Source organism: Amycolatopsis sp. NPDC051061, from assembly GCF_040682935.1.
Classification (GTDB): Bacteria; Actinomycetota; Actinomycetes; order Mycobacteriales; family Pseudonocardiaceae; genus Amycolatopsis.
In genome coordinates, this window is the sequence record NZ_JBFBBZ010000008.1 from 1 (window position 1) to 56,724 (window position 56,724).

Below are 56,724 nucleotides of genomic sequence, written 5' to 3' on the forward strand. Positions count from 1 at the left end.
CCACCGCCGGGCCACCACCGACCCGCTGAGACCCCGTCCCGACGACCGGAGAACATGTGGACACGCTGGAGCGGCCAGCACGGTCCAGCACGCCCACACCCCACAGCAAGATCAACAAACCTAAAGCAAGATCACCCGAATTCACATCGGTGGATTCAAGTCGGACGACATGAACGACCCTTTCATGACGCCGGGTCAGGTCCCGTTGCCCCGTTCCTCGCTCACTGTGTCGCCCTGCCTCACGTCATGCGCGTCACCGACACAGTCGGCGTTCCGGGCGGAAAGGTTCACCGGGCAGCCACCGGACGAAGCCGTCGAGTAATCAAGTTTGACTAGCGCGCCCTTCTGAGGCACAGTTGTGCGCCTCAACTAGTCAAGATTGACTACTACTTCGAGAGGGGTTCTCATGATCACGGCACGCGGTCTCGAGCGGCGGTTCCGCCGCAAGGGCCGCACTGGGGGCGAAGTCCACGCGGTGAAGGGCGTCGACCTCGACGTCGAAGCGGGCGAGCTGGTCGGTTTCCTCGGGCCCAACGGCGCTGGGAAGACGACCACGCTGCGCATGCTGACCACGCTGCTGAAACCGACCGCGGGCACCGCGACCGTCGGCGGCCGCGACCTGCTGACCGACCCGCTGGGGGTCCGCCAGCGGATCGGCTACGTCGCCCAAGGCGGCGGCACCTCGCCGGAGACCAAGGTCGCCGACGAGCTCGAGCTGCAGGGACGGCTCTACCGGATGAGCAAGGCCGACGCGATCGCGCGCGGTGCCGAGCTCGCCGAGCAGCTCGATCTGACCGGGCTGGACCAGCGGCTCACCAAGACGCTGTCGGGCGGGCAGCGGCGGCGGCTCGACATCGCGCTCGGGCTGATCCACTCGCCGGGCCTGGTGTTCCTCGACGAGCCGTCGACCGGGCTCGACCCGCAGAGCCGCGCCAACCTGTGGGAGCACATCCGCCGGCTGCGCGCCGAACAGGGCGTCACGGTCTTCTTGACGACGCACTACCTCGACGAAGCGGACTCGCTGTCCGATCGGCTGATCGTCATCGACGACGGCCGGATCGTCGCCGAGGGCACCCCGGACGCGCTGAAGGCACAGGTCAACGGCGATCGCGTCGAGGTGGGCGTCGACCCGGAGCAGGGCGCGGACGCCGCGGAGATCGCGGGACGGCTGGCGGGCGCGCACGAGCTGTCCGCGGCCGGCGGCGAGGTGCGCTTCCGCGTGCCGCGCGGTGACGTCGCGCTGCCGGAGCTGCTGCGGGCGCTCGACGCGAAGAGCATCCCGATGCGGTCGGTGCAGGTCCACCGGCCGACGCTCGACGACGTCTTCCTGACGCTGACCGGGCGCTCCCTGCGCGAAGCCGAGGAGGGCACCCGTGCCGCGTGACACCTGGCTGATCTTCCGCCGCGACATGATGGCGGCGCTGCGCAACCCGACCTGGGTCATGATCGGGATCATGCAGCCGCTGCTGTACCTGTTCCTCTTCGGTCCCCTGATGGTCAAGGCGATGCAGGCCCAGGGCCGGTCCGAAGTGGACGGCTGGATGCTGCTCACCCCCGGGCTGATCGCCCAGCTGGCGCTGTTCGGCAGCTCGTTCGTCGGGTTCGGGCTGCTGGCCGACTACCGCTCCGGCGTGGTCGAGCGGTTCCGGGTGACGCCGGTCAGCCGCGGGGCGTTGCTGCTGGGCAAGGTGCTGGCCAGCGCGCTGCAGGCCGTCGTCCAGGCCGTGGTGATCATCGCGCTGGCGTACCTGGTGTTCGACCTCGACGCCCCGGTCGGCGGCGTGCTGCTGAGCCTGGTGATCGTGTTCCTGCTGGCGGTGTCGCTGGCGTCGTGCTCGTACGCGCTGGCGCTGACCTTGAAGAGCGAGGAGACGTTCCCCGCCCTGCTCAACGCGGTGCTCATCCCGCTGCTGTTGCTTTCCGGCATCCTGCTGCCGATCACGGAGGGCGTCGCGCCGAAATGGCTGTACACGGTCTCGCAGATCAACCCGTTCCGGCACGTGGTGGACGTCGAGCGCGGTTCCTTCCGCGGTGACTTCACCATGGACGCCTTGTTCACCGGCAGCGTCGTGGTGCTGGTGATGGCGGTGTTGTCCGTGTGGTGGGGCAACCGGACGTTCCAAAAGGACAACACCTGATCAAAGGCCTGATCAACCCGGTGTTGCTGACTGCGGGTCCGCTCCCGGCGACGTATGGTGTGCTCTTCATCTACGCGCCGGGGGCGGACTGTGACGGAGCCGGAAGCCGAACTCGGCATCTCGCTGTCGCATCGCGAGCGCGTGGCCGACTGGCAGGCCGTGCGCGGCGCGCAGACCCGGTTCGTGTCGGTGACGATCACCGAGAACGTCAACTGGAGCAGCTCCGCCGCGGAACGCAACCTGGCCGGGGCGCAGGAGGCCGGGCTGCACGTCGGCGGCCGCCACTACGCGCGGCCGGGCGCGGTGCACGACCAGGCCGACCACTTCGTGCGGACGGCGAGCAAGCTCGGCGCGTTCGCGCCCGGCTCGCTGGCGCCGGCGCTGGAGGTGGCGGCGCCGAGCGTCGACGACCGGTTCATCAAGGCCTGGATCAAGCACGTCCGGCACGCGGCGCGCATCGAGCGGGTGCTGGTCTACGCCGACTACGACTGCTGGCAGCACCGGCTGCACCCGGACCGCTGGGCCGACTCCGAGGTGGTGCTGTGGCTGATCCGGCACAACGGCATCCCGGGGCGGGCGGGCTGGTTCCATTCGCGGCTCGGCGTGCACCAGCACGCGTGCGCGCCGGACGTGCCGGGGGTCGAGGGGCCGGTGGAGCAGAACGCCGTCGTGTACCCGTTCACATTGGGCGACTTGCTGCTCTGACGTGTGGTGATATGGCGCCATGCGCGTGACGAGCAGGCCACTCCGGACGAAGGTCACGCCCGCGCGCGCTTTCTCGGTACTCGCTCACCACAACGCCTCCCGCGGGCTGCCGCCGCCCGCGATGCTCTCCGGCGAGTGGTTCGGCGCCCGGGCGGTGCTCGCGCCCTCGCTCGCCGTCTCCCCCGGTGAGCTGCCGCCGGCGTCGCCGGTGCCCGCGCCGCCGGGCGTGGTCGGCGGCGGCTGGTTCGGGTACCTGTCGTACGACTCGGCGGATCCGTCGGGCCGTCGCGGTGCGCTGCCGGCGTCCGCGTGGGGCTGGGCGGACCACGTGCTGCGGTGGTCTTCGTCGGGCACCTGCTACCTGGAGTCACTCGACGACGGCGGTCCCTCGGTGTCCACAATGGAATCGCTGCTGGCTTCCGCTGTCCCGGATCTTTCGTGGACCGCCGGCCCGCTGCGGCGTCCGTTGCCGTCGGAGCACCGGGACGCGGTGAAGGCGTGCGTGCACGCGATCGAGGCCGGGGAGCTGTTCCAGGCGAACGTCTGCAGCCGGTTCACCGGGACGTTCTCGGGATCGCCCGCGGCGTTGTTCGCCGCCGGCGTGTCTTCGCTGGCTCCCCGCCGCGCGGCCTTCGTCGCGGGCCAGTGGGGGTCGGTGGTTTCGTTCTCGCCGGAGCTGTTCCTCGCGCGCCACGGCCGCGCGGTGCGGTCGACGCCGATCAAGGGGACGCTCCCCCGGCGCGGACCGCACGACGACGGGAACGCGCGGCTGCTGCGGCAGTCCACAAAGGACGTCGCCGAGAACGTGATGATCACCGACCTGGTGCGTAACGACCTGGGCCGGGTGTGCGAGGTGGGGACGGTGGCGGTGCCGTCGCTGCTGCAGGTCCGCCCGGCGCCGGGGGTCTGGCACCTGGACTCGACGGTGACCGGCGTGCTGCGTCCCTCGGTTTCGGACGCTTCCCTGCTGGAGGCGACCTTCCCGCCCGGCTCGGTGACGGGCGCGCCGAAGATCCGCGCGCTGGACCTGATCGCTTCGCTGGAACCCTGCGGGCGCGGGGTCTACACGGGCGCGATCGGGCTGGTGTCGCCGGCGGCGGGCCTGGAGCTGAACGTCGCGATCCGGACGTTCGAACTCCACGCCGGCCGGATCGAGCTGGGCGTGGGCGGCGGCATCACGGCGGATTCGGACCCGGAGGCGGAGTGGCAGGAGTGCCTCCACAAGGCGGCGCCCCTGGAACGCCTACTTGCCGGGGTCGAGCAGTAGCTTGCCGACGGTCTTGCGCGAGCGCAGGGCCTCGTGCGCGCCGCGCGCGTCCGAGAGCGCGAACTCGCCGCCCGGGATCGCCTTGAGCTTGCCTTCGAGGACCAGGCCGAACAGCTCGGTGAGGGCGGTGCCGAAGACGTTGCCGGGCAGGCGGAAGACGTGCGGCAGCCACATGCCGCTGATCGTCGTGCTGTGGCCGAGGACGTTGCGCAGGTCGACCGGCTTCGGCTGCTCGCGCCCGGCCATGCCGTAGAACGCGAGCCGGCCGAACGGCGCCAGCGCGGCGATGCTCTGGTCGGTGGTCTTCCCGCCGACCATGTCGAGCACGACGTCGACGCGGCGGCCGTTGGCGTCGAGGAGCGCCTCGGTCATGTCCTCCGCGCGCGAGTCGACCGCGACGTCGGCACCCAGTTCGAGGGCGAGGGCGCGCTTCTCCTCGCTGCTGGCGGTGGCGATGACGCGGCCGGCGCCCCAGGCCTTGGCGAGCTGCACGGCGATGGTCCCGACCCCGCCGGCGGCGGCGTGCACGACGACGGACTCGCCTTCGGCCAGGTGGGCGTTCTTGCGCAGGAGCACCCAGGCGGTCGCGCCCTGGACCAGCATGGACAGCGCGGTGAGGTCGTCGATGCCGTCGGGCACGGGGAAGGTGGTCGCCTCGGGCGCGACGGCCTTCTCGGCGTACCCACCACCGCCGTTCAGCAGGGCGACGACGCGCTGGCCGTCGCTGGTTCCGACCACTTCACCGCCGGGGACCAGCGGGAGCTTCGACGGCGCGAGGTAGGAGTTCTCGGCCTGGTGGGTGTCGGCGTAGTTGACGCCGATGCGGTCGACGTCGATGAGGACCTCGCCGGGGCCGGCCACGGGATCGGGCAGCTCGACCGGCGTGAGCACCTCGGGTCCGCCGAACTCGGTCACCTGCACTGCGCGCATCTGCTGTCCTCCCGGTGGTTGATGTGAGACATTCTGACATATGTCTCACGAGTTCGAACTGGCGCGCGAGTGGTTCCTGTCCGGGCGACGGGTGGACATGGGCGAACTGGCGGAGTCGCGGTCGATCAGCCGGGCCACGCTGCACCGCCGGGTGGGGTCCCGCGACAGGCTGCTGGGCGAGATCCTGTGGTCGCTGTCGTCGGCGTCGATCGCCCGGCTGTTGCCGTCTTGCGCCGGCCGGGGTGCTTCCGGAGTCGCCGACTTCGTGAGCGGGTACGTCCGGGTCGCGAACGAGTCACCACCGTTCCGGGACTTCCTGCGGCGCGAGCCGGAACGGGCCCTGCGGCTGCTGACCACCCGCGCAAGCGTTTGCCAGCAGCGCACTACCGCTGCGCTGGAGTCACTGCTGGCAGCCGAAGTCGCGGCCGAGCGGTTGGTGGCGCCGTTGCCCGTGCCGGATCTGGCCTACCTGCTGGTGCGGATCGGCGAGTCGTTCGTCTACACGGACGTCATCACCGGGGATGCGCCTGACGCGGAGAAGGCGCACGCCGCGGTGACGGCCCTGCTCACCTGAGGTTCAGGACTTCCGCGCCGCGAGCACCGCGTCGTAAAGCTCCTTTTTGGACACTCCAGCGGCCTCGGCGACCTCCGCCGCCGCGGTCTTCAACCGCTCGCCGGCCGAGACCCGGTCCGCGACCTCCGAAACCAGGTCCGCCACCGACACCTCCCGCGGCTCCGCCCCGGACAGCACCACGGTGATTTCCCCGCGAACGCCCTCCGAAGCCCACGAAGCCAAGTCCGAAAGCGACCCCCGCTTCACCTCTTCATACGTCTTCGTCAGCTCACGGCACACCGCGGCCTGCCGATCCGGGCCCAGCACCGAAACCGCGTCCGCGAGCAACGACGCCAACCGGTGCGGGGACTCGAAGACCACGACCGTCCGAGGCTCGTCACGCAACGACGAAAGCCAGCGAGAACGCTCCCCGGGCTTACGCGGCGCGAAGCCCTCGAAGCAAAACCGGTCACACGGCAAACCGGACAAAGCGAGCGCGGTCGTCACCGCGGACGGGCCCGGAAGACAGGTCACCGGCAAGTCCGAAGCAACACAAGCCGAAACCAGCCGGAACCCCGGATCGGACACACTGGGCATACCGGCGTCCGTCACGAGCACCACCGTCTCGCCCGCGCGTAACGATTCGAGCAACTTGGGCAGGCGCGCCGTCTCGACGTCTTCGTAGAAGCTCACCACCCGGCCGCGCGGGGTCACCCCCAGCGCCGTCGTCAAGCCACGCAGCCGTCGGGTGTCCTCGGCCGCGATGACGTCGGCTTCCGCCAGCGCTTCCGCCAGGCGGGGCGAGGCGTCGCGGACGTCGCCGAGCGGGGTCGCCGCCAGCACCAGGCGGCCGGGAGGAACCGGTGAACTCACCCGCCCAGCCTAGGCTGATCAGCGGATCCGGACGACGCACGCCCTGCCTCGCCCGTAGGATCGCCCCGTGACCGCCGTGCTGACCCGTCCCGACGACGAAAGCGTCCGGCCGGACCCGGTCGAGGCGCTCCGGCCGCCGACCGACCGCGAAGTGACCCTGCTCGGCCGCGGCATGCCGGACGACCGGCTGCGCGGCTGGGTCGTCACCCTCGTGCTGACGGTGATCGGCGGCATCGTCCGGCTGCAGAACCTCGGCGTGCCGACGGACAAGGGCAGCCCGGTCTTCGACGAGAAGCACTACGTGCCGCAGGCGTGGCAGATGCTGCGCAACGGCGGCTACGAAGACAACTACGGCTACGAGCTGGTCGTCCACCCGCCGCTGGCGAAGCAGCTGATCGCGATCGGCGAGTGGCTGTTCGGCTACAACGGCTGGGGCTGGCGGATCATGCCCGCGCTGGCCGGCACGCTGATGGTGCTGCTGGTCGTCCGCATCGCCCGCCGCCTGACCCGCTCGACACTGCTCGGCGGCATCGCCGGCATCCTCGTGATCAGCGACGGCGTGCTGCACCTGCAGTCGCGCATGGGCATGCTCGACATCTTCATCGCGCTGTTCGTGCTCGCCGCGTTCGCCTGCCTGCTGGTGGACCGCGACCAAGTGCGCACCCGGCTCGCGACAGCGGTCCGCGAAGGCTGGGTCAACGAGTCCGTGTGGGGCCCCAAGCTGGGCTTCCGCTGGTGGCGGTTCGCGACCGGCCTGATGATCGGGCTCACCTTCGGCGTCAAGTGGTCGGCGCTGTACTACATCGTCGCGTTCGGGCTGCTGTGCGTGTTCTTCGACGTCGCGGCACGCCGCGCGGCCGGCGTCGAACGGCCGTGGCTGGGCACGATCCGCCGGGACGTGCTGCCCGCGCTGTGGGCGATCCTGCTCATCCCGTTCCTGATGTACCTCGGCGCGTACTGGGCGTGGTTCGCGAGCGAGACGGCGACCGACCGGCACTACACCGAGATCAAGGACATCGCGCCGGGCTTCTGGTCGTGGGTGCCGGCGTCGCTGCGTTCGCTCGTCGACTACACCGGCAACGTCCTGCACTTCCACGAAACGCTGGTCACGCCCAAGGACAACCCGCACCCCTGGGAGTCGAAGCCGTGGACGTGGCCGATGGGGCTGCGTCCGATGCTCTACAGCTACGACGGCGAAGTCACCGGCTGCGGCGAGTCCCGCTGCGTCAGCGCGACGATGCTGGTCGGCACGCCGGCGATGTGGTGGCTGGCGATCCCGATGCTGGGCTGGTCGGTGTGGCGCTCGATCTTCCGCGCGGACTGGCGCTACGCGGCCGTGCTGGTGGGCTACCTCGGCGGGTACGTCTTCTGGTTCACCAACATCGACCGGCAGATGTACTTCTTCTACGCGACCCCGCTGGCGGCGTTCCTCGTGCTGGGGTTGACGTTGTGCCTGGGCCAGATCCTGGGCAGCGCCCGGCGCGGGTTCGAGAGACGTGGGACCGGTCTGCTCGTGGTGTCGCTGTACGTGGGCCTGGTGGTGGCCAACTTCGCCTGGCTGTGGCCGATCCTGAACGGCGTCGCGATCACCACGGGCCAGTGGGAGGCCGAACGCTGGCTGCCGTCCTGGCGGTAGCTCAGCCCGCGAAGTACGCCCCCGGGGTGACCCCGACAGCCCGCCGGAACGCGGCGACGAACGCGCTCGCCGAGCTGTACCCCACCCGGTGGGCCACCGCCTCCAGCGGCGCGCCCTGAGCCAGCAACGGCAGCGACGCCCGCAGCCGCACCTGCGTGCGCCACGTCCCGAACGGCATCCGGCACTCGCGGACGAAGATGCGCGCCAGCGTCCGCTCCGCCGCTCCGACGTCCCGCCCGAACTCCGCCAGGCTTCGCGGGTCCGCCGGGTTCGCCAGCACCGCCGTCTCGACGTCGCGGGCTCGCGGGTCGGCCGGGGACGGCACCGCGATCGGGACCACGTCCAGGGGCTCCAGCAGGTCGAACGCCACCGCCTCGGCCCGCAGCCGGGCCGCCGGGGCCACGCCGTCGCCGGTCAGGTACTCCAGAAGCTCGCGCAGCAGCGGGCGGACGGCCACCATCCGGGGCGCCGGCCACGACACCGGGGACAGCGCGGGGTCGGCGTAGATGCCGCGCAGGGCCGCCCGGCCGAGCGCGCCCGTGCGGTGCTGGACACCCGCCGGGATCCACAGCGCCCGGGTCGGCGGGAGGACCCAGCCCGCGTCGCCCGCCTTGACCGCGACGACCCCGCGGGCCGACCAGACCAGCTGGTGCACCGGGTGCTCGTGCCAGGGGAACCAGGTGCCGGCGGGCAGGTCGACCTCGCCGAGGAGCATGGCGCCAGGTTGACTGTTTCGCGACATCGGTTGGCAGGCTATCGGCTATCGGTCACCGATAGGGCGCCCTAACGTCGAACGCATGCCGATGAACCGGATCCACCGCAAGATCTGCAGCTCGGAGAAGTGGGCGGCCACCGTCGAGGAACGCCTGACGCCGTGGCTGAAGGAGCGCGACCTGGGTGACGACGTGCTCGAGATCGGGCCCGGGTTCGGCGCCACCACGAAGGTGCTGCTCGACGCCGTCCCGAAGCTGACGGTGCTGGAGATCGACCCCGCGTCGAGCGAGCTGCTGCGGGCGAAGTACGGCGACCGCGCCGAGGTCGTCGAGGGCAGCGGCGCCGAGATGCCCTTCGAAGACCGCCGGTTCTCGGCCGTCGTCTGCTTCACGATGCTGCACCACGTGCCGACCGAGCAGCTCCAGGACGCGATCTTCGCCGAGGCCGCGCGGGTCCTGCGCCCGGGCGGCACGTACTGCGGCAGCGACGGCCAGCTCAACCTCCGCTTCCGGCTGCTGCACATCGGCGACACGATGAACGTCCTCGACGCGGCGACGTTCCCGGCCCGGCTCGAAAAGGCGGGCTTCGAGCGGGTCGAAGTGCAGCACCGCCCGAAGGAGATCCTGATTTTCGAGGCCGTGAAGCCCGGCTAGCGGCGGGGCAGCTGGTTCCCCGGCTGGCGCGGCACGACCCGGGTGACCGGGCCGTCGGCCGACTTGCCGGCCCGCGAAAGCCAGCCTTCGACCTCGCGGCGCACCGCGTTCAACGTCGGACGGCGCCGAGGCTCCGGGTCCAGCGAAGCCGCCAGCAACCGCGCGTGCGCGCTGCGCTGGGGCAGCCGCGACACCGGTTCGGCCCGAGCCGCCGCCATCAGCGCCGCCATCGGCGTCTCGCGGGTGCCGCGCGGAGGCTGGCCCGACAGCGCGTAGCTGATCGTCGCCGCCAGCTGCCACGCGTCCGACGCCGGGGACGCCGTCGCGCCCATCGCCTGCTCCGGGGCCACGAAGTCCGGGGTGCCGATCATCATGCCGGTCGCCGTCATCTTCGAGTCGCCCTGGCTGCGGGCGATGCCGAAGTCGATCAGGTGGGCCAGGCCGCTCGGGTCGAGGATGACGTTCGACGGCTTGATGTCGCGGTGCAGGACGCCCTTGTCGTGCGCCGCCGCCAAAGCGCCGGCCATCGTCGCCCACAGGCGCCCGGCCGCGACGTCGTCGAGCGGGCCCTGGCCGTCGACCAGCTCGGCCAGCGGACGGCCCTCGAGGTACTCCATCACCAGCGCGAGCCCGTCCGGCTCCTCGGCCAGGTCGTACACCTTGACGCAGTTGGGGTGGCTGACCACGGCCAGCGCGCGGGCCTCGCGCTGCATGCGCTCGGCGGTGTCGCGGTCCGGCGCGTGCGCGATCTTCAGCGCGACCGTGCGGTTGAGCTGGGTGTCGACGGCCTGCCAGACCGTGCCGAAGCCCCCCGCGCCGAGCTGCTTGACGCGCCGGTAGCGGCTGCCGCCGGCGTTGCGCGAGCCGGGCGGCGGCGGGATCGGGCCGGGCGCCGCGGCCAGCGCGCCGGCCATCGGCGGGGGCTCGGGCGCGGACGCCAGCGCCGTCTGGGGATACGGCCGGTTGACGGGAGGCGGGGGCGGCGGCGGGGTCGGGCGCGGCTGGACCTGCGACGGCGGCGGCCCCGGCGGCTCCTGGTCGCGGCGCGGCGGCGCGTCCGGCCGGTTGATGACCGACCACGGCGGCGGCCCGACCATCGCGACCGGGATCAGGCCCAGCACGCTGAACGGCAGGAAGCCCAGCCAGAAGTGCAGCGCGGTGTTGGCCTCCATGCCGACGCTGAACAGGAGCATCGCGGCGAACGGGATCCAGAAGAACCGCGACGGCCACTTCGGCCCGCGGCGGAAGGCGGTGCGGCCCTGGAGCATGACGAACAGCAGCGACCCGGCCCCCAGCACGACGAAGGCCAGCAGGTAGACGAAGAACGGGATGTCGCTGCCGTTGCGGGAGAACAGCACGTCGTAGACGGACTGGCCGCCGCCGAGGTAGTTCCGCTGGTTGTCCACCCAGCAACCGCCGGGGCTGTTGAGCGTCGACCACTCCTTGCTGGTCAGCCCGCTCTCCTCGCCCGCCCACGCCGCGCGGAAGACGCCCGACACGCCGTTGGAGAGCAGCCACGGCAGCACCAGCGTGCTGAACAGGCCGATCGCGCCGAACACCGACAACGTCGTGACGTCGTAGCGGTTGCCCGTGCCCTTCCGGATGATCGACACGGCCAGGGCGCCGATCGGCGGCAGCAGTGCGACGAGCGCGCCGGCCGCACTCGTGGCCCAGACCCATTCGCCGGGGCAGAAGCCCGGGCCGAACAAGGCATGGGCTAGCGAGAGCAACGCGCTCGCGAGTCCGTTCACCGCCGGGCTCCCCTCACTGTCCGTGTTCTCTTTTTACCGTCGAGCCGCGTTTCCTCGCGGTCCAGCTTAGGACGCAGCCGGGCGCCGTGAGGTTGCCGGGTCTTCAGCGTGCCCGGAATCCGGCGGGGCCGCCGCTCCCGCGCCATGATGGGGACCGGCGGACGTTCGACGCGAAGGAGCGGGGCATGGGCGCGTACTCCGAGGCCTACCGGCACAGCCTGGCCGATCCGGAGGCGTTCTGGCTGGCCGCGGCCAGGTCGATCAGCTGGACGAAGCCTCCGGAGCGGGCGCTGGACGACTCCCGCCCGCCCTTCTACCGGTGGTTCCCGGACGCCGAGCTGAACACGTCGTACAACGCGCTCGACCGGCACGTCGAGGCCGGTCGCGGCGGTCAGGCGGCGCTGATCTGGGACTCTCCCGTGACCGGACGGAAACGCACTTACTCCTACGAGGAGCTGCGCGACACGGTCGCGCGGTTCGCCGGTGCGCTCAGCTCCCTGGGGGTCACGAAGGGTGACCGCGTCATCGTCTACCTGCCGATGGTGCCCGAAGCCGCGATCGCGATGCTGGCCTGCGCGCGGATCGGCGCGGTGCACTCGGTGGTCTTCGGCGGGTTCGCGCCGAAGGAGCTGGCCGCGCGGATCGAGGACGCGAAACCCAAGGTGATCCTGGCGGCGTCCTGCGGTATCGAGCCGACGCGGGTCGTCGAGTACAAGCCGATCATCGACGCCGCCCTCGAAATGACCGGGCACCAGCCGGACCACGTCGTCGTGCTGCAGCGCGAGCAGGCCCCGGTGCGGCTGACCGGCCGCGATCTCGACTGGCGCGAGCTGTCCGCGAACGCCACCCCCGCCGAGCCGGTGCCGGTCGCGGCCACCGACCCGCTCTACATCCTCTACACGTCCGGAACCACCGGTAAGCCGAAGGGCGTCGTCCGCGACACCGGCGGCTACGCGGTCGCGCTCGCCTACTCGATGGACGCGGTCTACGACGTCCACGCCGGCGACATCTGGTGGACGGCGTCCGACGTCGGCTGGGTCGTCGGGCATTCCTACATCGTGTACGCGCCCTTGCTGGTCGGCGCGACGACCGTGCTCTACGAGGGCAAACCGGTCGGGACGCCGGACGCGGGCGCGTTCTGGCGGGTCATCGCCGAGCACGGCGTCCAGGCGCTGTTCACCGCGCCGACCGCGCTGCGGGCGATCAAGAAGCTCGACCCGGACGCGCGTGAGCTGGAGAAGTACGACCTCGCGGCGTTCAAGACGCTGTTCATGGCCGGCGAGCGGCTCGACCCGGAGACCTACCACTGGGCGCACGAGAAGCTCGGTACCCCGGTCATCGACCACTGGTGGCAGACCGAGACCGGCTGGCCGATCGCCGCCAACCTCCGCGGCGTGGAGCCGATGGACGTCAAGCCGGGCTCGGCGACCAAGCCCGTCCCCGGCTGGGACGTCCGGATCCTCGACCAGGCCGGCGAGGAGCTACCGGCCGGGCGCGAAGGCGCCATCACGGTGAAGCTGCCGCTGCCGCCGGGCTCGCTGCCGACGCTGTGGGGTGACGACGAGCGCTACCGCGAGGCCTACCTTTCCCGCTACGACGGCCACTACCTGACCGGCGACTCCGGCTACCTCGACGAAGACGGCTACCTGTTCGTCATGGGCCGCACCGACGACGTCATCAACGTCGCCGGGCACCGGCTGTCGACCGGGTCGATGGAGGCCGTGCTGGCTTCGCACCCGGCCGTCGCCGAGTGCGCCGTCATCGGGGTCGCCGACCAGCTCAAGGGCCAGCTGCCGCTGGGGTTCGTCGTGCTCAAGGCGGGTGCGGACATCGCCGAGGACAAGCTGCGCGACGAGCTGGTGGCCCTGGTCCGCCGGGACATCGGGCCGGTCGCCGCGTTCCGCGACGTGTCCATTGTGGACGCCTTGCCGAAGACGCGGTCCGGGAAGATCCTGCGCAAGACCATGCGCGCGATCGCCGACGGCCGCGACGAAGCCGTGCCCTCCACCATCGAGGACCCGAGCGTGCTCGACGCGATCCGGGCCGCCCTTCGTTAAGAGCTGTTCCAAATGCTCCGGCTGGTCTGTACCTTTGTGAGGGAGTTCCCCGACCGGAGGTGCCCTGATGCGCTTGTCCAGAGCCGTCTCGACCGCGGCGATCGTGAGTCTTACGGCAGTCGGCTTGCCCGCTTCGGCGGTGGCCGCCCCGGCCACTCCGGAACGCAGCGTGACCGACGTCGTCCCGGCGCCCGTCTCGGCGAAAGCCGATCCGCGGGGCGCCTTCAAGCTGACGCCGTTCACCGTGATCAGCGCCGACCGCGGCGCCGGCCAGGTCGCGGACTACCTGCGCGGCCTGCTCCGCCCGGCCACCGGCTACCCGCTGCCCGTCGTGCCGCGGTCGTGGGGCCTGCCCGCGATCTCGCTGCAGCTCGGGCACGACTCCCGCATCGGTACCGAGGGTTACGAACTCGAGGTCGCCCGCGACGGCGTCTCGCTGAAAGCCAACACCGCCGACGGGCTCTTCGAGGGCGTCCAGTCGCTGCGGCAGCTGCTGCCGTCCGCGATCGACGCGAAGCGCGTCCAGCACCGGACGTGGACGGTCGCCGGCGGCACGATCCTCGACTACCCGCGCTTCGGCGAGCGCGGCGCGATGCTCGACGTCGCGCGGCACTTCTTCCAGCCGGACCAGGTCAAGCTGTACATCGACCAGATCGCCCAGTACAAGATCAACACCCTGCACCTGCACCTGGCCGACGACCAGGGCTGGCGCATCGAGATCAAGAGCTGGCCGAAGCTCGCGACCGTCGGCGGCCAGACCGCCGCGTACGGCGACCCGGGCGGCTACTACACGCAGAAGCAGTACAAGGACATCGTCGCGTACGCGGCTTCGCGGCACATCACGGTGATCCCGGAGATCGACATGCCGGGCCACACGAACGCGGCGCAGTCGACGTACGCGGAGCTGAACTGCGACGGCAAGGCCGTCCCGGTGCGCACGGACACCGAGGTCGGCTACAGCTCGCTGTGCATCTCGTCGCCGATCACGTACCAGTTCGTCGACGACGTCGTGCGCGAGCTGGCGGCCATCACGCCGGGCCAGTACCTGCACATCGGCGGCGACGAGGCCCACGCGACGCCGCCCGCGGACTACCTGACCTTCCAGCAGAAGGTGCAGCCGATCGTCGCCAAGTACGGCAAGAAGGTCACCGGCTGGCACGAGATCGCGAAGTCCACGCTGCCGGTGTCGGCCGTCCCGCAGTACTGGGACTTCGGCGGGGACAACGAGTCCGTCGCGGCCGCCGCGGCGCGCGGCAACAAGATCCTGATGTCACCGGCGAACTACGCGTACTTGGACATGAAGTACAACCCCGACACCCCGCTGGGCCAGGATTGGGCCGCGCTGGTCGAGGTTCGCGACGGGTACAACTGGGACCCGGCCTCGCTGGTGACCGGGGTCGGCGAGAAGCAGGTCGCGGGCGTCGAGGCGCCGCTGTGGACGGAGACGATCCGGACCAGCAACGACATCGAGTACATGGCGTTCCCGCGCCTGCCGGGCATCGCGGAGATCGGCTGGTCCCCGAAGTCGACGCACAACTGGGACGCCTACCGCGTGCGGCTGGCCAAGCAGGCGCCGCGCTGGGTGACCCAGGGCATCGACTTCTACCGCAGCCCGCAGGTCGACTGGAAGTAAGCGGTCGTGAGTGAGAAACAGTGTTCTGACACTGTTTCTCACTCACGACAGTCTTGCGCCGATGGCTCGCCTGGCCAGGGCGTACGCCTGGGTGCCGCCGTTGAGCACCGCGTCCGCGTTGGCCGCGCGGCCCAGCGCGTGCAGCTCGAACGCCAGGACCTCCGCGTCCCCGGTCAAGTGACCGAGGGCGACGGCTTCGACGGCCGTCTCGCGGATGAACGCCGCGAACGAGCCGCTCGCCGCCGCCACCGCGTCGTGGACCCGGCCCGGGCGGGCGTCGACCTCCGCGCCGACGTTGAAGAAGAAACACCCGCCGGGGAACACGCGCTTTTCCGAGTAGTCCAGCCAGTTCTCGCAGATCGCCCGCAGCCGCGGCACGCCCGGCTCCACCGCCGCGGCAGGCGTCACGACGTACGAGCGGAAGATCTCCAGCGCGGCTTCGACCGTGGCGAGCTGCAGCTCCTCCTTGGAGCCGAACAGCGCGAACACGCCGCTCTTGCTCAGCTCCAGCTCGGTGGCCAGCCGGCCGAGGGACAGTCCCTCCAGGCCGTCGACCGACGCGACGTCCACCGCCCGGCGCAGCACCAGGCGCCGGGTCGCGTCGCCGCGGGCGAGCCTGCCGTCAGCCGGCACGCCGCGCCCGCCAACGGTCCACAGTGGACTGGATGCCCGCGCTCCAGGACACCGCCAGCCCCGGCGTCGCCAGCACACGGTCGGCGAAGTCCAGCGCCGCCCCGATGCGCTCCGGCGGCAGCTGCCCGTAGTTCGCGAACGAGATGACGTACACCTCGGCGATCGTCGGTGCGTCCGCGCGCTCGACCAGCTCGACCGCACCGGACGTCGGCACGGTGCCCGGCCGCAGCACGCGCAGGTACCAGCCGGAGCGCAGGGAGTCGATCATCGCCGGGGTGATGTCCTTGCGGCCGGTCTTCATCGCGAGCTTGTAGCACGGCGACCGCGGCTGCGAGACCTGCACGAGCGCGTCACCCCAGGCCCAGACGTCCCCGATCCGCACGTCGTCCTCGGTGACGCCGGACAGCGAGATGTTCTCACCGAAGTCGGCCGTCGACACCTCGAAGCCGTCCTCGCGCCAGGCCGCGTAGTGCTCGGCCGGGTAGACGTAGACCGCCTTGTCGGGGCCGCCGTGCACGGTGAGGTCGGCCTGCCGGTCGCCGTCGAGGTTCAGCTCGGTCAGCTTCAGCTCCGGCACCGTGACCTGCGCCTTCGTGATCCCGCTCAGCACCGGCACCTCCCGCCGGTACCCCAGGACGCTCGGTTCCCCCACGTAAACGCTGTCGACGTTCATGCCGCCGAATGTAGCACGACCGTTCGTATTGTTTCCCTTCTCTACGCTGGCGGGCATGGAACTGCTCGACCAGGCCCGCGCCCACGTCGACTCCGGCGCCTTCTTCGCCGAACTCGCCCGGCTGGTCGCCTACCCGACGGTCAGCGACGCCCCCGAAGGCCGAAAAACGATCCAGGCGTACCTCGACGAAGTCCTGACCCCCGCGTTGACCGGCCTCGGCTGCGACGTCACCCAGCACCCCAACCCGGACCCGGCGGGCGGCCCGTTCCTGGTCGGCGTCCGCGTCGAATCGCCGGACCTGCCGACGCTGCTCTGCTACGGCCACGCCGACGTCGTCGGGGAAGCCGGGCGGTGGAGCGAAGGCCGCGACCCGTGGACGCTGACCGCGGACGGCGACCGCTGGTACGGCCGCGGCACCGCCGACAACAAGGGCCAGCACCTGGTCAACCTCACGGCGCTGCGCCTGCTCCTCGAGGCGAAAGGCCAGCTCGGCTTCAACCTGAAGTTCCTCTTCGAGACCGGCGAAGAGATCGGCTCACCCGGTCTCGACGCGTTCGCCGCGCGGCAAAAGGAGCTCCTGGAAGCCGACGTCCTCATCGCCTCCGACGGCCCGCGCCTCGACGCGGCCACGCCGACGCTGTTCCTCGGCGCGCGCGGCGGCGTCCGCATCACCCTGGACGCCGACCTGCGCCCGGACAGCTACCACTCCGGCAACTGGGGCGGCATCCTGCGCAACCCGGCGACGACGCTCGCCGGCGCGATCGCCGGCCTGGTCGACGGCCACGGCCGGATCCAGGTGCCCGCCCTGCTGCCACCGGAACTGCCGGAGTCCGTCCGCGAAGCGCTGGCCGACGTCGTCGTCGACGCACCGGACGAGGGCTGGGGCGACCCGCAGCTGAGCCCCGCCGAGCGGCTCTACGGCTGGAACACCCTGGAGGTGCTGGCCCTCGACGCCGGGAACGCCGACCGCCCGGTCAACGCCATCCCCGGCCGCGCCCGCGCGGTGCTGCAGCTGCGGTACGTCGCGGGCACCGACGTCGGCGACGTCACCGCGACGGTCCGGGAACACCTTGCCGCGCGAGGGTTTCCGATGATCGAGGTGACCACCGAAGCGAGTTTTCGCGCCAGCCGCACGCCGGTCGAAGACCCGTGGGTGGCCTGGGCCCGCGAAGCACTGGCCAAAGCCGGAAAGCCCGTCGCGCTCCTGCCCAACTTCGGCGGCGGCCTGCCCAACCACGTCTTCACCGACATCCTCGGGCTGGCAACCCTGTGGCTGCCGCACTCCTACCCGGGGTGCCTGCAGCACGCGCCGGACGAGCACCTGCTCGCCCCGGTCGCCCGGGAAGGGCTGGTGCTCGCCATAGCGTTGTTCAGCTCCTTCGGTTCAGCACCGCCGACTCTTCGTCGGTGAGGAGCCGGGAGCGGATCAGGGCTCGAGGTCGGTCACACCCCGGCCGGTCGCCATGTCGAACGGCACCGACGCCTGGTCGTGGACGATGACCCAGCCGCTCTCCCGCTTCCGCAGGACAAAAGTGGCGCGGACCCACATCCCGTCGACCGCCGTCCCGTCGCGCAGGGTGCCGCTGACGCGGCCGAAGCCGTGTCCGACGGCCAGGTCGGCGCTCAGGATGAGGGTGAGGTCGCGCAGCTCGTAGTCCACCTTTTCGAAGAGGGTGAAGACCTTGGCCCAGTTCTTCAGCTTCGCGTCGATCCCGACGTGCTGCAGCGGCGGCTCGACGTCGAAGGACACGACGTCTTCGGCGTAGACCCGCTTGAGCGCGTCGAGGTCCTTGGCTCGCAGCCCTTCGACGATCTTGCCGATGTGCTGCCTGACTTCCGATTCGCGTGTCATACCTCTACGACGGAGTGCCCCGCCCGATTGTGACGACCCGATGTAGACAGCGTCTACAGAAGTTTGATAGACAGTGTCCACAAGGTGAACCACGGGTTACGGAGATCGGGATGAGCCACCACCGTTTCGTCGTCCTCGGCGACAGCTGCGCCGAAGGTCTCGACGACCCGTACCCGGACCAGCGCGCCTACCGGGGCTGGGCCGATTTCGTCGCCGCCCGGCTCGCGCAGGACGAGCCCCGCTTCCGCTACGCCAACCTGGCCGTCCGCGGGCGGCGGCTCGACCAGATCGTCCCCGAGCAGGTCCCCGCCGCCACGCGCCTCGAACCCGACCTCGTCGCCCTCTTCGGCGGCGGCAACGACGTCATGAGCCGCGGGTGGGACGCGCGGACCGTCGCCCGGCGGGTCGACGCCGCCATCCGGGCCTGCACCGAGATCTCGCCCGTCGTCGTCACCTTCACCCTCAGCGACATCTCCCACCGGATGCCGCTCGGGCACCGGATGCGGCCGCGGATCGTCGCGCTCAACGAGGCCATCCGCGAAGCCGCCGTCAGCTACGGCGCGCTGCTCATCGACCTCTGGCCCGACCAGGCCGTCACCGACTCGCGGTACTTCGGCGCCGACCGGCTCCACCTCTCCGCGCACGGCCACCGCCGGCTCGCCGCCTACGTCCTCGGCCTGCTCGGCGTCAGCCACGACCCCGCCTGGCTCGATCCGCTGCCCGGCGTCGCCACGCCAGGCGGCTGGCGCGCCGACGCGCACTGGCTGCTGCACGAGGTCCTGCCGGTCGCCGTGACGCGCACGCGCAACCGGATGATCGGCCGCCAGCCCGGCGACGGCTTCTTCCCGAAGCGCCCGGACCTGCTCCCCATCACCCGGGACGAGGCATGGGCACCCGGCAACGCCTGATCGACACCGCGTCCGAGCTGCTGGCCGGCGAAGGGGTCGACGCGGTGACGCTGCGCGGGATCGCCAAGGCCGCCGGCGTTTCGCACGGCGCCCCGCTGCGGCACTTCTCCGGCCGCGCCGAACTGCTGTCCGCCGTGGCGACGCGCGGATACGCCGACCTGCTCGCCCGCCGCGAAACGCTGCCGGGGAACTCGCCACGGGAGCGGCTGACCGCCGCCTGCCACAGCTACCTCGACTTCGCGCTGGCCAACCCGGCGATGTTCGAGCTGATGTTCCGCCGCGACCTGGTCGATGCGGACGACCCGGCGCTCTCCGCGGCGGCGAGCGCGGTGTTCGACACCTTCGCCGTGCTGGTGGCGGCGGTGCCGACGCGGATCGCGCGGTCGGGCGCCGACCTCCGGCTGGTCGCCGCGTCCCTGTGGGCGGCGCTGCACGGCCTCGCGCAGCTGTGGCTGTGGGGCGGCCTGGCCGGAGCGAGCTTTGCGCCGTCGCCCGAGTCGGCGCTGGCCGTCACGCTCGACGCGTACCTGGGATGAGAGCCCGGCGAAGAGGGCGCACCAAAGCCCTCCCCCTTGCCTTGGGTTGGGACCCCCTCTCCACCGAGCCGAGCGAGGCTAGCGACCAGTGACCGCGCAACGGAAGCAACCGGCGACGCAGTGTCGGGTAAACCTTCGCGGTACCCCGCGGGCTCCGGCTACCACGCAGGGTTGACCAGGTAGCTTCGGAGCGTGCCGGGACTCCTTCGCGCGCGGCCGCGGCTCGCCGACGCCGTGCTCGCGGTCGTCGTCGCGGCCTACCAGCTCGTCGGCGCGACCGACCTCGGCGGCCACTTCGGCGACCACGCGCGGCCGCTCGGCCTGGTCCTCGCCGTCGTGAGCGCGCTGCCCCTCGCGCTGCGCCGCCGGTTCCCGATCCCGGCGCTGATCGCGTGCGTCGTCCTGATGGGACTGTTCTACGGCCTCGGCTTCCGGTCGCAGCTCGGCCAGCTCAGCGTGGTCGTGGCCGCCTACACGGTGTGGGCGCACTGCCGGTTCCGGGACGCGCTCGTCGTGACCGTGCTCGGCCTGGCCGCCTACGAGACGTCGATGCTGTTCGGCAGCCCAGTTTCCCCGGTCGGCGACTCGCTCCTGGCGCTGCTGCTCGCCACCGGGATCGCGGCGATCGGGCGCGCCGCCTACGTGCGCGGCCACCGCCTGCGGGACGCCGAGCAAACCGTCGCCGAAGAGCGCGTCCGGATCGCGCACGAGCTGCACGACGTCGTCTCGCACCACCTTTCGGTGATCTCGGTGCAGGCCAACCTCGCGCGGTACGTCTTCGAGTCGTCGCCGGACACCGCGCGGGCGGCGCTGGACACGATCAGCGGCACGACGACCGAAGCGCTCGACGAGCTTCGACGCCTCCTCAGCGTCCTTCGCCCGCCGCGGCAGGTGCCCGAGGAGTACCGGCCGCAGCCCGGGCTCGCCGACCTGGACGCGCTCGCCGCGCGGGTCCGCGAAGCCGGCATCCCGGTCGACGTGAGCATCACCGGCGAGCCGAGGACGTTGCCGCCGGGCCAGCAGCTGTGCGCGTACCGCGTCGCGCAGGAGGCGCTGACGAACGTGCTCAAGCACGCCGGCTCCCCGGCTTCGCTGGTCCTTGAATACGGGACTTCGCAGCTGGTGCTCAGCGTGACCGATTCGGGCGGCCGCGCGGGGACGCCGAACCCGGCCGGGCACGGGCTGGTCGGCATGCGCGAACGCGCCCGGATGTACGGTGGCGTGATCGAGATCGGTCCCCGGGAGCCGGCCGGGTTCGCCGTCGTGCTGACCCTGCCGTACCCGAGCCGCCCGTCGCCCGAACCGCAGGAGCCCGAGTGACCAGCGTGCTGGTGGTCGACGACCAGGACCTCGTCCGCGCCGGGTTCGCCGCGCTTCTCGGCGCGGTGCCGGGCATCGACGTCGTCGGCGAAGCGCGTGACGGGCTCGAGGCCGTCTCGAAGGCGGCGGCCCTGCGTCCCGACGTCGTCTTGATGGACATCCGGCTACCCGAACTGGACGGCGTCCGGGCGACCGAGCGGATCCTCGCGTCGGCGCCGCCGCGGCCCAGCGTGCTCATGCTGACGGTGTTCGACCTCGACGAGTACGTCTACGCGGCGTTGCGCGCGGGCGCGTCGGGCTTCCTGCTCAAGGACAGCCCGCCGGAGACGCTGATCGCGGGCATCCACGCGGCCGCTCGCGGCGACATGCTGTCCGGCCCGGCGATCACTCGCCGGCTGGTGGAGGCGTTCACCGCGGCCCGGCCCGCCGCCGCACCGGCGTTGCCGCGGCTGACCGACCGCGAGCGGGAGGTGCTGCGGTCCGTGGGCACGGGCGCGACGAACGCCGGCATCGCGGCCGAGCTGCGCGTCAGCGAGGCGACGGTGAAGACGCACCTCAACCGGCTGATGGCGAAACTGGGCATTTCGAGCCGGGCGCAGGCGGTCGTCGTGGCGTACGAAACCGGGCTCGTGTCGCCGGGCGACACGCGCACCCGGTGCGCGCGTCCGAACACCTGATCGAATACCCTGCCTCCCATGACCGAGTCAGACCCGCAGCTCGAGCGCATCCGCAAGCTGCTGGCCAAGGCCGAGGACCCGGCGGTCACCGAGGCGGAGGCCGAGGCCTACAACCAGAAGGCCGCCGAGCTGGTCGCGCGCTACGGGATCGACCAGGCGATGCTCGCCGCGTCCGGGGCCGGTTCGGACGAGATCGGCACGCTGAAGATCCCGATGAACGACCCCTACAGCCGCGACAAGGCGAGCCTGCTGACCTCGGTCGCCTACCCGCTGCGCTGCCGGACGCTGCTGCACCGCTTCGGCCAGAAGGTCGACAGCGTCACGGTGTTCGGCTACCGCTCCGACCTCGGCCGGGTCGAGCTGCTGTTCACCAGCCTGCTGCTGCAGGCGAGCACGCAGCTGACGCGCGTCCGGCCGGACGGCTTCTTCCCGGGCGAGTCGCTCGCCGCCTACCGCCGCACGTGGCTGCACGGCTTCGCCCGCGCCGTGCACGAGCGGCTGTCCAACGCCGAGCAGGAAGCGGTCCGCACGGCGGCGCCGGGCGAGCGATCGGCCGAGCTGGTCGTCCGCGACCGCGCGCAGCTGGTGCAGCACGCGTTCGACTCCGAGTACGGCGGCTTGCGTTCGGCCGCGCCAAGGCGCCTGTCCGGCAGCGGCTACTTGGATGGCCACGACGCCGGCACGCGCGCGAACCTGGACCCGTCGGCGTTGACCCGCCGCCTGAAGGCCCTGCGCTGAGCTTCCCCCGGCCGAACGTCATGAACGACTCTTTCAGCGCGTCCGACGACCTGAACGACCCTTTCATGACGTTGCCGAACCCTCAGGGATCACCCTGATACCCCCTCGGCCGAGGACCTGCTAACTTTTGTTGGCATGTGGACCACGGGCGACGAGCTCCTGCGGCAGCTGGGTGCCCTCGGCAACCCGCACCGGCTGCGGATCGTCGCCGCCCTGCGCGCCGAGCGCACCTACGTCAGCAAGCTCGCGCGCGAGCTGCGGATCAGCCGCGCGCTGCTGCAGGTCCACCTGCGCAAGCTCGAAGCCGCGGGCCTGGTCGAGGCCAGCTTCGAGGTCGGCGAAGACGGCAAGACACTGCGGTTCTACGAGCTCACGCCGTTCTCCGTCGTGCTCACACCCGAAACCATCGCGGCCGCCGTGCCGACGCTGACCACACCGGATTCCGTCCAGCGGGACGGCGAGGAGGGACGGACATGAACTGGCACCAGTGGCAGGAGATCATCGGCGTGACCGGGGTCTTCGTCCTGATCACCGTCGTGCTGTCGATCGCGATCGTGCAGCTGGCCTCGACCTGGCGCGCCAAGGCCGCACTCGCGCGCGAGCACGAATACCGTTCGCTGGCCGAAAAAGCCGTCCGGACGCAGGAGGAAACCGAACGGCGGCTGCAGGACGTCCAGGACCGGCTGCGATCCATCGAACACGTGCTCAAGGAGGTCGACTGACCTGAGGCCCTGGACCGCCGAGCGGCAACTCGGCGGCCCAGGAAGAAGAAGCACCCACTCGCCCGAAGGCGAGCTCTCATCGGATCACTCCTTCACGGAAGGACTTTAGTTCATGCTGCCTGCAGGCACGCCCGTGGTCGAACGCGTCACCAACTGGTCGCTGCGCCACCGCGCCGCGGCGATCTTCGGCTGGCTGGCGCTCGTCGCGCTCGCCTGGGTCGTCGGCACGTTCGCTCCCGGCACCGACGCGCGCTCCAGCCCCGCCGGCGACGCCGGGACCGGCCAAGCCGTCCTCGACCACCAGTCCACCCGCGAACCGTTCTGGGAAAACGTCCTGGTACCACGGGATTCCCCGGCCGTCACCGACCTGGTGACGACGTTGACGACGTCCGGCGCGGCCGCGGACATCCGCTCCCCGCTCGACGACCCCGCCCAGGTCTCCGCCAACGGCAAAGCCGGCCTGGTCACCTTCCGGATCACCGGCACAGGCACGGAAATCCGCTCGAACCTCGCGAAGGCGACCGCGGCCGTCGAGACGGTCGCCGCCCGGCACCCGGACGTCCACCTGGCCCAGGCCGGCGACCTCAGCGTGTCCGGAGCGGTCGACCAGAGCATCAAAGAGGACATCAAGCGCTCCGAAACCCGTTCGCTGCCGATCACCGTGCTGATCCTGCTGGTCGTGTTCGGCTCGCTGGTCGCGGCCGCGGTCCCGGTGCTGCTCGCCGGCACGACGGTGTTCGCCACCTTCGGCTTCCTGTCCCTTGTGGACAACTGGATCCCCGTCAACAGCGCCACTTCCGCGATGACGCTCCTCATCGGCATGGCGGTCGGCGTCGACTATTCGCTGTTCTTCCTGCGCCGGGCCAGAGAAGAACGCGCCCACGGCGTGGACGAGTCGATCCGGATCGCCGCGCGGACGTCCGGGCACGTGATCGTCGTGTCGGGGCTGACCGTCGTGCTGTGCGTCACCGGCCTGCTGTTCACCGGCCTCGACAACCTCCGCGGCCTTACGGTGAGCACGATCCTCGTCGTCGGCCTGGCCGTCCTGGCCGCGGTGACAGTACTTCCCGCGACACTCTCGCTGCTCGGGCACCGGGTCGACCGCGGCCGGATCCCCTGGCTCGGCAACCGCCCGACGCGCTCGCGGTTCTGGGCGGCGGTCGCCGGGGTCGTCACCCGGCGACCCGCGCTGTGGAGCGGAATCGCGGCCGCGTTGCTGATCCTGCTCACGTTGCCCGCCTTCGGGATCCGCCTGCAGGACCCGGCACCGACCGAGAGCCTGCCGCGCAGCATCCCGGTGATCGACGCGGCCGCGCGCGTCCAGGAAGCGTTTCCCGGCGTGACGATGCCCGCGCACGTCGTCCTGTGGAACGAAAACGGCGACCCGGTCGACACGCCGGCCGTCCGCCGGGCCATCGGCGAACTCACGGCGGGCACCCCGAAACCGGTTGTCATCGTCCCGGTGGACCAGTCCCTCGTCGTCCGGATCCCGTTGGGCGGCAACGGTAATGACGAGACGGCAAGCCGCACGCTCACGAAGTTGCGGGAAACTCTGCTGCCCCAGACCATCGGCCGGCTCGACGGCGTCGGATACGCCGTGGCGGGCCGGACCGCGGAGGCGTACGACTTCACCGCGCAGGTGCTCGCGCGAGCGCCGTACGTCTTCGGGTTCATCCTGCTGCTCGCGTTCGTGCTGCTGCTCGTCGTGTTCCGGTCGGTCGCGGTGCCGGCGGTGTCGATCCTGCTCAACCTGCTCTCGGTCGGCGCGGCGTACGGCGTGCTCACGCTCGTGTTCCAAGACGGCTTTCTCGCGCCACTACTGGGTTTCACGCCCTACGGCGGCGTGCTGGGCTGGCTCCCGATGTTCCTCTTCGTGCTGTTGTTCGGACTGAGCACGGACTACCACGTGTTCATCCTCAGCCGGATCCGTGAACGACGGCGGGCCGGCAGTGACGCGCGGGCGGCGATCGTCGAAGGCACCGCGCGCAGCTCCGGCGTCGTGACCAGCGCCGCGCTGATCATGACCGGCGTGTTCAGCATCTTCCTGAGCCTCGCGGCGATCGAGTACAAGATGCTCGGGCTCGGCATGGCGTTCGCGATCCTGCTCGACGCGACGCTCGTGCGCGGCGTGCTGCTACCCGCGGCACTGGCTCTGCTCGGCGATCGGCTCTGGCGACCGGAAGCTGTAGCAAGCCTTAACGATGACCCCAGAACTCTTCACTTGTCCTGACAGATCATCTTCGGCACGGTGGACAGCGTGACTGGATGGGTGCGCATCGCGGTATTGGCTCTTCTGTGGGGCTCGGGCTTCCTGTGGATCAAGCTGGCCCTGACCGGGCTGAGCCCCGTCCACCTCACGCTGGTCCGCTGCGCGCTCGGCGCGCTGACGCTGCTGGCCATGGCCTTCGCGACCGGCCAGCGCCTGCCGCGCGACCGCCGGACGTGGGGCCGGCTGGTCGTCGCCGCGTTCTTCTGCAACGCCCTGCCGTTCGCGCTCTTCGGGATCGGTGAACGCACGGTGGACTCCGGCGTCGCGGGCGTCATGAACGCGACGACCCCGTTGTGGTCCCTGCTGATCGGCGTCCTGCTCGGCACGGACCGCCGCCTCGGCCCGGTCCGGTTGCTCGGGCTGGTCCTGGGTTTCGCCGGCGTGCTGGTGATCTTCGCGCCGTGGCAGCAGGCCGGTCTGCTGAGCGGCGGCGCGCTCGCGCTGCTCGGTGCCGGGCTCAGCTACGCGATCGCCTTCGCCTACATGGCCAGGAAACTGCCACCCGGCGGCGCGCCGCTCGCGCTGTCGGCCGCCCAGCTGACGACGGCGACGGCGCTGACCGCACTGGCCCTGCCCGTGTCCGGCACGGCCCCGCACCTGAACCCGACCGCGCTGGTGGCGGTCGTGATCCTCGGCGTCTTCGGGACCGGCATCACGTTCTACCTCAACTACCGGGTGCTGACCGACGAAGGCCCGACGGCCGCGGCGACGGTCGGCTACCTGCTCCCGGTGGTGTCGGTCGCGCTCGGCGCGCTCGTTCTCGGCGAGCCGCTGACACCCCGGGTCGTCGGCGGCATGGTGATCGTGCTGGCCGCCGTCGGCCTGACCCGCTGGCCGGCTCAGGCGAAGCTGCCCGCGAGCTCACCAGGCGGCCTGGCGGCGCCGAAGTAATCGCCCGTGCCCAGCTCCGCGCCGGCCGTGCCCCACCAGCTCGCCTGGTCCTCGGTGTGGATCCCGTCGACGACCAGCGTGGCGCCGACCTGCCGGACCAGCGGCACCAGCGCGCCCAGGAACGTCGAGTCCGACCACGCCTGCCACTCGGCGAGCCGGCGGTCGACGCGGACGATGTCGACCGGCAGGGCCTCGACCGCCCGCAGGTCTTCCGGCCCGAGCCCGAACTCGTCGAGCATGACGCGGACCCCGAGGTCGGCCAGCGCGGTCATGTTCTCGACGACGCCGGACACCGGCAGCGCGCCGACCGGGACGCCGAGCATCAGCTGGTCCGGCGGCAGGCCGGTGTCCGCGAGCATCCGCGTCACGCGCGTGCCGAGGGCATCGTCGGCCATCTGGTGCCCGGTCAGCCCGGCGACCACCGGCAGCCGGGAACCCGCGCGCTGCCGCCACCATTCGCCCTGCCGGCCCGCCGCGCGCAGCAGCCAGTCGCCGAGTGGCAGCACGAGCCCGGTCGACTCGGCGAGCTCCGCGCAGCTTTCGTGCGCCAGCGGCCGCTCGTCCGGCCGGTCCCAGTGCAGGCGGGCCTCGAACCCGGCGGCTTCGCCGTCCGCCAGCCGCGCCAGCGGCCGGTAACGCACGTCGATCCGGCCGTTCTCCCAGGCGCCGGCCATGCCGACGGCCAGCGCCTGCGTCCGCCGGTCCCGGGCGTCGGCGTCGCGGTCGAACACCTTCCACTGTCCACGGCGGTGCAGCTTGGCGCGCCGCAGCGTCTGGTCGGCCGCGCGCAGCAGTTCCGCGGGGTCGACGCCCTTGCCGGGCCGGTGGACCACGCCCGCGCTGGCCGACAGCGCGAGCCCGTGGCCGTCGACGAAGAACGGCTCGGCGAGCTCGTCGTTGATCGCCCGCACGATGGAGTCGATGTCCGGCGTGGTCGCCGAGTTCTCGACGAGGATGCCGAACTCGTCGGCGTGGAACCGCGCGATCATGGCCCGCTCGCGCGCCATGACCGCCTTCAGCCGCTGGGCGAAGTGCATCAGCAGCTGCTCGCCGACGCGGCGGCCGAGGCTGTTGCAGACCATGCCGAACGCGTCGAGGTCGACGTGGAAGAGCGTGACCCCGTACTCCGGGTCGGCGCGCCGCAGCGCCGCTTCGAGGTGGGTGCCGAAGTACTGGCGGTTCGGCAGGCCGGTCAGCACGTCGTGCAGGGCCTGGCGGCTCAGCTCGCCCTGCAGCAGCATCAGCTCGGTGCCGTCCTCGACCACGACGACGAAGTGGCCGGGCCGGTCTTCGGCGTCGCGCAGCAGCGACGCGGTGAGCGAGATGCGCGCGACGTCGCCGTCCTTGCGCAGCAGCCGCTGGGACTGCCGGACCCGCTCCCGGCCGCCGCCGGCCAGCGCCGCCATCGCCTCGCGGAGGACCTCGGCGGTGTCCGGGTGCACGTGGTCGTCCAGCAGCGTCCCGGCCAGCTCGCCGGGCGGGTGCCCGAGCATCTCGGCCAGCGCGGCGTTCGCGCGCACGATCCGGCCGTCGAGCGCGACCAGCGCGATACCGCTCGCGGACGACGTCACGACCTCTTCGAAGCGCGCCTCGCTCTGCTTGAGGTTCCACTGCGCGTCGCGCACCGCCTTGAGCAGCGAGAGGTGCATGATCTCCTGCTGGTCCAGGACACTGCGCTCGTGCGCGATGAGGAAGCCGCACGAGAGCGCGCCCAGCGTCAGCGCGATCCGCTCGGCGAAGCGGTCCACCGGCTGCAGTTCGGGCAGCCCCGGCAGGCCCTTCCCGAGGACGTCGAGGGTGCACCGCAGGCCCGGCTCGCCGACGTAGCCGAGCCCGACCAGCCGCGCCCCGATCCGCTCGGCGGGCGCGGTGTCCGCGGACGCTCCGCACAACGACCCGACCAGCGTGTCGAGCATTCCGCGCAGTTCTTCGTCGAGCAGCTCCCGGCTCAGCGAAACCACGGTCACGCCGCTGAGCAGGTACGCCCATTTCCGCGCGAGCACGGTCCGCGCGCGTTCCGGGCCGGGACCCGCGGGCCGCTCCGGTACTTCGTCGATCATCGGCATTCGTTTTTACCCGCTCAGCTCTTACGGCCGATTCCGGCGTAGACCAGCATGTTCATCTCGGCCGCCGCGGAGATGTCCGCCGGCCCGGCCGGCCGCCATTCGCCGCAGCCCACCAGCCCCGGTTCGACGATTTCGAATCCGGCGAAGAGCGCGGAAACCTGGTCGTGCGTTCGCAGTGTCACCTGGTCGGGACTCCGGCTTTCTTTGATCACTTCGGTCGCGTCTTCGAGGTTTTCGCCCTGGTGGTCGCCGGTCACGTGCGTGATCGCGAGAAAACTCCCCGGCGCCAGCGCCGAACTGTAGCGCGTGACGAGGTCGAGCGGATCCGATTCGTCCGGGAGCCAGTGCAACATCAACAGCATCAGCAATCCGACCGGTTTTTCGAAGTCCAGCAAACTGCGCACCGGCGGTGCATCGAAAATCTTTTCCGGGTCCCGCATATCGGCCTGTACAATCGCTGCACGATCGTTGCCGGACAGCAGGAGCTCGCTGTGCGCGACGGCCACCGGGTCGCGGTCGACGTACACCACCCGGCAGTCCGGATCCTGCTGCTGGGCGACCTCGTGGACGTTCGCCACCGTGGGGATACCGGAGCCGAGGTCGAGGAACTGCCGGATCCCGTGGCCGGTCATGAACCGCACCGCGCGCCCGAGGAACGCGCGATTCACGCGCGCGGCGTCGCGCAGCCCGGGCATCGCGTGCTCGATCTGCTCGCCCACCGCGCGATCGACGGCGAAGTTGTGCCCGCCGCCGAGCATGAAGTCGTAAGTGCGCGCCATGCTGGGCACGGAGATATCGACACCCGGTGGAACCCATTCCGGTGATCGTGTCACGGAAAACACCTTCTCAGCCGTGTCGGAACGGAAAGAGCTTAGCGATTCCCGATGACCCGGCGACTGCGCCATCCGCGTGAGCACACACCACCCGATCGGGCACTGTCCCCTTCGGCCGGACGCGCCTACCGTAGGCCGTCTCCTTGGGGAATCCACACAATGGCGTAAACGAGGAGTCCACATGAGCGTCCCCGTGGCCCCGGGCCGGTGGCCTTTTGTCGGGCACACTCCGGCACTGCTGCGGCAACGCTCCGCATTCACCGATTCCTTGCACGAACACGGAGAAATCGTCAAAATCCACCTCGGCCCGATGCCGGCCTACTTCGTCACCAGTCCACGGTTGGCGCACGAAGTGCTGGTCACGGCGGGGCCGAAGTTCCGCAAGGGCGTCATGTTCGACAAGTTCAAGCCGTTCGTCGGAAATGGCTTGGTGCTTTCGAACGGTGACTTCCACCTCCGGCAGCGACGGCTGATGCAGCCGGCGTTCCACCGAGACCGCCTGGCCGCCTACGCCGGGACCATGGCGCGCGCGGCGGCGGAGCTCAGCGACTCGTGGCGGCCGGGCGAAGTGCGGCCGCTCGACGAAGACCTGCAGGGCCTCGCCGTGACGATCGTCGGGGAAGCCCTGTTCTCCACGGAAATCGGGAAAGCGGCGGTCGAGGAAGCTCGCCGGTCGATTTACCTCATCATCCAGCAGGGAATGATTCGCGCGTTGTCCCCGAAGTTCGTCGAAAACCTGCCGGTGCCCGGCAACCGGCGGTTCGACGAGGCCATCCGGCGGATGCAGGAAATCGTCGTCGAGGTCATCCGCGACTGGCGCACCGAGAGCGTCGACCGCGGCGACCTGCTTTCCATGCTCCTGCTGGCCGGCATGACCGACGAGCAGGCGCGGGACGAGGTGCTCACCCTGCTCACCGCGGGCATCGAGACGACCGCGCTGGCGCTGTCCTGGACGTTCCACGAACTCGGCCGGCACGCCGACGTCGAGGCGCGGGTGCACGCCGAAGTCGACGAGGTGCTGGACGGCCGTCCGGTCACCATCGACGACATCGCCCGGCTGACCTACGTCCGGCAGGTGGTCGACGAGGTGCTGCGCTGCTACCCGCTCTGGATGCTGATGCGCCGCACGCTCGAGGAGGTCGATCTCGGCGGCACGCGGATCCCGGCGGGCGCCGAGGTCATCGTCAGCCCGCACGCCCTGCACCACGACCCCGCGTCGTTCCCCGACCCGGACCGGTTCGACCCCGATCGCTGGGCCCCCGAGCGGGCGGCGCTGCTGCCCAAGGGCGCGTTCATCCCGTTCGGCGCGGGCGGGCGGCAGTGCATCGGAAACCGCTTCGCCCAGAACGAAATCGTCATCACGGTGGCGACGGTGGCCGCGCGCTGGCGGCTGGTCCCGGTCCCGGGCCGGCCGGTGCGCGTGAAGTTCACCTCCGCCGCCTACCCGGACAGCCTGCCCATGACGGTTGTCCCCCGTCGCTAGTTGGAGGTCTTTCCCCGTGCTACGCCGAATTTGTGCTGTCTTCGTGCTGCTCGCGGCCACTCTGTTCGTGCCCGCCCCGGCCCAGGCGGCGACGACCTGCGAGGACTTGTACGTCCCCGTCACGGTGGCGCTCCTGCCGCAGACGACGCACGGCCGTCTGTGCACCCCGGCCGGCGCGTCGACCGTGGTGGTCCTGATTCCCGGCGGCACGTACAACGCGTCCTATTGGGACATCGGCTACACGCCGGAGACCCGGTCGTTCCGCCGGGCGGTGAACCAGTCGGGGATCGCGACGCTCGCCCTCGACCGCCTCGGCACCGGGCAGAGCTCGAAACCGTTGAGCGCGTTGCTGAGCGCGTCCGTCCAGGCGACCGCGGCGCACGCCGTGGTCCAAGCGGTGCGCCCGCGGTTCGCGAAGGTGGTCATCGGCGGCCACTCGATCGGCTCGGCGATGGCGATGGTCGAGGCGGGCCGCTACCGCGACGTCGACGGCGTGCTCGTCACCGGCATGACGCACCGGATGAACCTGGTGTCGGTGGTCCCCACGCTGGCCCAGATGATCCCGGCCCCGCTGGATCCGGCCGTGCCCGGTCGCGACGCGGGTTACCTGACCACCGACCCGGGCACCCGCTACGCGGCCTTCCACACCCCAGGCCCGTACGACAGCGGCGCGATCGCCTACGACGAGTCCACAAAGGACGTGTTCGCGGCGACCGAGGCGGTGGACAGCCTGACGCTGACGACGGTGATCACCCCGGCGTCGCAGCGGATCACGGCCCCGGTCCTGCTGGTGGTCGGCAACGACCCGAACTTCTGCGGGATCCTGGGCAGCGACTGTTCGTCTCCGCAGGCGTTGCGGGCGTCCGAAGCACCGTTCTTCGGCACTTCGCAGCTGCAGACGTACATCCTGAACGGCTACGGCCACGCGATCAACTACGCCCCGAACGCGCCGACGTACTTCGGCGTGGTGGGAAACTGGCTGAAAACGCTGTCGTAACGGCCAAGCTCACGAGCGCGACCCTCATCTGACCACCGTCGGCGATGAGGGAGCGCTCGACATGATCGACTACGCCCACCAGCACCACGTCCTGGACGAATGCGTCCGGGGCGAGCACCGCGAAGAGTCGTTGGCCGCCCTGCGGCGCTACTTCGACCAACGCTCGGCGGCCCGTTACACCGGCCGCTGGTTCGAACGCTTCGCCGGCGGCGGCGACCGCCCGGACGTCGCGAACACGGTGACGGAAGCCGACGTCCTGGCGCTCAACTTCCTCAGCATCACCAGCCTCGCCGACGTCGCGATCGACACGACGATCACCTACGCGTACCAGATCCGGAGCCTGCTCGAGCAGATCCCGGTGAACCTCTCGATGCATTCGATGTCCTGGTCCACGTACGAAAAGGGCTCACCGGCGTTCCGGTTGTGGGAGCTGTTCCGCAGCTGCGGCGGCAACCACCGCCCGGTGACGGCGTCCAAGCTCCTGGCCCGCAAGCGCCCCCGCCTGTTCCCGGTGTACGACAGCCGGGTCAAGACGGTGCTGAAAGCGCCGCGCAGTGAGTGGCAGTGCCTGTGGAGCTGGTTCCACACGGACTCGACGAGAGCGTCGGCACTGGCCGATCTGCGCATGGAGGCCGGTGGGATCGAAGACATCAGCTTGCTGCGCTGCCTCGACGTCGTGTTGTGGATGCGAGCCCGCACGCGTTCGTGAGCCCTACCAGGTGACCGGCAGCTCGTGCACCCCGTAGATGTTCATGTCGGTCCGCAACTTCACCTCCCCGGCCGGAACGGCGAGCCGCAACGTCGGAAACCGCCGCAGCAGGCCCTCGAACCCGGCGCGCATCTCGATCCGCGCCAGCTGCTGCCCCAGGCACTGGTGGACACCGTGCCCGAAGGACAGCAGACCCCGCGCGTTCCGGCGGATGTCGAAGGCGTCCGGATCCGAGAAGCGCCGCGGGTCGCGGTTGGCGGCCAGCAGCGAAACGACGACCGTCGCCCCCTTCGCAATCGTTTCGCCACCCAACGAAAGGTCTTCCGTCGCGTAACGGAAGAAGATGTCGGCGACGGACAGGTACCGCAGCAGCTCCTCCACCGCACCCGGCAGCAACGCCGGGTCGGCAACGAGCGCGGCACGCTCGGCCGGGTGCTCCAGCAACGCGAAAGTCCCCAGGGACAGCATGTTGGCCGTGGTCTCGTGCCCCGCGAGCAGCAGCAGGAAGGCGGCCCCGGTCAGCTCCTCGATCGTGAGGTCGTCGTGGCTCGCCAGGTCGGACAGGATGTCCTCGCCGGGCTCGGCCCGCTTGCGCGTGACCAGTTCGGACAGATACGTGTTCAGCGCGATGTACGCACCCATCTTCTCTTCGAGCGTCTGGTCCCGGACCATGAACTGGGCCGAGCTGGCCTGGAAGCTCTCCCGGTCCTCGTAGGCGACGCCGAGCAGTTCGCAGATCACCAGCGACGGCACCGGGAGCGCGAACTCCTTCACCAGGTCGACCGGCGGCGCGAGGCGCGCCAGGTGGTCCAGCTGCTGCTCGACGATCTCGGCGATGTGCGCTTCGAGCTGCTTCATCCGCTTCACGGTGAAGGCGCCGGTGAGCCGCTTGCGCAGCCGGCCGTGGTCCGGCGGGTCCATTGCGATGAACATGCCCGGCAGCTGCGGGGACGGTTCGGTGGCGACGGGCATGCCGGGCGTCTCGTACGGCACGTGGACGACGTCGAGGTCCAGCCGCGAGCTGAACCGCGTGTCGGCCATCATCTCGCGCACCTCGTCGTAGCCGGTGACGAGCCAGCCCTCGTGCCCGTCCGGGAAGACCATCGGGCTGACCGGGCGCGCCTGGCGCAGCGCGGTGATCTCGCGGGGCGGGTCGAAGGGGCCCGCGTCCCGCTCCATGGGGAGACCCTGCGGGATGTCGGCCGTCTCGCTCATCGGACGTTCCTTCCGTGGTGGTTTGCTGCCATCACGGTCGCCGAAGGGCCTGACACGGCGCTGACACGGCCCGGACACCGCCCCATGGCAGACTTGGCCGGGTGCAGATCGGGATGCTGGGTCCATTCGAGGTTCGCGCGGACGACGGCGTACTCGCCGACGTGCCGGGTGCGCGGCTGCGCGGGCTGCTGATCGCCCTCGCGCTCGAGCCGGGCCACATCGTCCAGAAGACGGCGCTCGTCGACTGGATCTGGGGCGAGCAGTTGCCCGCCGATGCCGCGAACGCGTTGCAGCGACTGGTTTCCCGGCTGCGCAAGGTGCTGCCGGAAGGCTCGGTCGAAGGCCACCCGAACGGTTACCGGCTCGCCGTGGCTCCCGAAGACGTCGACGCCGCGCGGTTCGAACGGCTCGTCGGCCAGGCCGGCGACGACCCTCGGCGGCTGCGCGAGGCCCTGGCGTTGTGGCGCGGCGCGGCCATGCAGGACGTCGGCCTGACCGAGAGCGCCGCGTTCGACGCCGCGGTCACCCGGCTCGAAGGACTCCGGCTGGCCGCCCTCGAGGATCGCTTCGACGCCGAGACCGACTTCGGCCAGGGCGTCGTCACCGAGCTCACCGACCTGGTGGCCGCCCACCCGGTCCGGGAACGGCTCGTCGGCGCGTTGATGCGCGGTCTCGTCGCGACCGGACGGGACACCGACGCTCTGCGCGTCTACGAGCGCACGCGCGAAACCCTGGCCGACGAGCTGGGCGTCGACCCCTCGCCGGAGCTGGCCACCCTGCACGTCGCGCTGCTGCGAGGCGAGCTGGTCCGGCGGGAAGAGCCCCGGAAGACGAACCTGCGCGCCGAGCTGACCAGCTACGTCGGCAAGGAGGACGACATCGCGGCGGTCCGCGGCCTCGTCACCGAGCACCGGCTCACCACGCTGGTCGGACCGGGCGGCTCGGGCAAGACCCGGCTGGCCACGGAAACCGCGCGCACGCTGCTCGGCGACGTCCCGGACGGCGCCTGGCTGGTGGAACTCGCCCCCACCGAAGGTGACGTGGCCCAAGCGACGCTCGCCGCGCTCAAGCTGCGCGACGCGCTGCTCGGCGACGCGCCGGAGACCGAACCCACCGACCGGGTCATCGCCGCGTTGCGCGACCGCGACCTGGTGCTGGTCCTGGACAACTGCGAGCACGTGATCGAGTCCGCGGCGGCCTTCGCCCACCGGCTGCTCGGCGAGTGCCGCCGGCTGCGGATCCTCGCGACCAGCCGGGAACCCCTCGGCATCACCGGTGAGGCACTGTGGCCGGTCGCGCCGCTGGTTCTGCCCGCGGAGGACGCCGACCCGGACAAGATCGAGTCCGCGCCGGCCGTCCGGCTCCTGCGAGACCGGGCTCAAGCGGTGCGCACGGACCTGGTGGCCGACGCCCCGACGCTGGCCCGCGTCTGCCGCGCCCTCGACGGGATGCCGCTGGCCATCGAGCTCGCCGCGGCCCGGCTGCGCACGATGTCGCTCGAGCAGCTCGCCAACCGGCTCGACGACCGGTTCCGCCTGCTGACCGGCGGCAGCCGCACCGCGCTGCCGCGGCACCGGACGCTGCGCGCGGTGATCGACTGGAGCTGGGAACTGCTCTCCGAAGACGAACGCGTCGTCCTGTGCCGGCTTTCGGTGTTCGCCGGTGGCGCGAGTCTGGAAGCGGCCGAGCGGGTCTGCGCGAGCGACGCGGCCGAGGAGCTGCTGACCGCGCTGGCCGAGAAGTCGCTGGTGGTCACCGAAGGCGACCAGGCACCGCGCTACCGGATGCTCGGCACGATCAAGGAGTACGCGGCGCAGCGGCTCGCCGAAGCCGGGGACACCGACTCGGCGCGTCAGGCGCACCTCGCGTACTTCACCGAGCTCGCCGAAACAGCGGAGCCGCACCTGCGCCGGGCCGATCAGCTGAAGTGGCTCGCGACCCTCGACGCCGAACACGACAACATCGTCGCCGCGATGCGCGGGGCCCTCGCGGCCGGCGAGGCGACCGGGGCGATGCGGCTCGCCGCGGCCGCGGGCTGGTACTGGTGGCTCGCCGGCCACAAGACCGAGGGCAACGAGCTGCTCATGGCGGCCACCGCCGTGCCCGGCGAAGTGCCCGACGAAGTCCGCGCCACGGTGTACGCGTTCGTCACGGGCTTCCTGACGTCCGGCCGGGAAAGCGACCAGTTCCAGGCGGCGGACTGGATCCACCAGGTCCACGAGCTCAGCGGCCGGGTGGAGCGCCCGCACCCCGCGGTGTCGCTGGTCGCCGCGCTGGAACGCATGCTGCAGGCGCCGGACGCCTTCCTGCCCGCGTGGGAACCCCTGCTCGCCGACGACGACCCGTGGGTCCGCGGCCTCGCCCGGCTGCAGCTCGGCAAGATGCGGATCCAGCTCGGCGGCGCCGGGCAGGAGGCGGACGCCTTCCTCGAGGCGGCGCTGACCGAGTTCCGCGCGCTCGGCGAACGGTGGGGGACGTCGTTCGCGCTGACCGAGCTGGCCGACCGGATCGCCATGCGCGGCGAGTTCGCCGGCGCGTGCGAACACTACGAACAAGCGATCGTCGTCGTCACCGAGGTCGGCGCGATCGAGGACGTCGTGCGGATGCGGTCGCGGCAGGCCCAGCTGTACTGGCTGTCGGGCGAAAAGGAAGCCAGTGCGTCGGCGATGGCCGAGGCGCAGCGGCTCGCGGAAGGGGTCGCCTGGCCGGAGGCGCTGACCGAGCTGGCCCTGGCGAAGGCGGAGCTGGCCCGCTGGAGCGGCGACGCCGTGCAGGCCCGCCGGCAGCTCGACGTCGCGACGGCCACGCTGGGCACGGCCGCCGAGCGGGCGAACATCCAGGTGACGACCCAGGACCTGCTCGGCTACCTCGCCGAGGGTCTCGGCGAAGCCCGCGATCACCGCGTCGCGGCTCTGCGGGCGGCGTCCGAGACAGGGACCGCCCCGATGATCGCGCAGGTGCTCGTCGGGATCGCCGACCTGGCCCTGCGTCGCGAAGAGTACGAACAGGCGGCGCGACTGCTCGCGGCGAGCGCCGCCGTGCGCGGAGTGGCGGACTGTTCGCAGCCGGACGTCGCCCGGATCGAGCAGGCCACGCGGAATCGCCTCGGTGACCCGAAGTTCACCGAGGCGACTCAGGAGGGGACGGGAGCGGACTGGCGCGAGCTGGCCGAAGTCACGCTCGCTTCTTGAACGTCGACCGGGCCCAGAGGTAACCGACCAGGGCGATGCCGGCGCACCAGGCGATCGCGGCGATCGCGTAGCCGGTCGACGGCGTGCCGTTGAGCAGCCCGCGCACGGTTTCGATGATCGGCGTGAACGGCTGGTACTCCGCGAACTGCCGCAGGCCCGGGCCCATCTTGTCCGCCGGGGCGATCGCGCTGCTGAAGAACGGCAGCATGACCAGCGGCACCGAAGCCAGGCCGGCCGTCTCCGGCGACTTCGCGAACAGTCCCAAAGCGACGGTGAGCCAGCCGGCCGCGAAGGCGAGCAGCAGCACCACGCCGAGCACGCCGAGCCAGTCGAGGAAACTCGCGTGCGGCCGGAAACCCAGTGCGAACGCCACCCCGACGAGGGCCGCGATGGCGACCAGGTTCGTCAGCACGCTGGCGACGACGTGCCCGGTCAGCACCGCCCCGCGTGAGACGTCCATGACCTTGAACCGGTTGATGATGCCCTTGGTCATGTCGGAGTTCACGGCCGTCGCGGTGGCCCCGAGGCCGTAGCAGATGGCGAGCAGCATCAGGCCGGGCGTCGCGTAGTCGACGTAGTTCACGCCGACGTCGAAGGCGTCTCCCAGCATGTACACGAACATCAGCATGATCACGATCGGCATCAGGACCGCGTTGAACACCGAGGTCGGGTTCCGGGCGATGTGCTTGAAGTTGCGGCGCAACATGACCGTCGAGTGGGTGCTCATTTCGCTGCGACCTCCGAGTCGGACACGGTGTGGCCCGTCAGGGCGAGGAAAACGTCGTCGAGATCAGGGGTGTGGACGGAAAACTCTTCGGCGTTGATGGCGTACTCGTCGAGCCGGTCGAGCAGGTTCCGCAGCGACTTCGTGCCGCCGTCGCCGGGAACCCGCAGGGTGAGCGACTCGTCGTCGCGGGTGGAGCCGCTGATGACCCGCGCGGCCGCGTCGAGCTCGGCGACGCTGGTGAACCGGAGCCGGACGTGGGTGCCGGGGATCTGGCGCTTGAGTTCGTCGGGCGTGCCCTGGGCGACCAGCCGCCCGCGGTCGAGCACGGCGATCTTGTCGGCGAGCTGGTCGGCTTCGTCGAGGTACTGGGTGGTGAGGAAGATGGTGACGCCGTCGGCGACGAGGTCCTTGACGATGGACCACATGGTGCGCCGGCTGCGCGGGTCGAGGCCGGTGGTGGGCTCGTCGAGGAAGATGATCCGCGGGTCCCCGACGAGCGTCATGGCGAGGTCGAGCTTCCGCCGCATGCCCCCGGAGTAGGTGGAGGCGGGCTTCTGCGCGGACTCGCTGAGTTCGAAGCGCTCGAGGAGGTCCGCGACGACCCGCTTCCCGTTCGTGACGGGGCTGAGATCGACCATGAGCTGCAGGTTTTCCTGCCCGCTGAGCAGCTCATCGACGGCGGCGAACTGCCCGGTGACGCCAATGGCCTTCCGGACGGCCTTGGCCTCGGAGTCGATGTCATGCCCGGCAACGCGCACAGTCCCGCCGTCGGCTTGGGCGAGCGTGGTCAGGATGTTGACGGTGGTGGTCTTCCCGGCCCCGTTGGGCCCGAGGAGGGAGAAAACGCTCCCCGAGGGAACATCGAGATCGATCCCATCGAGGACGACTTTGTCTTGGTAGGCCTTCCGGAGGCCGGTAGCGGTGATCGCCGAGGTGGTCATGGGAGAACCTTGAGGGGCGGCCCTGACACCAACCTGACCCCGAACTGACACGACGTCTGACACGGCCGCGGGCTCCTGCATGCTCAAAAGTGACCTTGCGCTAGTCGTTCTACCGACGGGACCGCTCCGGTGAGGTCGTCCGGCTCTTCCGTCCGGAGCTCGACCGGAAGGCGGTGGCGCTGGCCCGCGCGGGCCGGAACCTGGTCGGCGTCGGTACCCATGAGGCTCCCGGCGGGTCCGACCGGTCGCGTGGGTGTCCGGGGACGAGGGCCGCACCGCGCGCGAGATCGAGTTGCTGAACGACGCGCCCGGTTATTGGGCGCCCACGGCGGTCGCGGCGGAGGGCGCTCAGATCCTCGTGGCCGGTTCCTTCGGCGCGGGCGCGACCTCCAGACCGCCACGGTGCTGAGAGCCGGCGGGACGTGGCTACTGGCCGGCGGATCCGCGGCCGGCGCGGTGGTCGTGACCGGAGAACCGGGCGACTGGAGACTCGTCGACCGGGCGGCGCTGGGTGACGACAGGGTCATCGGCGGGACCGTCGACGAAGCGGGCAAACCGGTGCTGATCGGGGAGCGCATCGAGCAGGACTGGAGCGCGTCGAGCCGACCCTGCTCGGTGGTTTGGGCGCTCGGTACCGACGGTTGGCAGCGGGGCGAACTGGGCTGTCCGAGGGCCTCGGTCAGCGCCGCCGCGAGCCTGCCGGACGGCCGGGTGGCACCAGCTCACGGGCGAGCGGGAAGACTATTTTCCCGGCAGGTTACCCTGCGCCAGATACGCCGCCGCGCTGCAGGACGACCTTCTCCTGCTCCAGCAACCGGTTACGCTTCTTGACTTCGCGCAGCTCAACGGCCTCCTCCGAAGTAAGTCCGGGCCGGGTTCCGTCGGCGACAAACCCGGCGCGGGCCGCGGGGTGTGCCTGACCAAATTTAACTACTATTGCGGACTACGCTGCGGCGCGCGAGTAGTTGGCTCGCTTATACGCCAGGGTCACACCATCGAAGACCGGCAGCATGCTCAGGTCAACCCGGTCGTCATCGCATAGTGCGGCGTTCAGCGCGCGGAGTGAGTCTGTCTCCTGGTCACTGATGTCGGGGCGCGCCACCTTGCCTGACCAGAGCACGTTGTCCAGCACAAGCAGTCCGCCCGGCCGGAGTAGTTCAAGGCATCGTTCGAAGTAGTCGGCATAGCTTTCTTTATTACAGTCGATGAACGCGAAGTCCACAGTGCCGGCGGCACCGCCGGCAAGCAGTACGTCCAAGGTCTCGACGGCGGGACGGATTTCCACCTGGATACGGTCGGCGACCCCGGCCCGTTCCCAGAAAGGGCGGCCGATCTCGGGCCACTGCGCGTTGACGTCGCACGTGATGACGCGCCCATGTGCGGGGACGGCGCGGGCCATGGCCAGCGTGCCGTACCCGGTGAACGTCCCGACCTCGACGACGGTGGTGGCCCCCGTCAGCCGGACGAGGAAGCCAAGCAACTGCGCCTCCTCTGGTGGAGTCAACATGCCGTGCTCGAACGAGAGCCGAATGGTGGCCGCCCGCAGCTCACGCGCGATGTCGTCTTCGCGAAGGGAAACATCCCGCACATACTTCTGGATTTGATGGTCCAGCACCAAATTGCGGAGCACCCGGTTCCTCCTGATCTCGGCGATAGCGTGTTGTGAGTTCAGCTCGCGATGCCCAGTTCCAGTTGAGCGAGTTCACGGGGGGCGATGGTGGCCAGATAGATGTGCACTCCGGCATGCGTATGCAGGGTCGACATATCCCGCCAGATCCGCTCGAGCCGTTCGCCCGCACGTACGGTGCTGGTCCCGGCGGTGGGAAACAGAATGTCGGATACCGTGTTCCACGCCATCCGTACGACCTCGCGGCTGATGATCGACATCCGGAGCTCCACCTCACGTGGGACATTCCCCTGCTCGGCCGTCTCATGCCATTGCCTCAGCATGTCCGTCATCGCCGCCCGTGCCGCCGCGATGCGTCCAGCCGCTTCGCCGTAACGGAGCTGAAAATCCGGGTCCTCAGCACGCGGTCCGAACGGCGGATACGTGATCGGACGTTCCCGCGTCAGCTCGGCGTAGACATCCAGCGCCGCGGTGGCCATGCCCACGGCCAGCGCGCCGAGCTGGAAGGTGAACGGGGCCACCACGCTGCCGCCGTACAAGGTGTTGCGATGCAACCGAAGCCCCGGCGTTCCCCCGACGACGGAGACCATTCCCATATGCGTACCAGGCAGCGCGTAGTACGCCGGGATATGCGCCTTCTCGACTTTGACGCTGTACGAGCCACTGCCTTTCAGGCCAAGCTGGGAACCCCAGTCGTCCAGCCGCCGCCACTGGTCCCTCGGCACGATGAACATCATCGGCTCGGGCGGTTCTCCTTCCGCTCCCGCGACGAAGGTCTGGCCGACGAAATGAGTGGCGTAGGGCGAGCCGGAGGCATAGCGGAACACGCCGTCCACGATCCAGCCGCCGTCTTCGGCAGGCTCGGCGAAACCGGCCGGCGCGATGACTCCCGGGCAGATGAAGTCACCGCCCGCGAATAGCTCATTCTGCGCTTGTTCGCCATAAAGAGTAGCAATCATATGGGCGTGGGACGCGCCAAAGGTGTACATCCACGCCGTCGACGCGCACCCCCGCGCGAGCCTGGCAACCACCTGCATGTGAGTGTCAATACCGAATTCGTAGCCGCCGTATCGCCGTGGCACCAGTAGCCGGTAGAAGCCGGATTTGCGCAGCAGTTCATGCGTGTCGAGCGCATAGAATCCGCGGGCCTCCGTCTCCTGCTGTCGGTCGACGAGCGTCTCGGCGATCCGTTCGGCGCGGGCCAAGACTTCGTGCTCGGTCAGGCCCGGCTCTGGTGGAAGCGGATAGTCGTTCGCCGAGGTGTCCATGGCGGCTGTCATGTGCTGACCGTCCTTTCATCGAAACATGATCACGTCAGCCAAGTGCGGCGCGGCCTGCCGCGCCGATGTCGGGGAACGAGGCGAGGTCCGGCACCTGCCAGCCGTTCAGGTCATATTCGGCAAGACAGCGGTCGACGAAAGCACGATAGCCGTCGAGCTTGCCGTCGCCGAGTTGCCCACGAAGCAATTCGGTCCTGGTGTTTTCGTGGTTACCGGTATAGTTGCGTTCGTAGAGTTCGTGCCTGCCGCCGAATTCGGTGCCGACCGTGTCCCAGAGCAGTTTCATCACCTTTACCCGCTCGACGGCGTCGACCCCGTTCGATCCGCGCAGGTACTTGTCAAGGTACGGCCGGATGTCATCGTTGTGGAAGTCCTGCGCGCTGGAGTTGAGGTAGATCAGTCCGCTCGCGACATCTTGCAACACGATCTCCCTGATCCTCGCGTAGCCGACCTGGGAGAACCAGCGGTAAGCCATGGCGTAGTCCGGGTTGGGCAGGACGGCGCCACCCCGCCACGGCACCGGGTTCCGCGCTGCCGCGTCGGACAGCCCCCAGAACAGATTGCGCCAAGCGAGCACTTCCCCTAGTCGCGTCTGTACCCCGCGGAAATCGGAGACCCCGGTGATGTCCAGCGCCTTGGCCAGCAGACCGGCGATGAACTCCAGTTTCACCGCGAGCCGCGTACAACCGTGAAACATGGCGCGCTCGTTGAACCCGGAATACCCGGTAAACATGCCGACCTTGGCAGTATCCCCATAGATGAACACGTTTTCCCACGGGATCAGCACCTTGTCCAGCACCAGCACGCTGTCGTTCTCGTCCAGCCGCGAGGACAGCGGGTAGTCGAACGGGCTGCCGGTCAGCGCGGCCGAGGCGGCGTACGACTGGCGGCAGATCAGTTTTTGGCCAGGGGCGTTCATCGGCACGGTGGCGACAATGGCGAACTTGCGGTCTTTGATGGGCAACCCGGTGTGGGCGATGAAGTTGTAATGCGTGAGCGCGGAGTTCGTCGCGACGACCTTCGCTCCGCTCACCACCAGACCGCTGTCGGTCTCCCGCTCGACGTGCACGAACACATCGGCGACCTCGTCCGGCGGCCGGTGCCGGTCCACCGGCGGATGTACGAAGGCGTGGTTCCAGTACAGGACCTTCTCCTGTGACTCCCGGTACCAGCGCTTCGCATTGTCGGCGAACGGGTTGTAGAAGTCGGCGTTCGCGCCGAGCGTGCCGAGGAACGACGCCTTGTAGTCCGGACCACGGCCCATCCAGCCGTAGCTCAGCCGTGACCACGCGGCGATGGCCTGTTGGTCAGCGATCAGATCGGCCGCGCTGTGCGGCGTGGTGAAAAACCGGTGCGTGTAGCCGCCGGGGCCGCCGGCGTCGGTTTCGGTGGTCAGCACGTCCCGATGCTCCGGGTCGTGCAGTGCGTCGTAGAGCCGGGCCGTCATGCGCGCCGGGTTGCGGAACGCGGGATGTTCGGTGACGTCCTTGACTCGGTCGCCATAGAGGTAGATCTCGCGGCTGTCGCGGAGACTTTCAAGATATTCGGCGCCGGTCAGCGGCCGGGTCTGTTCGGTCATCGCGTTCTCTTTGTCTCTCAGGCCGCGGTGCTCTGCGTGGCGTCGACAAGTGCCGCGGGACCGGCGACCGTGGAGATGTCGAAGAGCACGTTGATCGTGATCTCCACCCCGAATTTCGTCCGGATCAGGTCCCGAATGGAATCGGCTGACATCGCATCTCCTGTGCCTGGTTGGTTCTGACGTGCAGCCTCGGTTCCGGCCAGACATGGCGGCGCGGTCCTAGCCGACACCACGGCTGGGCCGCTTTGCTCGCGGTGACGCCACGTGACGCCACCGACCGCCACTTTTGTGGGGATGTCTCCTCAATCCCGATCGAGGTCGAGGAGACACACGCACCTAACTCTTGACAGGGCTCGTCTGCCTCGACATGACCCGCCAGTCGCCGTCCTTCTTGACGAGCACCCACAGCGAGCGGGCCAGCTCTTCCGGTTCGATGCCGTCTTGGCCCTTCTTGACGACACCTCCCTCGGTGACCGCGATCGCTACCGAGTCGGTCAGCAGGCGGACCTCCTTCGGCTCGTCGGTCAGCCGGGTTCCCTGGAAACCACCGGCGAAGGCGTCGGCCAGGTACGCGCGGATCTCCTCACGGCTGCTCAGCTGGGCATCGCCCACGAGCATGCTGCCGTTGTCGACGAACAGGTCGGCGATGGCGTCGGCGTCGTTCGCGTCCCACCCCGCCCGTACGCGCAGCTGCGCGGTCACCACGGCACCCTCGACCCCGTTGGGGTAGGGGCCGTAGTGCGACGCCCACTTCTTCGCACCCTCCACGAGGGCTTCGGCGTTGCTGCTCATTGGTTCGTCCTCCAAGCGAGTCTTGTCAGGTGTTTGCTGATCGCGGCGGATTACCAGCGCAGGGTCGCGCCGCCCCCACGCGGGCTGTTCTGGTAGGCGGCGAGCTGCCACTGGCCGTCCCGCTTCACGACGACCCAGCTCGACAGCACCGCCAGTTCCGGCGCGATCTCGGTCTCCCCGGGCGCGAGAATTCCGCCGTGCGTCCGGAACACGGCGACGTCGTCGGTGACGAACCGAAAATCGACCGGTCGTCCCGTTACGCCCGTTCCCTTGAACGGACCGGAATAAGCGGCCGCCATGAAAGCCTGGATCTCTTCGCGGCCACGCTTGTAGACATCGCCGGGAAGCAGCATCACACCCTCTTCGGTGAACACCTTCGCGACGTCGGTCGCGTCGTTGCGCGACCACGCCTCGACCAGCCGCAGCGGCACGCCAAGGGCTTCCTTCTGCTTCTCGCCGGTGAACTCGCCGTAGTAAGCGTCCAGGGCGTCGCTGGTCGCCTCGGCCTCATGAATCGCGGTCATTGAACGTCCTCTCGAAATCAGGACAGGCACTTCCAGTAATGGCCTGTCGATTATGGTTGCCGGTCACGGGCCCGGCCGTCTCCTCGCTTGCCGATCCGCGTCCGCCCGCAGCTCCGCCAGTCGCCGACGGTGCGTACCGTGGCGACCTCGGCCCCGAACGCGGCGGCCACCCCGGCGAAATCCGTGTCGGGGAACTCGATCGTCCGGGGATCGGCCCCGGCGCCGCCGTAACGGTGCACCTCGAATCCGTAGGCGGCATCGTCGTAGACGACGGCAAGGACCGAACGACGGGAACGGATCAGCGTCTCCAGGGTCGGGAAGCCCCATCAACGCGCCGCCGTCGCCAAGGGCGACCACGGTCAGCCGGTCGGCCCTGCCAGCGGCCGCCCCGACCGCCCCGGCGAACCCGAGACCGATCGTCTGGAAGGCCGAACCGATGAAGATCGTCGCCGCGGGATCCGGCATCGACCAGTACATGAAGGGCCATGCGATGAAGTGGCCTCCGTCGAGCACGACCGTCCGTTCCGCGGGAAGGATTCCAGCGAGCTCCAAGCTCAGCGTGCGCGGATCGATCCGTTCGGTCGTGCTCACGTCCGTGTACGGCTCCTGTGCCCACCCCACTCCGGCCAGCATCGGCTCCGCCACGTCGCGCCAGTCGGTGCGCACCAGTTCGGCCGCGTCGATGGCGTCGAGCAGCGCGGTCGCGGCGTCTGTGGCGTCGGCCTCGATCTCCAGGTTGACACGGGCCACCTCTCGTTGGGGGCCGCTGTCTACTCGGATTACCGTGGCCGCCGGGTCGATCAGCCTGCCGCCGTGCAGGGTCAGGGCGTCGAGCGACGCACCGAAGGCCAGCACCAGGTCGGCCTGCCCGATCAGGTCCGCGGCCACCGGGGACGCGAAACCGCCGCACACGCCGATGGACCACCGGGAGTCGCCGAACAGGCCGTTCGCCATCCCCGTCGTCGTCAGCAGCCCGCCGACCCGCGCCGCGAGGTCCTGCAACACCTTGGCCGCACCCGACCGCCACGCACCCAGCCCGGCGAGCACCAGCGGCCTGCGCGCCGTGGCGAGCCGGTGCAGGACGGCGTCCACTTCCGCCGGCTGGCGTGCGGGCCGGCGGACCGGCTCGCTCACCACCGCCGGTTCCCCTTCGCCGGAACATGCGGCGGAGGCCAGGTCGGCAGGCAGGCACAACATCACCGGGCCGTCCCCGTCGCGGGCGAGCGCCAGCGCCCGTGCCGCCGTCCGCCACACCGGCTCGCCTGCCGTCACGCGGACCGCGCGGGCGCCGATCGCGTCGGCGAATCCGGCCGTGTTCATGTCGAAAGGGCGTGGGCCGCCGGTCAGCGTATCGCCGCAGATGACGATCACGGAGCTGCGATGTTTCACCGCCTCGCTCAACGCCGTGGCGGTGTTGGAAAGACCGGCTCCATGCGTGGTGGCGCAGACCGCGGTCTCGCCGGTGGCCCGGTAGGAGGCGTCGGCCATCGCCATCGCCCCGCCTTCGTGCCGGGCGGCCACGTAGTCGACGCCGTGCCGGATCAGGCCGGCGACGGCGAGGAAATTGCCCGCACCGACGACGCCGAACGCCTGCCGTACGCCGCCACGGGCGAGCTCCCTCACCAGAACGGACACCAGGTCTGTCATGTCCCGCGTCCCATCGTCGACGAATGGCCTATGTGGCACCACGTTCGCAGCACCCACGGAACCGGTGCGTCTCCCTGGCTGCTTCCGGCAGGGCGATCGGCACGAGAAGCGCACGGTCGGAGACGCCCTGGTGAGAACCGTGCTGTGACGCTTGACCACATGAATGGGCCACTGACCGGCGACGAGTACGTCGAGAGCATCCGTGACGGCAGGGAGATCTACCTCTACGGCGACCGGGTGAAGGACGTGACGACCCATCCTGCCTTCCGAAACCCGGTGCGGATGACGGCACGGATGTACGACGCCCCTGCACGACCCGGCCCGGCGCGAGGACCTGCTGCGGCCGGGCGACGCCGTGGACGGGCCGACGCACAGGTTCTTCACCACCCCGCGCAGTGCCGACGACCTGGTCGCCGACCAGCGGTCCATCGCGGTGAGCGTTCCCGAACGCCTCGGCGACCGCGTATTCTCGATTGCTGCCCGCGACAACAGCGATTCTCGCACGGTTCCTGCGCGGCCACGGCCGGGGCACTATCAGAGAAGACGTTTCTTACGGTTACTGGGCATGCTGTCAACAGCGAGTCATCGCAAAGCGTCGCGCTCGGGGTTCCAGCTGCCACGAATCGTGCGTCGCCAACAGGCCGTGCGTTTCGAACGATATGAAAGGTAGTCCATGAGCAGCTTTGACGTTTCGCGCATTCTTGCGAACGCCAGGACGGTGGCCGTATGTCGTGGCGGACGGGATGCGCGAACGGCGGGAATGTGGTGGTCCTGATGGGTGTCGAGCGGGTCGCGATCGTCGGTGTCGGTCTGTGCTATCCGGACGCCAACTCGCCGGGTGAGCTGTGGGAGAACGTGCTGGCGGGGCGCCGGGCTTTCCGGCGGTTGCCGGACGAACGGATGAACAGCCAGGACTACTGGTCACCCGATCCCGATGCCCCGGACCGGTTCTACTCGCGGCAGGCGGCCGTGCTGCGCGACTTCGAGTTCGACCGGGTGCGGTACAAGGTCGCGGGGAGCACGTACCGCTCCACCGACCTGACCCACTGGCTGGCGCTCGAGGTGGCGTCGAGGGCGCTGGCCGACGCCGGACTGCCCGGCGGCGAAGGACTGCCGAGGGAGTCGACCGGTGTCGTGCTGGGCAACACCCTTACCGGCGAGTTCTCCAGGGCCAACCTCATGCGGCTGCGCTGGCCCTACGTCCGGCGGACCGTGGCCGCCGCGCTGGCCGAGAAGGGCTGGGGTGAGGACGAGACGGCGACGTTCCTCGGCGAGCTGGAGCAGCGGTACAAGGCGCCGTTCCCCGGGATCGACGAGGACACGCTCGCCGGTGGGCTCGCCAACACGATCGCGGGCCGGATCTGCAACCACTTCGACTTCAAGGGCGGCGGGTTCACCGTCGACGGCGCGTGCTCGTCGTCGCTGCTGTCCGTCGCGACGGCGGCGAACGCGCTGGCCGACGGTGAGCTGGACGTGGCGCTCGCCGGTGGCGTCGACCTTTCGATCGACCCGTTCGAGGTGATCGGCTTCGCCAAGACCGGCGCGCTGGCCACCGGCGAGATGAAGGTCTACGACCGGGGCTCGAACGGCTTCTGGCCTGGCGAGGGTTCCGGGATGCTGGTGCTGATGCGGGAGAGCGACGCGCTCGCCAGGGGCGCGCGGATCTACGCCTCGATCACCGGCTGGGGAATCTCCTCGGACGGCAAGGGCGGCATCACACGGCCGGAGGTCGGCGGCCACCGGCTCGCGCTGGCGCGGGCCTACGGCCGCGCGGGCTACGGCGTGGAAACGGTGTCCTATTTCGAGGGACACGGCACCGGGACCGCGGTCGGCGACGCCACCGAGATCGAGGCGCTCTCGTCGGCCCGCCGGGACGCGGACGCGAGCGCCGAACCGGCCGCGCTCAGCACCATCAAGGGAAACTTCGGGCACACCAAGGCAGCGGCGGGGGTCGCCGGGTTGATCAAGGCGGCCCTGGCCGTATACCACCAGGTGATCCCACCGGCCACCGGCCACGTCGACCCGCACCCGCAGCTGCTGGCGGAGTCGGCGGCGATGTACGTGCCGCGCGAGGCGGGGCTGTGGCCCGCCGAGCGGCCGGTCCGGGCCGGGGTCTCCGCGATGGGCTTCGGCGGGATCAACTCGCATATCGCCGTCGAGCAGGCCCCCGGCGTGCCGCGGCGCGTGGAACTGGACGACACCACGAGGAACCTGGTCACTGGAAGGCAGGACGCGGAGCTGCTCCTGCTCGACGCGGGCGACCTCGCCGAGCTGCGCGAGCGGATCGAAAAGGTGGCGGGGTTCGTCGGCAAGCTGGCGATGGCCGAGCTGACCGACCTGGCCGGGGCGCTGGCGGGCACGCTGACCGGCGGGGCCGCGCGGGCCGCGGTCGTGGCGAGCACGCCGGACGAGGCCGAGCGCAAGCTGACCCGCTTGCTCAGCACGCTCGAAGGAGGGGCGACCAGTGTTTTCGCCGCCGGTGAGGGCGTCTTCGCCGCGGCCAGGACGAGTGCCCCGCGCATCGCGTACCTGTTCCCCGGGCAGGGCTCTGGCCGGGGTGTCGCCGGCGCGCTGCGGCGCCGGTTCCTCTCGGCCGACGACATCTTCCGGATCGCGAACCTGCCCGAGGGCGGCGACCAGGTGGCGACCGAGGTGGCCCAGCCCCGCATCGTCACCGGCTCGCTCGCGGCGTTGCGGGTGCTCGGCGAGCTCGGTATCGAGGCGGCCATCGCGGCCGGGCACAGCCTCGGCGAGCTGGTCGCGCTGCACTGGGGCGGGGCGATGGACGAGGCGCAGGTGCTCCGGCTCGCCGCGATCCGCGGCAAGGTGATGGCCAGCGCCAGCCACGGCGACGGGGCGATGGCCGGGCTGGCCACCGACCCGAACGGCGTGGAGCGCTTCGCCGACGGCGAAGACGTGGTGATCGCCGGGTACAACGCGCCGAGGCAGACCGTGATCTCCGGCCCCGCCGAGGCGGTGGAAAGGGTGTGCGCGAAGGCGCGGGCCGCCGACGTGACCGCGACGAGGATCAACGTCTCGCACGCGTTCCACTCGCCCGCCGTCGAACCGGCCGCCGAGGCGCTGACCGAGCAACTGGCCGGGTTCGGGTTCGACCGGCTCAGCGGGGCGGTGGTGTCCACCGTGACCGGTGAGGTACTGCACGGCGCCGAGGACCTCGGCGAGCTGCTGCGCGACCAGGTAGTGCTGCCGGTCCGGTTCCGCGAGGCCGCGGCGAAGGCGGCCGAGGGCTGCGATCTCGTGCTCGAGGTCGGTCCCGGCCGGGTACTCGCCGGGCTGCTCGAGTCGATCGCGCCGGGTACCCCGGTGCTGTCGGTGGACACCGACAGCGGCTCGTTGTCGTCGTTGCTTTCCGTCGCGGGCGCGGCGTTCAGCCTCGGCGCGCCCGTGCGGACCGAGACCCTGTTCGAGGGCAGGGTTGTGCGGCCGATCTCGCTCGAAGGCGAGATGACCTTCCTGGCCAGCCCATGTGAGTCGGCTCCGGCGATCGACGCCGAGCTGGTGTCCGCCGAACCCGCCGAGCGGCCAAGGCAGGAAGCGGCCGAACCGATCGGTGGCGGTGGCAGCACGCTGGATCTGCTGCGCAAGCTGGCCGCGGAGCGCGTCGAGCTGCCGCTGGAGACCCTCACCGCGGACAGCCACCCGCTGGACGACCTGCACCTGAGTTCCATCACGGTCGGCCAGCTGGTCAACGAGGCGACCAGGGCGCTCGGCCGCCCGCCGCTGGAGGGCATGCCCAACTTCGCCACCGCGTGCCTCGGTGACCTGGCCGAGATGATCGACGAGCTGGCCGAGACCGAGCAGGCCAAGGACGGGACGTCCGGGGCTGGCGAGGTGCCGGGCGTCGAGCCGTGGGTGCGCTCGTTCGCCGTGGACTACGTCGAGCGGCCGCGCCCGGGCGCCGATCTCGGCTCGGCGGTGGGCGCGACGCACGAGTGGACCGTGTTCGCCCCGGACGGCCACCCGCTGGCCGAACCGCTGCGAGCCGCGCTGGCCAGCGCGGGGGTCGGCGACGGCGTGCTGCTGTGCCTGCCCGCCGACTGCGGTGCCGACCACCTCGGCCTGTTCCTCGACGCGGGCAGGGCGGCGCTGGCCGCACCGACCGGTACCCGGTTCGTCGTGGTGCAGCGCGGGCTCGGGGCCGCCGGGCTGGCCAGGACGCTGCGGCTGGAGGACCCTTCGACGCGAACCACGATCGTTGACCTCGACGACATCGTGCCCTCGGGCGACGCGCTCGCCGACGCGGTGTCCACCGTGGTCGCCGAGGTGGCGGCCACGACGGACTTCGCCGAGGTGCGGTACACCGCCGACGGCAGGCGGACCGTGCCGATGCTGGAGGCGAGGCAGGCGAGGCAGGCGAGGACGGTCGAACCCGGCACGTCGCCGCTCGGCGAGGGCGACGTACTGCTGGTCACCGGAGGCGGCAAGGGCATCACGGCCGAGTGCGCGCTGGCGATCGCGAAGGATTCCGGGGCGAAACTGGCCCTGCTCGGCAGGGCCGACCCGGCCGAGGACACCGAGCTGGCGGCCAACCTGTCCAGATTGGACGCGGCGGGTGTGCGGTACCGCTACGTGCGGGCCGACGTGACGTCGGCCGGGCAGGTGGGCGAGGCGGTCGAGCAGGTGCAGGCCAGCCTCGGCCAGGTCACCGCGGTGCTGCACGGGGCGGGGCGGAACGAACCCGCGGCCCTGGTCTCCCTTACCGAGCAGGGATTCCGTTCGACGGTGGCGCCCAAGGTGGACGGCCTGAAAGCGGTACTGTCCGCTGTGGACGCCGACCGGATCAAGCTGCTGGTGACCTTCGGCAGCATCATCGGCAGGGCGGGCCTGCGCGGAGAGGCGCACTACGCCACCGCCAACGACTGGATGTCCGAGCTGACCTTGCGGTTCGGCCAGGAACACCCAGGGGCCCGTGTGCTGGCGATGGAGTGGTCGGTGTGGTCCGGCGCCGGGATGGGCGAGAAGCTGGGCGTGGTCGAGGCGTTGCAGCGCGACGGCATCACCCCGATCTCCACCGAGAACGGCATCGACGTGCTGCGCCAGGTGCTCGCCGACCCAGGGGCGCCGCCGGTGCTCGTCGTCGGTGGCCGCACGGGCGGGCTGGCCACGCTGCCCATCGAGCGGCCCGAGCTGCCGCTGACCAGGTTCGTGGACAGGGCCGTCGTGCACTACCCCGGGATCGAGCTGATCACCGAGGCCGATCTCGCCGACGGCAGCGATCCCTATCTCGGCGACCATCTGCTCGACGGCGACCTGCTCTTCCCCGCGGTGCTGGGCATGGAGGCAATGACCCAGGTGGCCGCGGCGGTGAGCGGGCGGACGGGCTCGCCGCGGCTGGACGGCGTCGAGTTCCTCCGGCCGATCGTGGTGCCCCGCACGGGCTCGACCACGATCAGGGTGGCCGCACTGGTCCGCGACCAGGACACGGTCGACGTCGTGATCCGCAGCGGGGACACCGGGTTCGGCGCGGACCACTTCCGGGCCAGGCTGCGGTACTCCGGCCCCGAGCCGGAACGGGGCGAGGTCACCGGGGCGCACGAGCTGTCGGCGGTTCCGGTGGACCCGGTGACCGAGCTCTACGGCAGCGTGCTGTTCCAGGGCAAGCGGTTCCAGCGGCTGCTGGCCTACCGCAGGGCGAGCGCGCGGCAGGCGGTGGCCGAGATCTCCACCAGGTCCGAGGCCGCGTGGTTCGCGCCGTTCCTTCCGCAGGAACGGATCCTGGCCGACCCGGGTACGCGGGACGCGATGATGCACGCGATCCAGTGCTGCGTCCCGGACGCGACGCTGCTGCCGCAGGGCATCGAGCGGCTGTACCTCGCCGACCGCGAGCGGCAGCAGGCCCTGGAGTACGTGGTGCTGGACGCGGTGGAGCGGTCGCAGGACGGCGACACCTACGTCTACGACCTCGACGTGCGGGCCCAGGACGGCGAGCTGGTGGAGCGCTGGGAGGGGCTGACCCTGCGGGCGGTCCGCAAGCGGGACGGTGCCGGACCGTGGGTTCCGGCCGTGCTCGGATCCTATGTGGAGCGTGCGCTGGAGCGGGTGCTCGGTGGCCACCGGGCGGTGGTAGTCGAGCCCGACCCCGTCGACGGCGACGTCGGCACGACCGCGCAGCGCAGGGCACAGACCGAGCTGGCCGCGAGCAGGGCGGCGGGCAGGCCGGTGCGGCTGCGCTACCGCCCGGACGGCAAGCCGGAGGCGGACGGGTTCGAGGTCTCGGCCTCGCACACCGCGGGCCTGACGTTCGTGGTGGCCGGTTCCGGCAAGCTCACCTGCGACGCCGAGGCCGCCACCGAGCGCGGCGAACAGGACTGGGCCGGCCTGCTCGGCGCCGAGCTGCTCGCGGTGAGCGACCTGCTCGCCGCCGAGTCGGGCGAGCCGGTGACGGTGTCGCGCACGAGGGTGTGGACCGCGCTGGAGTGCGTCCGCAAGACCGGTGAGCTGACCCAGTCGCTGGCCGTGCACCGGGTGCACCAGGACGGCTGGGCCGTGCTGTCCGCTGGCGGGGCGAAGATCGCGACCTGGGCGACGATGGTGCACGACCGGCCCGCCCCGGTGGTGTTCGCGGTACTCGCGGGAGAGGAAGCCTGAGCATGACGGACTACTACGAGATCCGGCACACCGTCGGGTTCGAGGAGACCAACCTGGTCGGCAACGTCTACTACGTGAACTACCTGCGCTGGCAGGGACGTTGCCGGGAGATGTTCCTCAAGGAGAAGGCACCGACCGTGCTGGCGGAGGTTCGCGACGACCTGAAGCTGTTCACGCTGAAGGTCGAGTGTGAGTTCTTCGCCGAGATCACCGCATTCCACGAGCTGTCCATCCGGATGCGGCTCGAGGAGCTGACCCAGACCCAGATCCAGTTCAGCTTCGACTACGTGCACCTGCACGAGGACGGCGACATCCTGGTCGCCCGCGGCAGGCAGCGGATCGCGTGCATGCGCGGCCCGAACACGAACACCGTCCCGGCCAGGGTTCCCGAGGAGCTGCGTGCCGCGCTCGCTCCGTACTCGGCGAACGCGGCCATGCTGACCGCGAGAGGATGACGTGGCCGACAACGGTTCCGCAGATGGCCATCGGCCGATAGCCAGGTTGCCGCGCCCGCCGACGCAACGGTTGTCGAGGCAGGCCTCGCAGCGCGAGGTGATGGCGCAGTTCGCCACCGGGGTCACCGTGCTCACCGCGGGCGGCCGGGACGGCCACGGGATGACGGCGAACGCGTTCACGTCGGTGTCGCTGGAGCCGCCGCTCGTGCTGTGTTGCGTGGCCAAGGCGGCGCGGATGCACGAGGTGATCATGTCCGCGCGGTCGTTCGCGGTTTCCGTGCTCGCCGGGGACCAGCAGGAGGTGGCGCGGCACTTCGCCGACTCGCGGCGGCCGCGCGGCCGGGCCCAGTTCGACGCCATCGAGTGGGTGCGCGGCCCGCGTACCGGTACCCCGCTGGTCGCCGGTGCCCTTGCCTGGCTGGAATGCGAGCTGGTCAAGGTGTACGGCGGGGGCGACCACTCGATCTTCGTCGGCGAGGTGCTCGAAGCCACTCGCGGCGTGGGTGATTCGGCGCTGCTCTTTCACGGCGGCCGGTTCGAGCACACCGGCACCGTGCCAGCCCACGACAGAAAGGCCATCTCGTGACTACCAACCAGGCCGCGGTGCCCGTCCCGATCGAGCCGAGAACCCCCGAACCGGTTGGCCGGCTCGGCCGGGGCATCGTGTGGAGCGACCTCGTCGCCGAAATGGAACGCGAGTGGGCGCGGCGAGACCGCGAGAACCACGACGTCCGGGAGGACCGGAGGGCCGCCTGATGAGTTCCGACCCGGCCGAGCACTCGCGGCCGCCGGCCGGAGTGCGGGCGGCCCGGCGACGTCGGCGAGCCGGAACCGGAGCAGGCCCCGCCGACGATGGGCTCGCTCAGGCAGCGGCACGGCCTGCTGCGCGCGGAGATCGTCGCGGGGAACCGGAAGGCGGTCGAGCGGCAGCACTCGCTCGGCAAGCGCACCGCGCGGGAACGGCTGGAGCTGCTGCTCGATCCGGACTCGTTCACCGAACTGGGCATCTTGGATAAATGCAATATCGTGGCGCGCCGGAAAATTCGGCATACCACTTCCATTCTATCGACAATTCAGCGACACACTATGCTGGGCGCGTATATTTCGATCGGCGGAACCGATAAACCGATAATGCCGAAGGTAGGGGCGTTTGTCTTGACACGGAAGCCTTTGGGACAGTTGGCCAATTTCTCGCTGTTGTCGGTGGACGACAACGACATGATTGCAGAATCGAACGATACGGCCACGGAATTCGCCGATTCCGAGCGGTTGCTGCACGAATTGTTCCACCGCGCCGCGTTGCGGCACTCCGAAGAGCCGGCGGTCATCCACCCGGGCGGGCAGCTGACCTACCGGCAGCTCGGCGACCGGGTGAACAGGCTCGCCGCCCGGCTGCTCGCGACGGGTATGCGGCCCGGTGACGCCGTCGCGATCGTCATGGACAAGGGGTGGGAGCAGGTCGTCGCCTCGCTCGCGGTGCCCGCGGCGGGCGGGTTCTTCGTGCCGGTGGATCCGCGGGTGCCGCGGGATCGGTTGCACCACCTGCTCGACCACGCGGGCGCCGCCGTCGTAGTGACCCAGCCCTGTCTGGTCGAAGGGGTGGACTGGCCGGACGGCGCCGTCGTGCTGGACGTCCCGGACACCGAGCCGGGCACGCGGGAGCCGGTGAGCACGCCGGACCGGGGCCCGGACGACCTCGCCTACGTGATCTACACCTCCGGTTCGACCGGTGCACCCAAGGGCGTGATGATCAACCACCGCAGTGCGGTGAACACCTGCCTGGACATCAACGAGCGGTTCGGGGTCACCACCGGGGACCGCGTGCTCGCCTTGTCGGCGCTGACGTTCGACCTCGCCGTGTACGACGTGTTCGGCGTGCTGGCCGCGGGCGCGACGATCGTGGTCCCGGCGCCCTCCCCGGCACCGGATCCGGACTACTGGGCGGAGTTGACCCATCGGACCGGGGTGACCGTGTGGAACTCCGTGCCCGCGCTGATGGAACTCGCGGTCGCCGCGGCGCGGCCAGGGGCATTGGCGAGCCTTCGCCTCGTCATGCTGAGCGGGGACTGGATCCGCGTCGGGCTCCCGGCCGACATCGCACGCGCCTGCCCGGACGCCAAGGTCATCAGCCTCGGTGGTGCCACGGAGGCGTCGATCTGGTCGATCCTCCACGAGATCGGTGACGTCGACCCCGCATGGACGAGCATTCCTTACGGGCGGCCGATGGCGAACCAGACCTTCCACATACTCGACAAGGCGATGTCCCCCTGTCCGATCGGTGTGCCCGGTGATCTCCACATCGGCGGGGTCGGCGTGGCGATGGGCTACTGGAATGCCCCGGAGCTGACCGCGGCGAGCTTTGTCGACCACCCCGAGACCGGCGCTCGGATCTACCGCACCGGTGACCTCGGGCGGTACTTGCCTGACGGGACGATCGAGTTCCTCGGCCGGGACGACTTCCAGGTGAAGATCCAGGGTTTCCGAATCGAGCTCGGCGAGGTCGAGGCCGCGCTGCGGCAGTGCACGGGTGTGGCGGACGCGGTCGCGGCGGCCGAGGTTGGCGACGGTGGTGCGCGGCTGGTGGCCTTCGTCCGGGGCGCCGACGGGCTGAATCCCGAGCAGCTGCGTGCGGATATGGGGCGGACGCTGCCCGCGTACATGGTCCCGTCGAGTGTCGTCGTCGTCGGCAGCTGGCCGCTGACGGGGAACGGGAAGGTGGACCGGGCCGCCCTGGTGAGCGGGCACCTCCCGGTCGCGGAGGGCGGTGGGGAGCCGCGGGACGCACTCGACGAGCTGCTGGCCGAGCTGTGGGCCGACACGCTCGACCGGGACGCGGTCGGCACCCGCGACAGCTTCTTCACGCTCGGTGGCCAGTCACTGCTCGCCGCCCGGCTCGTGATGGCCATCAACGCGGTTCTCGACCTCGCGGTGCCGGTCCGGGCGCTGTTCGAGGCGCCCACGGTCGTCGCCTTCCGGGACTGGCTCGAGGTCAAGCCGGAGGTCGACGCAGACGCGCTGCTCGGCACCGCGGAGGCGTTGCTCGCCGACGGGTACGAGATGGACGACGACGAGAGCACGGCTCGATGACCGCCTCACCCAGGAGGCGTCCCGCCGCCGTGCGCGCAGCCCTGCGCAAGGCCGCCGCCGGGACCGGCGCCTACCCCGACGAGCAGCGTCTCGTGCCATCCGCTGGCCAGGAACGGCTGTGGTTCCTCGACCAGCTCTCCCCTGGCAGCTCGGCCTACAACGTGCCGCTCGCGTTCCGGCTGAGCGGCCCGTTCGACGTCGCCGCAATGGGCCAGGCCCTCGCCGCGGTCGTCACGCGGCACGACTCACTCCGCTCGAACATCGTCGCCGCGGATGGCACGCCGGTGCTCACGATCACCCCGGACCACCGGGTCATCATCGCCGTCGACGACATCGGCAGCGACGCCGCCAGCGAGCAAGCCTGGCTCGGCAGGCACATCCGGGCGCCGTTCGACCTGGGCCGCGACCCGCTCGTGCGTGCCCGGCTCGCCAGGTTCGGCGCGGATCACCACCTGCTGCTGGTGGTGATCCACCACGCCGTGTGCGACGGATGGTCCCAGGACGTCCTGGTTCGCGAACTGTCCACTGCGTACGATCAACTTGTCCGAAATGGACAGATGAACCTGCCGCCGGCGCCGGCACAGTACCCGGACTTCGCCGCGTGGCAGCGGGAGCGGCTCGCCGAGCGCAGCGCGGCCGAGCTGGCTCACTGGCGCGAGCACCTCGCGGGTGCGCCGGAGTTGCTCGAGCTGCCGACCGACTTCCCGCGCCCGTCCGCCGCCACCCTGCGCGGAGACGACCTGCCGGTCACCGTGTCTCCGGAGACCTCGCGCAAGCTGCGTGCCCTCGCCCGGGCCGAGGGCACGACGCTGTTCCCGGTGCTGCTCGCCGCG

49 protein-coding genes and 2 pseudogenes (1 of these 51 only partly in view) are annotated in these 56,724 nt (G+C 70.5%); 31 read left to right on the forward strand and 20 right to left on the reverse strand.

The genetic code is table 11. The features are described from left to right. The first annotated feature begins 406 nt into the window (after positions 1-406). From AB0N03_RS12630 to AB0N03_RS12645, 4 genes are all read left to right on the forward strand, one after another. Positions 407-1,384 (forward strand): ATP-binding cassette domain-containing protein, encoded by a 978-nt coding sequence (locus tag AB0N03_RS12630; RefSeq protein WP_364369671.1) that lies wholly within the window; start codon positions 407-409, stop codon positions 1,382-1,384. After that, positions 1,374-2,138 (forward strand): ABC transporter permease, encoded by a 765-nt coding sequence (locus tag AB0N03_RS12635; protein WP_364369674.1) that lies wholly within the window; start codon positions 1,374-1,376, stop codon positions 2,136-2,138. Before AB0N03_RS12630 ends, AB0N03_RS12635 begins: the two co-directional genes overlap by 11 nt. Positions 2,139-2,228: 90 nt before the next feature. Further along, positions 2,229-2,843 carry a GH25 family lysozyme gene (locus AB0N03_RS12640; protein WP_364369677.1) on the forward strand — a complete coding sequence of 205 codons (615 nt, stop codon included), beginning with the start codon at positions 2,229-2,231 and terminating at the stop codon, positions 2,841-2,843. 19 nt (positions 2,844-2,862) lie between these two features. After that, complete coding sequence (locus AB0N03_RS12645) at positions 2,863-4,110, forward strand: aminodeoxychorismate synthase component I (protein ID WP_364369679.1); 1,248 nt, start codon at positions 2,863-2,865, stop codon at positions 4,108-4,110. Here the strand turns inward: AB0N03_RS12645 and AB0N03_RS12650 are convergent. After that, complete coding sequence (locus tag AB0N03_RS12650; RefSeq protein ID WP_364369681.1) at positions 4,087-5,040, reverse strand: NADPH:quinone oxidoreductase family protein; 954 nt, start codon at positions 5,038-5,040, stop codon at positions 4,087-4,089. The genes AB0N03_RS12645 and AB0N03_RS12650 overlap by 24 nt on opposite strands. Before the next feature lie 40 nt (positions 5,041-5,080). On the opposite strand from AB0N03_RS12650, the gene AB0N03_RS12655 reads away from it, so the two are divergent. Beyond that, positions 5,081-5,614, forward strand: a complete 534-nt coding sequence (locus tag AB0N03_RS12655; RefSeq protein WP_364369683.1) for a QsdR family transcriptional regulator — start codon at positions 5,081-5,083, stop codon at positions 5,612-5,614. Between the two features lie 3 nt (positions 5,615-5,617). Here AB0N03_RS12655 and rsmI read toward each other — a convergent pair whose 3' ends face one another. Then, entirely contained in the window at positions 5,618-6,466 is an 849-nt protein-coding gene (rsmI, locus tag AB0N03_RS12660; RefSeq protein ID WP_364369686.1) for a 16S rRNA (cytidine(1402)-2'-O)-methyltransferase, read from the reverse strand. 67 nt (positions 6,467-6,533) lie between these two features. On the opposite strand from rsmI, the gene AB0N03_RS12665 reads away from it, so the two are divergent. Then, a complete protein-coding gene (locus AB0N03_RS12665) occupies positions 6,534-8,102 on the forward strand; it encodes a phospholipid carrier-dependent glycosyltransferase (RefSeq protein ID WP_364369689.1) in 1,569 nt (522 codons plus the stop codon). A gap of 1 nt (position 8,103) precedes the next feature. Here AB0N03_RS12665 and AB0N03_RS12670 read toward each other — a convergent pair whose 3' ends face one another. After that, positions 8,104-8,817, reverse strand: coding sequence for a helix-turn-helix transcriptional regulator (locus AB0N03_RS12670; RefSeq protein ID WP_364369692.1), 714 nt, complete (start codon positions 8,815-8,817; stop codon positions 8,104-8,106). A gap of 82 nt (positions 8,818-8,899) precedes the next feature. Here AB0N03_RS12670 and AB0N03_RS12675 point away from each other — a divergent pair, with 82 nt between their 5' ends. Further along, positions 8,900-9,469 (forward strand): class I SAM-dependent methyltransferase, encoded by a 570-nt coding sequence (locus AB0N03_RS12675; RefSeq protein WP_364369695.1) that lies wholly within the window; start codon positions 8,900-8,902, stop codon positions 9,467-9,469. Here the strand turns inward: AB0N03_RS12675 and AB0N03_RS12680 are convergent. After that, positions 9,466-11,220 (reverse strand): serine/threonine-protein kinase, encoded by a 1,755-nt coding sequence (locus AB0N03_RS12680; RefSeq protein WP_364369698.1) that lies wholly within the window; start codon positions 11,218-11,220, stop codon positions 9,466-9,468. The genes AB0N03_RS12675 and AB0N03_RS12680 overlap by 4 nt on opposite strands. A gap of 185 nt (positions 11,221-11,405) precedes the next feature. Here AB0N03_RS12680 and AB0N03_RS12685 point away from each other — a divergent pair, with 185 nt between their 5' ends. Both AB0N03_RS12685 and AB0N03_RS12690 read left to right on the forward strand, forming a co-directional pair. Further along, positions 11,406-13,277 (forward strand): propionyl-CoA synthetase, encoded by a 1,872-nt coding sequence (locus AB0N03_RS12685; RefSeq protein WP_364369701.1) that lies wholly within the window; start codon positions 11,406-11,408, stop codon positions 13,275-13,277. Between the two features lie 67 nt (positions 13,278-13,344). Next, a complete protein-coding gene (locus tag AB0N03_RS12690; RefSeq protein ID WP_364369704.1) occupies positions 13,345-14,910 on the forward strand; it encodes a beta-N-acetylhexosaminidase in 1,566 nt (521 codons plus the stop codon). A 42-nt stretch (positions 14,911-14,952) separates the two neighbouring features. Here AB0N03_RS12690 and AB0N03_RS12695 read toward each other — a convergent pair whose 3' ends face one another. Both AB0N03_RS12695 and AB0N03_RS12700 read right to left on the reverse strand, forming a co-directional pair. Then, positions 14,953-15,543: a TetR/AcrR family transcriptional regulator gene (locus AB0N03_RS12695; protein ID WP_364369707.1), complete on the reverse strand. Its 591-nt coding sequence runs from the start codon at positions 15,541-15,543 to the stop codon at positions 14,953-14,955. Continuing rightward, on the reverse strand, positions 15,533-16,216 hold the full coding sequence (locus AB0N03_RS12700; protein ID WP_364369710.1) for an MOSC domain-containing protein: 684 nt from the start codon (positions 16,214-16,216) through the stop codon (positions 15,533-15,535). Before AB0N03_RS12700 ends, AB0N03_RS12695 begins: the two co-directional genes overlap by 11 nt. Positions 16,217-16,271: 55 nt before the next feature. Here AB0N03_RS12700 and AB0N03_RS12705 point away from each other — a divergent pair, with 55 nt between their 5' ends. Next, positions 16,272-17,627 carry a M20 family metallopeptidase gene (locus AB0N03_RS12705; RefSeq protein ID WP_364369713.1) on the forward strand — a complete coding sequence of 452 codons (1,356 nt, stop codon included), beginning with the start codon at positions 16,272-16,274 and terminating at the stop codon, positions 17,625-17,627. Positions 17,628-17,642: 15 nt separating this feature from the next. Here the strand turns inward: AB0N03_RS12705 and AB0N03_RS12710 are convergent, their stop codons facing one another. Then, a complete protein-coding gene (locus AB0N03_RS12710) occupies positions 17,643-18,068 on the reverse strand; it encodes a nuclear transport factor 2 family protein (protein ID WP_364369715.1) in 426 nt (141 codons plus the stop codon). Positions 18,069-18,178: 110 nt separating this feature from the next. Between AB0N03_RS12710 and AB0N03_RS12715 the strand changes: the two genes are divergently transcribed. The 9 genes from AB0N03_RS12715 to AB0N03_RS12755 all read left to right on the forward strand — a co-directional run bounded on the left by AB0N03_RS12715 (position 18,179) and on the right by AB0N03_RS12755 (position 26,129). Next, the gene (locus AB0N03_RS12715) at positions 18,179-18,976 is read left to right on the forward strand and encodes an SGNH/GDSL hydrolase family protein (protein WP_364369718.1); all 798 of its coding nucleotides are present in this window, start codon (positions 18,179-18,181) and stop codon (positions 18,974-18,976) included. Further along, the gene (locus AB0N03_RS12720; RefSeq protein ID WP_364369721.1) at positions 18,955-19,512 is read left to right on the forward strand and encodes a TetR/AcrR family transcriptional regulator; all 558 of its coding nucleotides are present in this window, start codon (positions 18,955-18,957) and stop codon (positions 19,510-19,512) included. The genes AB0N03_RS12715 and AB0N03_RS12720 overlap by 22 nt, the downstream gene beginning before the upstream one ends. A gap of 192 nt (positions 19,513-19,704) precedes the next feature. After that, on the forward strand, positions 19,705-20,832 hold the full coding sequence (locus AB0N03_RS12725; RefSeq protein ID WP_364369724.1) for a sensor histidine kinase: 1,128 nt from the start codon (positions 19,705-19,707) through the stop codon (positions 20,830-20,832). After that, entirely contained in the window at positions 20,829-21,509 is a 681-nt protein-coding gene (locus tag AB0N03_RS12730) for a response regulator transcription factor (RefSeq protein WP_364369727.1), read from the forward strand. Before AB0N03_RS12725 ends, AB0N03_RS12730 begins: the two co-directional genes overlap by 4 nt. Before the next feature lie 18 nt (positions 21,510-21,527). After that, positions 21,528-22,247 carry a DUF2786 domain-containing protein gene (locus AB0N03_RS12735; RefSeq protein ID WP_364369730.1) on the forward strand — a complete coding sequence of 240 codons (720 nt, stop codon included), beginning with the start codon at positions 21,528-21,530 and terminating at the stop codon, positions 22,245-22,247. 135 nt (positions 22,248-22,382) lie between these two features. Further along, complete coding sequence (locus AB0N03_RS12740) at positions 22,383-22,724, forward strand: winged helix-turn-helix domain-containing protein (protein ID WP_364369732.1); 342 nt, start codon at positions 22,383-22,385, stop codon at positions 22,722-22,724. Continuing rightward, a complete protein-coding gene (locus AB0N03_RS12745; RefSeq protein WP_364369735.1) occupies positions 22,721-22,969 on the forward strand; it encodes a hypothetical protein in 249 nt (82 codons plus the stop codon). Before AB0N03_RS12740 ends, AB0N03_RS12745 begins: the two co-directional genes overlap by 4 nt. A gap of 112 nt (positions 22,970-23,081) precedes the next feature. Then, positions 23,082-25,199 carry an MMPL family transporter gene (locus tag AB0N03_RS12750; RefSeq protein WP_364369738.1) on the forward strand — a complete coding sequence of 706 codons (2,118 nt, stop codon included), beginning with the start codon at positions 23,082-23,084 and terminating at the stop codon, positions 25,197-25,199. A 27-nt stretch (positions 25,200-25,226) separates the two neighbouring features. Further along, the gene (locus AB0N03_RS12755; protein WP_364369741.1) at positions 25,227-26,129 is read left to right on the forward strand and encodes a DMT family transporter; all 903 of its coding nucleotides are present in this window, start codon (positions 25,227-25,229) and stop codon (positions 26,127-26,129) included. On the opposite strand, the gene AB0N03_RS12760 is transcribed toward AB0N03_RS12755, so the two are convergent. Both AB0N03_RS12760 and AB0N03_RS12765 read right to left on the reverse strand, forming a co-directional pair. After that, positions 26,078-28,189, reverse strand: coding sequence for an EAL domain-containing protein (locus AB0N03_RS12760; RefSeq protein ID WP_364369744.1), 2,112 nt, complete (start codon positions 28,187-28,189; stop codon positions 26,078-26,080). The two genes, AB0N03_RS12755 and AB0N03_RS12760, sit on opposite strands and share 52 nt — an antisense overlap. 20 nt (positions 28,190-28,209) lie before the next feature. Next, positions 28,210-28,974, reverse strand: coding sequence for an SAM-dependent methyltransferase (locus AB0N03_RS12765; RefSeq protein ID WP_364370331.1), 765 nt, complete (start codon positions 28,972-28,974; stop codon positions 28,210-28,212). 235 nt (positions 28,975-29,209) lie between these two features. On the opposite strand from AB0N03_RS12765, the gene AB0N03_RS12770 reads away from it, so the two are divergent. The 3 genes from AB0N03_RS12770 to AB0N03_RS12780 all read left to right on the forward strand — a co-directional run bounded on the left by AB0N03_RS12770 (position 29,210) and on the right by AB0N03_RS12780 (position 32,217). Then, a complete protein-coding gene (locus tag AB0N03_RS12770) occupies positions 29,210-30,511 on the forward strand; it encodes a cytochrome P450 (protein WP_364369747.1) in 1,302 nt (433 codons plus the stop codon). 43 nt (positions 30,512-30,554) lie between these two features. Next, positions 30,555-31,508, forward strand: coding sequence for an alpha/beta hydrolase (locus AB0N03_RS12775; protein WP_364369750.1), 954 nt, complete (start codon positions 30,555-30,557; stop codon positions 31,506-31,508). 61 nt (positions 31,509-31,569) lie between these two features. Continuing rightward, positions 31,570-32,217, forward strand: coding sequence for a DUF6308 family protein (locus AB0N03_RS12780; protein WP_364369753.1), 648 nt, complete (start codon positions 31,570-31,572; stop codon positions 32,215-32,217). Positions 32,218-32,220: 3 nt separating this feature from the next. Here the strand turns inward: AB0N03_RS12780 and AB0N03_RS12785 are convergent, their stop codons facing one another. Then, positions 32,221-33,432 carry a cytochrome P450 gene (locus AB0N03_RS12785; RefSeq protein ID WP_364369756.1) on the reverse strand — a complete coding sequence of 404 codons (1,212 nt, stop codon included), beginning with the start codon at positions 33,430-33,432 and terminating at the stop codon, positions 32,221-32,223. 101 nt (positions 33,433-33,533) lie between these two features. Here AB0N03_RS12785 and AB0N03_RS12790 point away from each other — a divergent pair, with 101 nt between their 5' ends. Then, positions 33,534-36,623: a BTAD domain-containing putative transcriptional regulator gene (locus AB0N03_RS12790; protein WP_364369759.1), complete on the forward strand. Its 3,090-nt coding sequence runs from the start codon at positions 33,534-33,536 to the stop codon at positions 36,621-36,623. On the opposite strand, the gene AB0N03_RS12795 is transcribed toward AB0N03_RS12790, so the two are convergent. Then, positions 36,607-37,350 carry an ABC transporter permease gene (locus AB0N03_RS12795; RefSeq protein WP_364369761.1) on the reverse strand — a complete coding sequence of 248 codons (744 nt, stop codon included), beginning with the start codon at positions 37,348-37,350 and terminating at the stop codon, positions 36,607-36,609. The two genes, AB0N03_RS12790 and AB0N03_RS12795, sit on opposite strands and share 17 nt — an antisense overlap. Further along, positions 37,347-38,291 (reverse strand): ATP-binding cassette domain-containing protein, encoded by a 945-nt coding sequence (locus AB0N03_RS12800; protein WP_364369763.1) that lies wholly within the window; start codon positions 38,289-38,291, stop codon positions 37,347-37,349. Before AB0N03_RS12800 ends, AB0N03_RS12795 begins: the two co-directional genes overlap by 4 nt. A gap of 253 nt (positions 38,292-38,544) precedes the next feature. Between AB0N03_RS12800 and AB0N03_RS12805 the strand changes: the two genes are divergently transcribed. Beyond that, the gene (locus tag AB0N03_RS12805; protein WP_364369765.1) at positions 38,545-38,700 is read left to right on the forward strand and encodes a hypothetical protein; all 156 of its coding nucleotides are present in this window, start codon (positions 38,545-38,547) and stop codon (positions 38,698-38,700) included. A gap of 534 nt (positions 38,701-39,234) precedes the next feature. On the opposite strand, the gene AB0N03_RS12810 is transcribed toward AB0N03_RS12805, so the two are convergent. The 8 genes and pseudogenes from AB0N03_RS12810 to AB0N03_RS12845 all read right to left on the reverse strand — a co-directional run. Continuing rightward, on the reverse strand, positions 39,235-39,921 hold the full coding sequence (locus AB0N03_RS12810; RefSeq protein ID WP_364369767.1) for a class I SAM-dependent methyltransferase: 687 nt from the start codon (positions 39,919-39,921) through the stop codon (positions 39,235-39,237). 38 nt (positions 39,922-39,959) lie between these two features. Further along, positions 39,960-41,198, reverse strand: a complete 1,239-nt coding sequence (locus tag AB0N03_RS12815; protein WP_364369769.1) for an acyl-CoA dehydrogenase family protein — start codon at positions 41,196-41,198, stop codon at positions 39,960-39,962. 34 nt (positions 41,199-41,232) lie between these two features. After that, positions 41,233-42,777 (reverse strand): 4-hydroxyphenylacetate 3-hydroxylase N-terminal domain-containing protein, encoded by a 1,545-nt coding sequence (locus AB0N03_RS12820; RefSeq protein WP_364369771.1) that lies wholly within the window; start codon positions 42,775-42,777, stop codon positions 41,233-41,235. A gap of 17 nt (positions 42,778-42,794) precedes the next feature. Next, positions 42,795-42,929 (reverse strand): hypothetical protein, encoded by a 135-nt coding sequence (locus tag AB0N03_RS12825; RefSeq protein WP_360677136.1) that lies wholly within the window; start codon positions 42,927-42,929, stop codon positions 42,795-42,797. Positions 42,930-43,113: 184 nt separating this feature from the next. After that, positions 43,114-43,569: an SgcJ/EcaC family oxidoreductase gene (locus AB0N03_RS12830; protein WP_364369774.1), complete on the reverse strand. Its 456-nt coding sequence runs from the start codon at positions 43,567-43,569 to the stop codon at positions 43,114-43,116. A 50-nt stretch (positions 43,570-43,619) separates the two neighbouring features. Then, a complete protein-coding gene (locus tag AB0N03_RS12835) occupies positions 43,620-44,093 on the reverse strand; it encodes an SgcJ/EcaC family oxidoreductase (protein ID WP_191307076.1) in 474 nt (157 codons plus the stop codon). A 50-nt stretch (positions 44,094-44,143) separates the two neighbouring features. Then, positions 44,144-44,404 carry a thiamine pyrophosphate-dependent enzyme gene (locus AB0N03_RS12840; protein ID WP_364370334.1) on the reverse strand — a complete coding sequence of 87 codons (261 nt, stop codon included), beginning with the start codon at positions 44,402-44,404 and terminating at the stop codon, positions 44,144-44,146. Between the two features lie 442 nt (positions 44,405-44,846). Beyond that, positions 44,847-45,998 (reverse strand): annotated as a pseudogene (locus AB0N03_RS12845) (thiamine pyrophosphate-binding protein); the annotation flags it as partial. On the opposite strand from AB0N03_RS12845, the pseudogene AB0N03_RS12850 reads away from it, so the two are divergent. The 7 genes and pseudogenes from AB0N03_RS12850 to AB0N03_RS12880 form a co-directional block, all read left to right on the forward strand. Then, positions 45,900-46,173: pseudogene (locus AB0N03_RS12850) on the forward strand (4-hydroxyphenylacetate 3-hydroxylase N-terminal domain-containing protein); the annotation flags it as partial. The pseudogenes AB0N03_RS12845 and AB0N03_RS12850 overlap by 99 nt on opposite strands. A 341-nt stretch (positions 46,174-46,514) precedes the next feature. Then, complete coding sequence (locus tag AB0N03_RS12855; protein WP_364369777.1) at positions 46,515-52,349, forward strand: SDR family NAD(P)-dependent oxidoreductase; 5,835 nt, start codon at positions 46,515-46,517, stop codon at positions 52,347-52,349. 2 nt (positions 52,350-52,351) lie between these two features. Continuing rightward, positions 52,352-52,804: an acyl-CoA thioesterase gene (locus tag AB0N03_RS12860; protein WP_364369780.1), complete on the forward strand. Its 453-nt coding sequence runs from the start codon at positions 52,352-52,354 to the stop codon at positions 52,802-52,804. A gap of 100 nt (positions 52,805-52,904) precedes the next feature. Then, positions 52,905-53,390 carry a flavin reductase family protein gene (locus AB0N03_RS12865; RefSeq protein ID WP_360677122.1) on the forward strand — a complete coding sequence of 162 codons (486 nt, stop codon included), beginning with the start codon at positions 52,905-52,907 and terminating at the stop codon, positions 53,388-53,390. Beyond that, the gene (locus AB0N03_RS12870) at positions 53,387-53,560 is read left to right on the forward strand and encodes a DUF6222 family protein (protein WP_364369783.1); all 174 of its coding nucleotides are present in this window, start codon (positions 53,387-53,389) and stop codon (positions 53,558-53,560) included. The genes AB0N03_RS12865 and AB0N03_RS12870 overlap by 4 nt, the downstream gene beginning before the upstream one ends. A gap of 96 nt (positions 53,561-53,656) precedes the next feature. Beyond that, complete coding sequence (locus AB0N03_RS12875; protein WP_364369786.1) at positions 53,657-55,891, forward strand: amino acid adenylation domain-containing protein; 2,235 nt, start codon at positions 53,657-53,659, stop codon at positions 55,889-55,891. 29 nt (positions 55,892-55,920) lie between these two features. Continuing rightward, positions 55,921-56,724, forward strand: partial view of an amino acid adenylation domain-containing protein gene (locus AB0N03_RS12880; RefSeq protein ID WP_364369789.1) — the start only. It continues 6,630 nt past the right edge of the window; the window shows 804 of its 7,434 coding nt (coding positions 1-804); it begins with the start codon at positions 55,921-55,923; its stop codon lies off the right edge, out of view.

Excerpts from the sequence above, each read along its gene's own strand:
- AB0N03_RS12785 (WP_364369756.1), bottom strand. The coding sequence starts at position 33,432 with ATGAGCGAGACGGCCGACATCCCGCAGGGTCTCCCCATGGAGCGGGAC.
- AB0N03_RS12685 (WP_364369701.1), top strand. The coding sequence starts at position 11,406 with ATGGGCGCGTACTCCGAGGCCTACCGGCACAGCCTGGCCGATCCGGAG.
- AB0N03_RS12760 (WP_364369744.1), bottom strand. The coding sequence starts at position 28,189 with ATGATCGACGAAGTACCGGAGCGGCCCGCGGGTCCCGGCCCGGAACGC.
- AB0N03_RS12820 (WP_364369771.1), bottom strand. The coding sequence starts at position 42,777 with ATGACCGAACAGACCCGGCCGCTGACCGGCGCCGAATATCTTGAAAGT.
- AB0N03_RS12780 (WP_364369753.1), top strand. The coding sequence starts at position 31,570 with ATGATCGACTACGCCCACCAGCACCACGTCCTGGACGAATGCGTCCGG.
- AB0N03_RS12770 (WP_364369747.1), top strand. The coding sequence starts at position 29,210 with ATGAGCGTCCCCGTGGCCCCGGGCCGGTGGCCTTTTGTCGGGCACACT.
- AB0N03_RS12830 (WP_364369774.1), bottom strand. The coding sequence starts at position 43,569 with ATGAGCAGCAACGCCGAAGCCCTCGTGGAGGGTGCGAAGAAGTGGGCG.
- AB0N03_RS12800 (WP_364369763.1), bottom strand. The coding sequence starts at position 38,291 with ATGACCACCTCGGCGATCACCGCTACCGGCCTCCGGAAGGCCTACCAA.
- AB0N03_RS12655 (WP_364369683.1), top strand. The coding sequence starts at position 5,081 with ATGTCTCACGAGTTCGAACTGGCGCGCGAGTGGTTCCTGTCCGGGCGA.
- AB0N03_RS12690 (WP_364369704.1), top strand. The coding sequence starts at position 13,345 with ATGCGCTTGTCCAGAGCCGTCTCGACCGCGGCGATCGTGAGTCTTACG.
- AB0N03_RS12745 (WP_364369735.1), top strand. The coding sequence starts at position 22,721 with ATGAACTGGCACCAGTGGCAGGAGATCATCGGCGTGACCGGGGTCTTC.
- AB0N03_RS12675 (WP_364369695.1), top strand. The coding sequence starts at position 8,900 with ATGCCGATGAACCGGATCCACCGCAAGATCTGCAGCTCGGAGAAGTGG.
- AB0N03_RS12795 (WP_364369761.1), bottom strand. The coding sequence starts at position 37,350 with ATGAGCACCCACTCGACGGTCATGTTGCGCCGCAACTTCAAGCACATC.
- AB0N03_RS12750 (WP_364369738.1), top strand. The coding sequence starts at position 23,082 with ATGCTGCCTGCAGGCACGCCCGTGGTCGAACGCGTCACCAACTGGTCG.
- AB0N03_RS12860 (WP_364369780.1), top strand. The coding sequence starts at position 52,352 with ATGACGGACTACTACGAGATCCGGCACACCGTCGGGTTCGAGGAGACC.
- AB0N03_RS12630 (WP_364369671.1), top strand. The coding sequence starts at position 407 with ATGATCACGGCACGCGGTCTCGAGCGGCGGTTCCGCCGCAAGGGCCGC.
- AB0N03_RS12855 (WP_364369777.1), top strand. The coding sequence starts at position 46,515 with ATGGGTGTCGAGCGGGTCGCGATCGTCGGTGTCGGTCTGTGCTATCCG.
- AB0N03_RS12765 (WP_364370331.1), bottom strand. The coding sequence starts at position 28,974 with ATGGCGCGCACTTACGACTTCATGCTCGGCGGCGGGCACAACTTCGCC.
- AB0N03_RS12650 (WP_364369681.1), bottom strand. The coding sequence starts at position 5,040 with ATGCGCGCAGTGCAGGTGACCGAGTTCGGCGGACCCGAGGTGCTCACG.
- AB0N03_RS12835 (WP_191307076.1), bottom strand. The coding sequence starts at position 44,093 with ATGACCGCGATTCATGAGGCCGAGGCGACCAGCGACGCCCTGGACGCT.
- AB0N03_RS12735 (WP_364369730.1), top strand. The coding sequence starts at position 21,528 with ATGACCGAGTCAGACCCGCAGCTCGAGCGCATCCGCAAGCTGCTGGCC.
- AB0N03_RS12645 (WP_364369679.1), top strand. The coding sequence starts at position 2,863 with ATGCGCGTGACGAGCAGGCCACTCCGGACGAAGGTCACGCCCGCGCGC.
- AB0N03_RS12705 (WP_364369713.1), top strand. The coding sequence starts at position 16,272 with ATGGAACTGCTCGACCAGGCCCGCGCCCACGTCGACTCCGGCGCCTTC.
- AB0N03_RS12865 (WP_360677122.1), top strand. The coding sequence starts at position 52,905 with ATGGCGCAGTTCGCCACCGGGGTCACCGTGCTCACCGCGGGCGGCCGG.
- AB0N03_RS12710 (WP_364369715.1), bottom strand. The coding sequence starts at position 18,068 with ATGACACGCGAATCGGAAGTCAGGCAGCACATCGGCAAGATCGTCGAA.
- AB0N03_RS12715 (WP_364369718.1), top strand. The coding sequence starts at position 18,179 with ATGAGCCACCACCGTTTCGTCGTCCTCGGCGACAGCTGCGCCGAAGGT.
- AB0N03_RS12815 (WP_364369769.1), bottom strand. The coding sequence starts at position 41,198 with ATGACAGCCGCCATGGACACCTCGGCGAACGACTATCCGCTTCCACCA.
- AB0N03_RS12825 (WP_360677136.1), bottom strand. The coding sequence starts at position 42,929 with ATGTCAGCCGATTCCATTCGGGACCTGATCCGGACGAAATTCGGGGTG.
- AB0N03_RS12740 (WP_364369732.1), top strand. The coding sequence starts at position 22,383 with ATGTGGACCACGGGCGACGAGCTCCTGCGGCAGCTGGGTGCCCTCGGC.
- AB0N03_RS12875 (WP_364369786.1), top strand. The coding sequence starts at position 53,657 with ATGGGCTCGCTCAGGCAGCGGCACGGCCTGCTGCGCGCGGAGATCGTC.
- AB0N03_RS12670 (WP_364369692.1), bottom strand. The coding sequence starts at position 8,817 with ATGCTCCTCGGCGAGGTCGACCTGCCCGCCGGCACCTGGTTCCCCTGG.
- AB0N03_RS12720 (WP_364369721.1), top strand. The coding sequence starts at position 18,955 with ATGGGCACCCGGCAACGCCTGATCGACACCGCGTCCGAGCTGCTGGCC.
- AB0N03_RS12700 (WP_364369710.1), bottom strand. The coding sequence starts at position 16,216 with ATGAACGTCGACAGCGTTTACGTGGGGGAACCGAGCGTCCTGGGGTAC.